This window comes from Methylomonas sp. MgM2 (assembly GCF_054172045.1).
Genome location: NZ_JBSYXO010000025.1, coordinates 1 through 57,671 on the forward strand (window position 1 = coordinate 1; position 57,671 = coordinate 57,671).

Genomic DNA, 57,671 nt, shown 5'->3' on the forward strand with positions numbered 1-57,671 from the left:
GACGAGGGCGTCGCTTCTACAATGACTTTCAGAGTAATATTGGCTTAACAATTTAAACTTTATTTTTAATTTAGGAAGTTATTATGGCGGCTAAAGTAGCGCTCATTACCGGGATTACTGGGCAAGACGGTTCCTACCTGGCGGAATTCTTATTGGAAAAAGGTTATCGGGTGCACGGCATTAAACGCCGAGCTTCGTTGTTTAATACGCAGCGTGTGGACCATATTTATGAAGACCCGCATGTTAACAATCAGCATTTTACGCTGCATTATGGGGACTTATCGGACTCGACTAATCTGATCCGCATCATGCAGGAATTGCAGCCGGATGAAGTGTATAACTTGGGTGCTCAATCTCATGTGGCGGTTAGCTTCGAATCGCCCGAATACACGGCGGATGTCGATGCCCTGGGAACATTGCGCCTGTTAGAGGCGATTCGTATTTGCGGATTGGAAAAAAAGACCCGGTTTTATCAGGCTTCGACATCGGAGTTATATGGTTTGGTCCAGGAAATTCCGCAAAGGGAAACGACGCCGTTTTATCCGCGCTCGCCGTATGCGGTTGCCAAGCTGTACGCCTACTGGATCGTGGTAAATTACCGCGAAGCTTACGGCATGTATGCCTGCAACGGAATTTTGTTTAATCACGAGTCCCCTAGGCGCGGAGAGACTTTCGTTACCCGGAAAATCACCCGTGGCTTAGCCAATATTGCCCAGGGTTTAGAAAATTGCCTTTACATGGGTAACATGGATGCTCTGCGCGACTGGGGGCATGCGAAGGATTATGTGCGTATGCAATGGATGATGCTGCAGCAAGACCAACCGGAAGATTTTGTCATTGCAACCGGTGTACAGTATTCGGTCAGGCAATTTATATCTTGGTCCGCGGCAGAGTTGGGCATAACGCTGCGTTTCGAAGGAGAGGGCGTCGACGAAATTGGCGTCGTCGATCAGATAAAAGGCGATAAAGCGCCGGCCGTGAAGCCCGGCGACACCTTGGTTAAGATTGATCCGCGTTATTTCCGGCCGACCGAAGTCGAAACTTTATTGGGCGATCCGACTAAAGCTAAGGAAAGATTAGGCTGGGTGCCGCAGATATCGGTACAGGAAATGTGTGCGGAAATGGTAGCCGAAGATTTGAAGGTGGCGCAACGCAATGCCTTTTTGCGCGCCCATGGGCATGATATTTCCCTTTCTGTGGAGAATTGAACATGTCTATCGATAAAGAGGCACGCATTTTTGTCGCCGGCCACCGCGGCATGGTCGGTAGCGCCCTGGTTCGCCGATTGCAGCAAACCGGCTATCGCCGAATCATCACGGCTACGCGGGCTGAACTCGATTTAACCTGTCAGGCAGCCGTGCAGGCATTCTTTAGCGGAAATCAAATCGACCAAGTTTTCTTGGCGGCGGCTAAAGTTGGCGGCATTCATGCGAACAACACTTATCCGGCTGAATTTATTTATGAAAACCTGATGATCGAGTGCAACATTATTCATTCGGCTCATCAATCCGGCATCGATAAGTTATTGTTTTTGGGATCGTCTTGTATTTATCCCAAGCTAGCCGAGCAGCCGATGCGCGAGGAAGCGCTGCTAACCGGCACGCTGGAGCCGACCAACGAGCCTTATGCGATAGCCAAGATAGCCGGTATCAAGCTGTGCGAAAGCTACAATCGCCAGTACGGTAGGGACTATCGTAGCGTGATGCCGACCAATCTGTATGGGCCGGGGGATAATTTTCATCCCGAGAATAGCCACGTCGTACCCGCGCTACTACGCCGTTTTCATGAAGCCGTTCAACGCGGCGATGATGAGGTCGTCATTTGGGGAAGCGGAAAGCCGATGCGAGAGTTTTTGCATGTGGACGATATGGCGGCTGCATGCGTCTATGTCATGGAGATGGACAAAAGCCGATATCAAGCACATACGCAGCCGATGTTGTCGCACATCAACGTCGGTACCGGCGTTGATTGCACAATTCGCGAGTTAGCCGAAACGATCGCCAAAGTGACCGGTTTTAGCGGACGCTTAAGCTTTGACGCGACCAAACCGGATGGAACCCCGCGAAAATTAATGGATGTATCGCGTTTAAAAAATTTAGGCTGGGAAGCGAGCATCGCGCTGGAGGATGGTTTGCGGCACGCTTATAACTGGTTTCTGGAGCATCAGTCGGATTTTAGGGATTAAAGATCAGTTCAGTGGCTTCATATTCCGGAATGGATACAATTTATTCCGAACCGAACGAGCGGAAAGTTCGGTTTTGAATCCCGAAAACAGAGAAGTAGTAATTCATGTTTCCTCTTTAGCTAACCAATGTTTCGCCGCGGGCGGCCGGTAGTTGAAGAAACGCTCCAGCAATAAGTTGGGCTCTGTTTCCACCATCAAGATGTCACGGTGATGCGGTTTGACGAATTGCTCCGCCGTAACGTGGTCCAAAAATGCGATCAGGGCGTCATAATATCTTTCGATGTTCAACAGACCGCAAGGTTTGCCGTGCAGTCCGAGTTGAGCCCAGGTCCAAATTTCAAACAGTTCTTCCAAGGTACCGATGCCGCCTGGGAGGGCAATGAATCCATCGGACAGTTCCGCCATCAGGGTTTTGCGTTCGTGCATGGAATGCGTGATGTGTAATTCGGTTAGCTCGGGATGAGCGACTTCTTTGAGAGCCAGTGCCTTGGGGATGACGCCGACTACCTGGCCGCCGAGCTTTAATACCTGATCCGCGACCGTTCCCATGATGCCGATGCTCGCACCGCCGTAAACCAAGCGAATATTGCGGCGGACCAGCGTTTCGGCCAGATCGGTTGCGGCCGATGCATAGGCTTGGTTTCTTCCAGGGCTCGAACCGCAGTACACGCAAATGCTTTTGATGGATGTCATAGTCAGTTTGTCATTTATATTTTCTCTGCAATTGGCAGAAGGTTCATTTTATATCGTGCGCAGGAATTGTAATGTCAACAAAAACCGGTTTTTCATGTTCCGGGGGTAATACCAATGGTTTCATGCTTGTTAGCTTAAGTGACCTATATTTGCGTTAACCAATAAAACTGGAAGCCGTGTAATACAACGCGTTGTTCAAATTGCGCCGGTTTACCTCCGGTATATAAGTCGATAAATTGTCCATATGGATCGATACCATGACTCCTAAGTGCATAAAGATCAAGGTATTGCGGCTCGGCGTCGAAGTTGGCGACGACCAAGACCCTTTCCGAAGGACGTAGATGATTGAAACGCATAAAACAGAGCAAATGCTCGTTGTCGACATCGAGCAATTCTCGGTTGTTGAAATCGGCGAAGGCCGAGGTCTCCTTACGGATCGCTATCATTTTTTTTAGGGCGTTGAATATGGCGAATTCGACAGCGCCTTGTTTATTGCGTAGTTCCGCACGTTCCCAGTTAATTTTGGGGCGGTGAATCCATCGGTTATCGTCGCTTTTACCTGCATCGTCCTGGTAGCTATAGTCGTTTAGCACGCCGATAGCATCGCCGTTGTATAATAAGGGTATGCCGCCGAAAGATAAGATCAGGCTATGCAGCAGAATAATTCTATTGATCGCAGCAGAAATCAATTCCGGATCACCTTTTTCCAAGCCGGCTTCCAGGCCGACTAAGGATGCCAGAGAGCCGCTAATGCGAGCGTCGCCTGTCGCTTCGTTACGCGAGAATACCATGCCTCTCGCCGGCGAATCATCGTATTGGCCGCTAAAATAGTCGATTAAAAACTGGCGGTGGGCATAAGGCTCATAGCCGGCGGCCCGAACGTCGGCATCGTCGAAACCGAAACCGATATCATCGTGGCAGCGGACGTAGTTTAACCAAGTAGCCCGTTCCAATTTGGTCGGTAGGTTTTTCAGGCCTAGATACAGTAACTTAGCGTTTTTGGTGGCAATGCCGTCCCACAGCAAAGCCATAAAGGTCGCGTTATAGGCAATCTCGCATTCTTTGGCGATGATGGCATCCTCGCCGAAATATTTAATGACCTCCACCGGCGCTACGATAGCCTCCGCAATGAACAACACGCCGGGTGCGGTGACTTGGCAGCAATCCTTCATTAATTGCAGAATCAGATGGGCGTAACGTTCGTTCTGGCAGGTGGTGCCTATTTTCTTCCACAAGAAGGCCACGGCATCGAGCCGTAGTACATCCACGCCTTGATTGGCCCAAAATAGAATGATATCCAGCATTTCGATGAAGACTTCCGGATTGCTGTAATTCAAATCCCATTGGTAATCGTGAAATACCGTCATCACCCATTTTTGCATCGCTTCGTTCCAGGTGAAGTTGCCGGGTGCGGTTTGCGGGAAAATTTGCGGCATGGTTTGCTCGAACATGTCGGGCACTTCCCGGTTATCGAACATAAAGTAATAATCTTGGAAGCGTTTTTCGCCTTTGATCGCCAATTGAGCCCATTCATGCTCGTCCGATGTGTGGTTAAGCACGATATCCAGTACCAATAAAATGTCGCGTTTACGAAATTCTTTGGCGACCTGGCGTAAATCGGCCAAGGAGCCGACTCTATCGTCTATTTGACGAAAGTCGCTAATGGCGTAGCCGCCGTCACTCTTGCCGGTAGGGCACATCAGTATCGGCATGATATGTACCATGTTGATGCCCAGCTCTAGAAAATACGGGGTTTTCTTGACCAGGTCCGCCAGATTTTCCGCAAAGCCGTTGGTGTATAGCGCCATGCCCACCCATTTCTGCGATAGGAACCAGTTGTGGTCGTTTTCCCGTTCGATATCGACTTGTTCCAGCGTGTTGGTGCGGTTGATATAGCCATGCGCCATCGTTTCCACCAAATTGAGCATCTGTGCTTGAAAGTCCTCCCGATGCCCGTACAGCGTATGAAACAGCGAATAGATGGCGTAAAAATTCGCGCCTAAACGGGTATAAAAATGGCGCAAGTCCTGGCGCACGATTTCGGGTTTCAAATCATCCAAGATGGCGTTTAATAAAGAGTGGGATACTTGTTCGTACATTTATTGATCCTAATAGCTAGGTTGGAGTCCTTGTTAAATCCGGAATTTGCCAATTGATTTTTGTGTCGGCAATTGGGGTTAAGCATCGCAGATTCGCTGAAACAACGGGGGCATTTTTACAAGCGGTTTCCTATCGAAATAAGTCCAACCCTACAAGATAAAGCCGATCTTTTCAATGTTCCGTAGCCGATGTTTGCTTTATAAGGAATTGCTGCTTTCGGCTAATAATTAAGCTATTCTGTAGGGTTTAAAACAATCAAATTACCAAAGAATGAGGATAACTAAGTGGACATTGCAACCTTAGTAGGTTTTGTGCTGGGTGTAGCGATTATTGCAGCAGCGATAGTAACGGGTGGTGACTTCATGCTGTTTGTCGATGTGCCGTCGATTTTGATTGTATTCGGCGGTACGTTTGGCGTATCACTGATGCGTTTGCCGTTGGACGATTTTTTACGCTCGTTTGCGGTGGTGGGAAAGGCCTTTATCAATAAAAAGATTAACCCTAACCTTTTAATCGAAGAAGCCGTGACATTATCCGATTTGGCACGTAAAAACGGTTTGCTGGCATTGGAGTCGGCCGAAGTTTCCGATCCGTTCATGAAAAAAGGAATTAGTTTATGCGTCGATGGTTACAACCCGGAATTCGTTAAGAATTTGCTGCAGCAGGATATCGATTTAATGGTTAGCAGGAACGAAGTCGGTCAAAACATGTGGATGGGGGTGGCGAATTTGGCCCCGGCCATGGGAATGATAGGTACTTTGGTGGGCTTGGTTCAGATGTTGGCGAACATGTCCGATCCCTCGGCAATCGGCCCGGCGATGGCCGTGGCGCTGTTGACTACGCTTTATGGGGCGTTGATTGCCAATGTGTTTGCACTGCCTATGATAGATAAACTGGCTAGTGTTCTGAATTATGAAAGGGCCAATAAAGAATTAGTAATGAATTTCATTGCCAATTTACAAGAAGGTACTAACCCCAAAGTACTACGCACCTTGTTAAATACCTATGTGTCCGAGAAAAAACGGCAGGAAGAATAACCATGGCAAAGTGTCCTAAATGTCCGCCACCGGGAGCACCGGGTTGGCTGGCAACCTTCGCAGACTTAATGTCGCTGTTGATGTGCTTTTTTGTCTTGTTGTTGTCCATGGCAAGTATGGACGTGCAGAAATTTAAGCATGTAGCCGATTCGCTGAAAATGGCTTTCGGGGTGCAGCGTTTGATTCCGGTTGATGACATTCCGATGGGAACCAGCGTGATCGAACAGCATTTCACACCGGGGCAAGTCCAGCCGACTCCTCTAGATGAAGTCAGGCAATCCACCCAGCAGGAAAGCGAGAAACTAGCGGAGTCGCCCGACCTGATGGAACGCGCCAAACAAGAAGTGATTGACGAAAAACTGCAGGAAATCAAAGACGAGGCGGACAAGATTAAGGAAAAGCTAAACTCTGAGATAGAACAGGGCTTGGTCACCGTTGAAAGCCACGGTTTTAGAATCGTAATCCGTATCAATGAAAAGGGATCGTTTGCCTCGGCGAGTGCCGTGTTGCAGCCCGGGTTTGAACCCGTCATGGATAAAATTACCGAATCGGTCGCGGAATCCGAAGGTAAAGTCATCGTGTCGGGGCACACGGATGATATTCCGATTAAAACCGTCATGTACCGCTCCAACTGGGAATTATCCGCTTCACGGGCGGTAACGGTCGCCCAGTACATGCTGGAAACACACGAAATCGATCCGAACCGGTTTTTGATCGAGGGGTATGCGGACACGCATCCTTTGATGCCCAACGATTCGCCGCAAAATCGCGCCATCAATCGTCGAGTCGAGATCGTCATCGCGCAAGATGACGCGCTGCTGAAGGATGACGATGGTCATTCGCAATCCAATCAATCCGATGTATCTCGGCCAAAAACAGATAAGTAAGGATCCCAGACATGCTCAACGCAACATCAGAAACAGAAAGACGCCGTTTTTTCCGAATTGAGGATACCATTAGCCTTTTTTACAGGCCAATCGATGATGAAACCGCGAATTTGGGCCTAAAAGCCAAAAATAAATTGCCGAATGAATATTCATTGGCCGCCATATTGGACGTTTTGTCCCAGGAAGCGTTGCGTATCATGCAGCGCCTGGAAAAACAGAATGATGAAATGCTGGAACTCTATAAGGTTCTGGATGCAAAAATCAATGCAGTTGCGCAAACGGCGATGTTCAGGGGCAGCAGTATCCGCGACAGTGCTTGCCAGGACGTTAATTTAAGTGCGTCGGGCGTGGCTTTTCAACAGTCGAATCCGTTGGACATCGGCCAAAATATCGCCATCGAAATGTTTTTGCCGGCGACTATGGCCTTGATCATGGTTTACGGTAAAGTGATCAATTGCGAAACGCTCGATCCCGACGGATATTTGATCAGTGTCGAGTTCACCGATATCAATGACGACGATCAAGAGTTGTTGATCAAGCACGTCGTGCGGAAGCAATGGCAACAGTTGCAGGAAAAGCGTTCTCGCCTAGAGTCTACGCCGCCACAAAAATGAAAAAGTTCGATCGAGATTGTGCGCTTTGTCGAGTGATGCGCAGTTTGGCCTTCACCGGAATCGGGATGGCCTTAGGCGCGGGAGCGGCGCATTTGTTCGGGGCCAGTAAAGAACATATGGTTTATACGGGAATAGCGGTTGCCGCCGTATTGGTTTTCGGCTTGCTGTCCCGGAAACCGTCCGGCCGCTAAAGCTCGGACGCCATCAGAAGTAATCGAGTTTAATTTTTTCCAGCGGCAAGCCTGCCTGCTCGGGCGAAAACCGGCCTAATTCCACGAGAACGTCCGGTGGCAATACGCCAACGATTTTGGTTAAATCCGCTAATTTGATGCCTTGTCTTACCAGATACACCATGTAGGTGTATCGCAGGCAGCCGGCATTGATTTGCATCGGTTCATGTAAGCCGCCATCGATGGCTGCACAACATAGCAAAGCTTCTATTTCGTCTTCCGCGGGCCAATTCATCTGTAAGGATTCGTCAGAAATCAACACCGCGATTCGATGCGTCATGACAACGTTTCGCCGACCCGGTACTAAAACCATCAAGGATTCCTTTTCAAAACTATCCGGCTGCAACATCAATATTTCCGAAAGCGACAATCCGTTCAACAATAAACCGATAATTAACTTGATCGGCGGCTCCGAAGCTTCGTATAAGGCGGTGACTTCCTGCTGGCTTAATGTCCTTCTTACTTCTTCTTTCGGCAGCGCCGTTAATGGGGCATGCTCGATTTGGCTCTGCCGGGGGCTGACATCGAACATGGCTTGCGGCTGATGATGTAAATGAATACCGCCTAACGCTATGGAAGAAGCGGAAGGGAGATTGTCCCGGGTTAAATAGTCGACGATCCATACGGCTAACAATGCCAGTCCCAAACTGATAGTGAAGGCTAATAGCGATTGTTGTAAATAATCGGGGCTAATCGGTTTGTCCGGTAAGGTAGCCCACTCCACCACATCGACTTGCGGGTATTTTTGCCGTTGTTTGACTTCGATATCGGCCAAGCGTTGCTTGGTTTCTTGTTGTAAGGTCTCTAGATTAAGCAACTCTTGTTGTAAAGCTTCATGTTCCGCGAATTGGGTGGTGTATTCCGCGGCTTTTTTCTTGTGCGCTTCCATCTGCTGTTTAATCGCTATCACCGCTTCCCGCGCTGCCGCATAATTGTGTGCGGCTTCTTGTCGGGCATAATTCTTGCCGACAGTCGCTTTTTCGGCAATTTTTGTTTCGACGTCGGCAAGTTGTTCGCGTACTCGGCGCAAATTGGGGTTTAAGTCGATATATTCCTTAGTGTATTGCGCTTCTATGGAGGTCATTTGGTCACGCAATTTTTCCGCCTGTTCCACCAATACCGCCATTGCGCGGGAGTCTTCTTCAGGCACCACGGTTTCGTTGCGGGAGATCGCGTCCAGGATGGCGTCGAACTTCGCTTTGGCTAAAACTTCTTGTTCCAGAGCCTTATTCAACGATGCATTCAAACCTTGCAAGCGGGCATGCGCTTGGTTGTCGGCACTTTCGGTGGACGTTATGTCGTGTTTAAGACGGAATTGATCGATTTCGTTACGTTTATCCATTACCTGCCGGTCAACCCGTTTTAGCTGGTCATGGATTTCGACGACCACTTTTTCGGCGTTGTCCGCGATGAATGCCGCTCTAATTTGCAGGTAACTTTCTATCCAAGCATTGACGGAAAGCTGCAGAACGTTAGGTTCGGGGCCTTGCGCGTTTAAATGCACTAAATTGGTCTCCGGCTCGGTCTCCACCGAAAATAGGCCGCGGAGTTCCTCTACCGTGAAACTTTTCGACAAATCCGAGACTTGCTGCAGGCGTTCCATCGTTTTTTCCAGGATAGTGGACCCTAGCAAAATTTGTTTTTGAATGCTGACATGTTGCACATCGGCAGCCGGACTAACCTGGTCAATATCGGTTGCCGCCATCGTCAACACCGTTGCGGTGCTTTGGTAGATTGGCGGCTGCAAGAAAATATAGATCTGCGACCCGAGCAAACAAGGAATGAAAATCAACAAAAATACCAGCCAACGGCGTAAACTTCGAGACTTAAAAAAACCCGTGTTCTGAAATTCGTCTGCAGCCAAGTGAAGCTCCGGAGATTGATAATTCATTTTCTACCGCCAACCATTAAGGACTAGGTATCTCGAGTCTAGCAGCTGATCAAGCCGTCACGGAGCATCATACTCCATTGAGAATTTCGGTACGTATTGTGTCGCACGGTTTTAGCAACTCCCGGCCGGCTTCTACAGAGGATATAGCGAAGTCTACAATGATAGTTCGTACCTCTGACATTAGAAAGTGAAGCATGTTTGAAAATAAGGTCTAACAGTTTGGTTAGGCGGGGATTTAGGCTCGGAACAGTCTGCGCCGGTTTCGACAGCCATATCGCACTATGCCGGTGCATTAGCGGGGTTTATAGTGCACCGCTTCGGGTCATTCCGATAAATGAACCGGTCAAATCAGCAATTTTGAATCGACCGACCGGGAAGGTACCGTTTATTGTTGCATAATAGGCGCTAAACTTGCTTGAACTCAAATTAACCAAGATGACGGATTTGACGATTCATGAGCAGTCGGGTTTGAAAGCGCGCATCATGGAACGAAGCCTGCTACGATTCCGATCCGGTAAGCGCATTGTCCGGTTTTGGTTGCCGGCCGTCGCCTTCCAATAACAATCGTCGACCTTAAACGACTCTGGCCGTTGCACTTTGAAGCAGTGGCGGAACGATTATAAATAGCACTTACCCGATGTCGAAATTGCTGATTTTTACCGATCTGGATGGTTGTTTACTCGACCATCACGACTATAGCTTAGGGCCGGCCCCTGGATTGCTTCGGAAGTTGGAGCAGTTGAACATTCCGGTTATCCCCGCCACCAGCAAAACCGAAGCAGAACTATTGCATCTGCGGCGGCAGTTGCAAAATACACATCCCTTTATCATCGAAAACGGCGCAGCGGTCTTTACTCCTGAAGGCTACTTTGCGGAAGCGCCTGAAGGAAGCAGTTTAAAAGACGATTTTTGGGTAAAGCAATTCACTCGCCCCCGCCCACATTGGCAATCCTTAATCAGCCGCACCGAGTCAAGCGGCGAAAAATTTCAAACTTTCAAGGATTCTAGCGTCGCCGAAATCGTCGAGCTAACCGGTTTGGAGCACGCTGCGGCAGCCAGGGCTTCCGAGCGCCGGTATGGCGAGCCGGTGGCATGGCATGGCACGCGGCAGGAACAGGCACACTTCATTTCGGAATTGGAACGGCTCGGCGCTAAGGTGCTGCAAGGTGGGCGCTTCTTGCATGTGTCGGGCGCCTGCGATAAAGGCGAGGCCATGGCGTGGTTGGTAAACCAATATAAGAAGGAATGTAGCGTACCGCTGACGACCATCGCTTTAGGCGACAGTCAGAATGATGTCGGCATGCTGGAATCGGCGGATATTGCCGTCGTCATTCCGTCCCCTTCGCATGAGCTGCCGCGGCTGAACAAACGGCAAAGTGTTTATATCGCCTCACGGGAAGGCCCTTACGGTTGGGTCGAGAGCGTATCGGCGATATTGCAAACCTTGAATCTCAAATAAAGCGGGCAATTCTTATGGCTGATTTTTATCAAAACGGTATTATTACAACGCTACATAATTTAACGGAGCGACACTTAGCCGATCTGGAATCGGATTTGATACGCTTTAGCCGGCAGCGCCCAATGGGCTTGTTGCTGCCCTCGCTTTATTCGGAGCTGGAAGGCGAAGCCCTACCCAAAATTATCGCCAATCTCAAGACGGTGCCTTATTTGGCGGAAATCGTCATCGGGCTAGACCGGGCCGATCAGCAGCAATACAAAAGCGCTTTAGCGTTTTTCAACGAATTGCCGCAGCATCACCGGGTGCTGTGGAACGACGGTCCTAGGCTTAAAGCCTTGGATGCGGAATTGAATGCCTTGGATTTGGCGCCGCGCGAGATGGGCAAGGGGCGCAACGTCTGGTATTGCATGGGGTATATCCTGGCGTCCGGCAAAGCGGAATCCATAGCGCTACACGATTGCGACATAGTTACCTATACCAGCGAATTGCTGGCCCGTCTGATTTATCCGGTTGCCAACCCTTTGTTCAATTACGAGTTCTGCAAAGGCTATTACGCCAGAATCAATAACGGCAAATTAAAGGGCCGGGTCAATCGTTTGTTACTCACACCGTTGATACGCGCCTTGAAAAAGGTCATCGGCGAAAGCGATTATCTGGATTATATGGATAGCTACCGTTACGCCTTGGCCGGCGAATTTTCATTCAGGCGAGACGTGCTGAACGATTTGCGCATTCCTAGCGACTGGGGCTTGGAAGTCGGTGTGTTGTCCGAAATGCATCGTAACTACGCGCACAATAGACTGTGCCAGGTGGATATCGCCCGAGTCTACGATCATAAACATCAGGATATTTCCTTGGACGACCAGCAGGGTGGTTTATCGAAAATGTCGATCGACATCTGCAAATCCTTGTTCCGCAAATTAGCCACCCAGGGTGCAACATTTACATCCGAGAAATTTCGCACGATCAAGGCAACCTATTACAGAATTGCTTTGGACTTCGTCGAAACCTATCGCAACGATGCCATCATGAACGGTCTCAGCGTGGATATTCATGAAGAGGAGGTCGCCGTCGAAATGTTCAGTAAAAATATCATGGATGCCGGGCAAATGTTTCTGAGCCAGCCGATGGAAACGCCGTTTATTCCCAGTTGGAATCGGGTGCAAAGCGCCGTTCCGGATATTCTGGAGCGCCTGTATCAAGCCGTTGAAGACGACTATCAAGAATTTTCGAGTTGAGGGTGTGCTTATGACAGCAACAGCTGAACAATTGTCGGTACTAAAACAGAAAGTCGCCAATCATCTGGAAACGATTTACCAGTCGGTACGCCAGCGCTGGGATGTCGGCGATTTTGCCGATGATATCCTGCAAATCATGCGCTTCGAGGAAGAATTCGACGAACCTAAGCCGCAATACAACCCTTGGTCGCAGCGGGATATCGCGCTGATCAGTTATGGCGACAGCCTGATCAATGAGGGCGAAGCGCCGCTGGATACGCTGCACCAGTTTCTGAACAATTATCTTAACGGCACTACCAATATCGTGCATATTTTGCCGTTCTTTCCGTATTGCTCCGACGACGGCTTCGCGGTGATCGATTATTACCAGGTCAATCCGAAGTTGGGCGACTGGCCGCAAATGCAGGCGATTGCGGCGGATTACCGCTTGATGGCCGATCTGGTGATTAACCATTGTTCCACCAGCAGCGATTGGTTTCAGAGTTTTATCAACGGTAAAGGTTACGGTCACGATTATTTCTATACCGCATCGCCTAAGGCCAATTTGTCGGATGTGGTTAGGCCGCGAACGTCGCCGTTATTGAGAGAAACCGAAACCGCTGCAGGCACGCAGTACGTTTGGTGTACGTTCAGCCACGAACAGGCCGATCTGGATTTCAGCAACATGGCGGTGCTGAAAGAGTTCGTCAAAATCATACGCCATTATCTGGATAACGGCATTCGGGTATTTCGGTTGGATGCCGTGGCGTTTTTATGGAAAAAAATAGGCACCAATTGCTTGAACTTGCCGGAAACCCACGAAGTGGTCAGGTTATTGCGCACACTGCTACAGCATAGTTGCCCTGATGCCGTCATTATTTCCGAAACCAATTTGCCTAACCGGGAAAACCTAAGTTATTTCGGCAACGGCAACGAAGCGCACAGTATTTATAATTTTTCGTTGCCGCCGCTATTGCTGAACACCCTGGTCACCGGCGATTGCGGCTATTTAAAGCAATGGCTGATGAGCATGCCGCCGGCGCAAAACGGCACCTGTTATTTCAACTTTATCGCGTCGCACGACGGAATCGGTTTAAGGCCGGCGGAAGGTTTACTCAGCGAAGCGGAAATCGCCACCTTGATCAGCAGCATGCAGCAATTCGGCGGCAAGGTGTCTTGGCGCACCGGCGACAACGGCACCAAGCGGCCTTACGAGATCAATATTGCCTTGTTCGATGCCTTGCAAGGTACGGTCAAAGGCAGAGACGAGTTCGGCATGGATCGTTTTATCTGCGCGCATGCCATCATGCTGGGTTTGGAAGGGATTCCGGCGTTTTACATCCATAGCTTGTTGGCGACCACAAACGATTACGATCGCTGCGAACAAACCGGACAAAATCGTTCGATCAACCGGCATCAGTGGGACTATCAAAGCCTGGTTTCGGAATTGGCCGATCTCGAAAGCCCGCACCATCAAGTTTTTCGGCGTCTCAAGGAATTGATCGATATCCGGCGCAAACAGCCGGCTTTTCATCCGAATGCCACGCAATTTACCTTGCATATATCCGATCAACTGTTTGGATTTTGGCGGCAAAGCATGGATCGCAAGCAGAGTATCTTCTGCGTCTACAATATCTGCGACGAAACCCAATCGTTATTGCTGTCGAGCTTGAACCTGATCGTTACGGACGATTGGCGGGATTTGATTAGTGGACAACAATACGATCCGTCAACGCAGCGAATTGAAGTCGCACCCTATCAAACGGTTTGGATTACGAACTGTTGATTTGTGATCGAATAATGAGAGAAATGCAGCGAAACGGTTCGATGCCGTTTCGCTACTTAGAAGGGATGCTTTAAGCGGCCTGTTTGGCACGTACCAAGTTCAACAAATCCTGACAATCGGCGTCGATGAGCTCCAAGCCGATACGTTCTGCGTAACGTTTTTCCTTTGCGGTCGGATTTTTACGTAAGAACCAGCCTCTGTGCTCGTCCGCCGCGTAGGTAATATCGCTCATGACCATACGTTCTGAATCGCGGCTTAGCGGTAAGCCGATTAGCAGGTATTTTTTGCCTTTTCGGTATTCTTTTAAAAAGTTAGGTATCGCAAATCCCCCCATCAGTTCGGTGATGTAATCGACATAGTCGGCATCGGAAGCGATGTAGTTGGATTCGGGGACCGGTGTGCCCATCGGCTTGAACAAGATTGGCAGACGCGGATCGACTTGATCTTGCTCGATTTCGAAGTATTGTTCGCGGTCGTAGTGGAAGATTTTGAAACGGAAACTGGTGCCGACGATACGCGCCAAGCCGACGATCAGTGTATGTTCTTCGTCGGCATAACTGTCTTGCAGCTGTGTGTCGCGATTGATATCGACGATGTAATGCGGCTTCCACTCGGCTAGCCAGTCGTGTATCGCGGCGCGGCTGTATTGAGTATCTTTGTAGGTTTTATCCAGAAATTGAGTCAAAAACGTGCGTCCGCGTTTGAGCTCCTGATTCATCGCCGCCCGCGGAAATTCGTACATCAGTTTGGGCGCCATCGGCTTGCCGCCGTTCATCGCTAGGATTAGGCTGTCGCTGTCGGCGGGCATGGGCTCGCCGGTTAATTTATTTTTCGCATCAAATAATACACCCGGCCCCAGGTAAGGAACGACTTGGTTGTCGTAGAGGCCGCTAAGTATTTCGGAAAACACGGAATTAGACATGAATAATCTCCAATTGAATAAGGTTTTTCAATGACCACAAGCAATATTCAATCCAATTTAACCTAAACCATGCATGGCCCTAAGCGGCTCGGGCGTATAGCGGATATGCGGCTTCAAACCGAACCGCAAAGCATTGTAGGGTTTATCACAAAAGCGCGCGCGTTGATTAAGGTCGCGTACCGAAAACCTCAAACCTAGTTACCGAATAGAACGATCGCATGCATCAAGCTTTAAACGGCGTTTTTCCCCTTAAACAAACAAAACCACACAATCTCTGTTGCTTAGATCACATGTGCAAAACAAATTGTTGTGTATCCAACCAAGCAAAATTCGAATGGCGTAAATAATTTTATTTATATTTCAATGACTTAAATAATAAAACACAATTGGCACAAGGTTTGCTGATATGGGATTGTCATTAACGACATGGCCCACACAAGAGGAGAAGATCATGGCGAAATTACGTCAATGTGCTATTTACGGTAAAGGCGGAATCGGTAAGTCTACCACAACACAAAACTTGGTTGCTGGTTTGGCTGAGATGGGAAAGAAAGTAATGATCGTCGGCTGCGACCCTAAAGCCGATTCTACCCGTTTGATCCTGCATGCGAAAGCGCAAAACTCTATCATGCAAATGGCGGCTGATGCTGGTAGCGTTGAGGATTTGGAACTGGAAGACGTATTGAAAGTCGGCTACGGCGACATTAAATGCGTTGAATCAGGTGGTCCAGAGCCTGGCGTTGGTTGCGCAGGTCGTGGTGTTATCACAGCCATCAACTTCTTGGAAGAAGAAGGCGCTTACGACGAAGACTTAGACTTCGTATTCTACGATGTATTGGGTGACGTTGTTTGTGGTGGTTTCGCGATGCCTATCCGTGAAAACAAAGCCCAAGAAATTTACATTGTATGCTCAGGCGAAATGATGGCTATGTATGCTGCCAACAACATCGCCAAAGGTATCGTGAAATACGCTAACTCAGGCGGCGTTCGTTTGGCCGGTTTGATCTGCAACAGCCGTAACACCGACCGCGAAGACGAGCTAATCATGTCTTTGGCTGAACGCCTGGGTACTCACATGATTCACTTCGTGCCACGCGACAACGTTGTACAACGTGCTGAAATCCGTCGTATGACTGTGATCGAATACGATCCAAGTGCGAAGCAAGCAAACGAATACCGTGAGCTGGCTCGTAAAATCTTCGAAAACACCAAGCTGGTCATCCCAACTCCAATCACCATGGACGAACTGGAAGACCTGTTGATGGAATTTGGCATCATGGAAGCGGAAGACGAATCTCAAGTCGGCAAAACCGCTGCTGCTGAAGCTTAAATAGCCAACCAGGGTGGGGTTCCAATCGGATTTTCCACCCTTTCAACGGCAGGCAATGCGAATTACCTGCAAATGATTTCCCAACACTGGTTATGTCGGGGGATTGCCCGCGACCACAGGAGGATTACATCATGGCTGCCATGACAAGAGAAGAGACCGAAGCGCTTATTCAGGAAGTGCTGGAAGTCTATCCCGAAAAAGCTAAAAAAGACCGTGCCAAACATTTGGCCGTCAATGATCACGAGTTGGAAAAATCCAACAAATGCATTACATCTAACCGTAAGTCGCTGCCTGGCGTAATGACGATCCGTGGTTGCGCCTATGCCGGTTCTAAAGGTGTGGTATGGGGTCCGATCAAAGATATGATTCATATCTCGCACGGTCCTGTAGGCTGCGGCCAATATTCACGTGCCGGTCGCCGTAACTACTACATCGGTACCACCGGTGTGAATGCTTTCGTTACGATGAACTTTACTTCGGATTTCCAAGAAAAAGACATCGTTTTCGGCGGCGACAAAAAACTGGCCAAATGTATCGACGAAATCGACCAACTGTTCCCGTTGAACAAAGGCATCTCAGTTCAATCCGAGTGCCCGATCGGTCTGATCGGTGACGACATCGAAGCGGTATCCAAAGCGAAATCCAAAGACATCGGCAAGACCGTTGTCCCTGTACGTTGCGAAGGTTTCCGCGGTGTTTCTCAATCTTTGGGTCACCATATCGCTAACGACGCAATCCGTGACTGGGTATTGGATAAACGCGACGGCGACGATAGCTTCCCGACCACTGAATATGATGTAGCCGTCATCGGCGACTACAACATCGGCGGCGATGCTTGGGCTTCCAGAACTTTGTTGGAAGAAATGGGTCTGCGCGTAGTCGCTCAATGGTCAGGCGACGGTACCATCGCCGAGATCGAAAAAACCCCGAAAGTAAAACTGAACCTGATCCACTGCTATCGTTCGATGAACTACATCGCACGTCACATGGAAGAAAAGTACAGTATTCCTTGGATCGAGTACAACTTCTTCGGCCCAACCAAAATCGCCGAAAGCTTGCGCAAAATCGCGGCTCATTTCGACGATAAAATCAAAGAAGGCGCCGAGCGTGTTATCGAACGCTATAAAGCCGAATACGAAGCCGTTATCGCTAAATACCGTCCGCGTTTGGAAGGCAAAAAAGTCATGCTGTACATCGGCGGCTTGCGTCCTCGCCACGTGATCGGAGCGTACGAAGACTTGGGTATGGAAGTAGTGGGTACCGGTTATGAATTCGGTCATAACGACGACTACGACCGTACGATCAAGGAAATCGGCAACGCTACTCTGCTATACGACGACGTGACCGGCTACGAGTTCGAAGAATTCGTCAAAAAAGTCCAACCTGACTTGATCGGCTCCGGCATTAAAGAGAAGTACATTTTCCAAAAAATGGGCATCCCATTCCGTCAAATGCACTCTTGGGATTATTCAGGCCCTTATCACGGCTACGACGGTTTTGCGATCTTCGCCCGCGATATGGATATGACCTTGAACAACCCATGCTGGAAACAAGTTAAGGTGCCCTGGAAAACCGAGGCAGCCGGCGAGCCGGAAAAAGCCGTCGCTTAAAACTGTGTTTAGGTTACGCCCCGGCGTCGCCCGACCCAAGTCGTTAGATCCATCAGTCGGTGTGTATGCACCGACTATATCCAAGCAACGTCAGTCCACAGATTAGTGGCGCGTTAGGAGATTACCATGAGCCAACAAGTCGACAACATCGAACCGAGTTATCCTTTATTCAGAAACGACGAATACAAGGACAATTTAGCAACTAAGCGCGAAGCCTTCGAAGAACGTTTCCCGCAAGACCAAATAGACGAAGTATTCGAATGGACTACCACCGAAGAATACAAAGAACTTAATTTTCAACGCGAAGCGATTACCATTAACCCGGCTAAAGCCTGCCAGCCACTGGGTGCGGTACTGTGCGCCTTGGGTTTTGAAAAAACCTTACCTTACGTACACGGTTCACAAGGTTGTGTTGCTTATTTCCGTACCTATTTTAACCGTCACTTCAAAGAGCCGGTTTCTTGCGTTTCCGATTCTATGACCGAAGACGCTGCGGTATTCGGCGGCCAGAAAAACATGTTCGCCGGCTTGGAAAATGCCAAAGCCCTGTACAAACCCGATGTGATCGCGGTGTCGACCACCTGTATGGCCGAGGTTATCGGTGACGATTTGAACGCGTTCATCAATAACGCTAAAAATGAAGGCCACGTCGACAAGGATTTCCCTGTGCCGTTCGCACACACCCCGAGCTTCGTCGGTAGTCACACGACCGGCTGGGATAACATGTTCGAAGGCATCATCCGCTACAACACGCTGAATTACATGGAAGATAAGGAAGTCGGTTCGAACGGTAAAATCAACTTCGTTCCGGGCTTCGAAACCTATTTGGGTAACTTCCGCGTCATTCATCGCATGATGAAAGAAATGGGAGTCGATTATTCGCTTCTGAGCGATCCGACCGAAGTTCTGGATACCCCGGCTGACGGTACCTTCCGCATGTATTCCGGCGGCACCAGTTACGCCGAAGTAAAAGACGCACCGAATGCGATAACAACTGTGCTGCTACAACCTTGGCAACTGGAAAAAACCAAGAAATTTGTGGAAATGACCTGGAAACAGGACGTGCCTAAGTTGAACATACCAATGGGCTTGGAGTGGACTGACCAGTTGTTGATGAAAGTGTCGGAACTGACCGGCAAAGCGATACCAGAGTCACTGGAAAAGGAGCGCGGCCGTCTGGTTGACATGATGACGGATTCGCACGCTTGGTTGCACGGCAAAAAATTCGCGCTGTACGGCGACGCCGATTTTGCATTGGGTATGACCAAATTCTTGCTGGAATGCGGCGCCGAAGTCACCGATGTGTTGGTTAACCACGCTAACAAACGTTGGAAAAAAGCTTGCGAAGCGATATTGGCCGAGTCTCCATACGGCAAAGACGCGACCGTGCATATCGGCAAAGACCTGTGGCATTTCCGTTCATTGATGTTCACTAACAAACCGGACTTCATGATCGGCAATAGCTACGGTAAATTCATCCAGCGCGACACCTTTTATAAAGGTGAAGAGTTTGAAGTGCCGTTAATCCGTATCGGTTTCCCGATCTTCGATCGCCACCACCTGCATCGCATGACCACATTGGGCTATGAAGGCGCAATCTATATGCTGACTACCCTGGTCAACGCAGTTCTGGAGCAACTGGACAAAGAAACCAAAGGTATGGGAACCACCGACTACAACTACGATTTGATTCGTTAATCGTAGCGTGGGCACGATAGCCATCGTGCCCACGGTCTCATCCTCAAAGGTGGGCTATAATGCCCGCCTTACGCATTTATAAACGGAGAACCTCATGCCCAGCGTTATGCTAAGAAAACGTGAAGACGGCAAGTTGCTGTTTTACGTAGCCAAAAAAGATCTGGAAGAAACCATCGAATCACTGGAATTCGATAGCCCCGACAAATGGGGCGGCGAAGTAGTGTTGGGCGACGGCTCTAAATACTATTTTGATGTTTTGGATACGCCTCCTAAGATTCCCATTACCTTGCAAGCGAAACGAGTGTCCGAGGAGTAAAATGCCATGGCTTTATATATCGTTGCTGAAGAATGCATTTCCTGTGGTGATTGCGCACCTGTATGCCCTACAGATTCGATAAAAGAAGGCGCGATCGTGTTCGAAATCGACAAAAAAACCTGCACCGAATGCAACGGCGACTATGATGAGCCGCAATGTGTCAAAGTCTGCCCTATCGATAACTGCATTCTGCCGTTAGTGGCATAACTCAACGAAGGGCACATCATGCGCGTGCTAATGTGCCCAATGGCGTACAGGTAAATCACATGATTAGTCCCGAACAGTTGCAAAACATCGCTGCTACCATTACAACTCGTAACTTGAGCGAGGCCGTGGTATCCGAACTCAGGAGCGAATATCCCGGCATTCATTTCACGTATTGCATGGATGACGACATACCCAATAACGAACCCGTGCTCGAAGGCCAGGGTTTTAATTTGTACTTGGTCGACGGCCGCGAGCATTGCCTGTGTTTGACCCGCAGCTATGAAGATGCCACCGGTATCGTCATTGCCGACGTCGTCGAGGACTAGCCTATTATGGCGGAGCCTGCAAAGCCCGTATCTACCCCCTTTGCCGACTGCAGTCTATGTCCTTTTCGTAATAAAACACTGCTGATGGGGCGCTGTATGCCGGGCGATACCTGCGTATTTGTCGAAAGCGGCCGGCAAATAGACCGTTTTTTTCGGGTCAATCCCGTTTATGCAGTCAATTATCTGCATGACAAATTCTGGGAACGCCGCGCAATCGCTGCACGCTATATGCCTCAAAAAGCCCTATTGGAATTAATCGGCGACGAAGACGAAGTCGTCCGTCGCGCGGTCGCCTTTCGCTTGCCGGCCAGTCAGCTATTACATCTGATCAATGATCCCGATCGCGAAGTCCGCATGACCGTTGCCGATCGCATAGACATTGATAATCTTGAAAAATTTGCCGACGATCCCGACTACATCGTTCGCCTGATGGTTGTAAAGCGGTTGCCGCCGGGCCGATTGTTTCGTTTTATCAAGGACCGCGACGCACAAGTGCGTAAAAGGGTCGCCGAGCGCTTGCCCGAAGTCAGCTTGGGATTGATGATCAACGATTCGAATTCCGAGGTGCGGCGTGTTATTGCCGAACGTCTGCCGGCCGATGAAGCCGTCGCTTTATTGCGTGATGATGATTGGGTTGTGCGGTATACTGCCGCATCAAAAGTCGCGCCTGAAAATTTGACTTGTTTGGCTGACGATCCCGAGCCTGATGTGCGCGATTTGGTTAAGCAACGCCTTCACTTATCTGCCTTGGACTCTGATAATGACTGAATCGAATTTGGCACTCGCCGGACCGGATATCACCGACTGTTGTAAAAAAATCATACCAGGTCAAACAGACGAGCTGTTGTTGCAAAGGCTTCAAGGTCTAGTGCCGGATTATCCGGTACAGTTGGCATTGACCGGCGATGAGTGGTATCAGTTGGGCGGCGTGGTTGATACAGACGGGCAACGCATTGCCAACGATTTGACCGAATGGGTCGAGCGCACCTACCTGGAGTGCGGGCAAAACCTACAAACCCTGATCGATTACAGTATCGAACAAAAATTCATTGCCACGAAACTTACCGGCAAGACGCTGTACTTTGTGATTCAAACAGGGGACAACGCCGAAGATTTCACGCTGATTGAAATAGACAAAATCCAAGAGGTCTCTGATCGGATGCTGGTTAACGAACATAGGCCGCCGGAAGATTTGGAGGAATTCATCGATCCGCTGCAACCCTTCAGCATTGAAAGTTTTGGGTTTGGATATTCCCGCTATGTTTATCGGCGGAAAAGCGATGTAAAATTGTTCATGGACGTGGTTAACGAACGTTATCCGAATAAGCATCCGGTGCAGCGTTTCATGGACGACTGGAATAGGAGTAGCGCGGGGCAGAAGTATCGGATGTCGAACGATTGGATCATACGCCCGTATTGGCATACAGGACGTTTCGGGGAGAAAATCGTCAATGTCGAGTTGGTGAATACCAACCCGAACAACTTACCGCAATTAGAAATCTTAACGGGTAAGAAAGGCTGTGCGCTCAGCAATGTGTTGAACCGCTTCGACCGGCAAGTAGGTTATCCTTTTGCTTGGTACTTCTACATGCTTAAAGGGAAACTGGTTTCGACTCATAGCGCGGATTCGGTTTACCGGGATATCTCGGGTGACTTTGCTTATTTGCCTCAGCGCGACGAAGCGATACTTAAAGATTGGATTGCCAACCCTTATAACGTCTAGGATTCGATTAGAAAGCTACTAAATTATCTGAGACTGCGAATGTTTTCAGTCTCGCTGATTGTTATCGTACCTGTTTTGGAGGTGGATGTATGAAATTCAGACATAAAGGCAAGGCGGCGTTAGGTTTAGGTTTAGTTTTGGCATTGGTGGCAGGGCGTTCGCATGCTTTCGCGACTTTTTCCGACGGTAATGGCGGCGTTCTAAAGTGGGGAGGGAATAACGAGCCCGGCACTCCCGGCGGCGTCGTCACTTGGGGATTTATCCCCGAAGGAACGCAGGGAGACGCCTATTGCGGTAACGCATGTCCCGGCCTGGCGCAATCGTCGATATGGATAGAGAATTCCCCGGGTACGGGCTACACCTTGACCCCGTTGACGAGTTTGGCTCCGTATATCGAGGCCGCCTTTGACAAATGGGCTAGTGTTGCAAATATACAATTCGCCGGACCCTATACGGATTCCGGTTTACCCATCAACGATGTAAACGCTTCAACGCCGGATATTCGGATTGGCGTATTCGCATTTAGTAGTGGCGGCGGTGCGGTTGGTTATGCGCCTCCTCCAAATGGCGGAACAGGCAGTGGGGACGTCATTTTTGATGCTAATTCTTTTTACGCCTTTCAACCCGGCAATGACGGCGATCCGTTTCCTACAGCATCGACCGCACCGAACGATTTCGAAAGTTTGGCGCTACACGAGCTGGGCCACGTCATGGGCTTGGCGCATCCGCCTATAGACGGCAGTTGTCCAGTGATGCAAGTTGCCGATTCTTCATGCTGGTACCAGATTAATCGCACGCTAAAATCGGACGATATTGCCGGTGCGCAATATTTGTACGGAGCGGCCGCCGTCCCATTGCCGGCATCGGCGTGGTCTTTCCTGACCGGTTTGATCGGATGGCTGGGATTGGGCAGGCGCGGCCGTTTTCGTTTCTTGAATTAGACAATATTGATTGAATCAATTAAATTGCGATTGTAAAGCGGGCCGGTGAAGCGCCGGTCAACGAATGCGAAAAAATGTTGGTTTCAAAATGTACGATTACGCAAACTAATTGCACCTATATCCCCGTAATGACAGCTTATTTGGCTTTCTCTGCCACCGTAAGTTGTGTCTCATCCGCGGCTAAGGGCGCGTAAGCTGTCAGCCTATTTGAAGTGAATAATTGCCCGGCCGCTTTAAAGAAATTTTGCACGTGCCAAGTTTTGCCGGAACCATCGGTTGCTGTTTAAATGCGCCCGTGAGTCGAACATAGCACTAGCTGGTATCGTTTCTTTTGGGTGCTTTTCTTTGAACCTAAAAAGAGCAGTTCAATTAGGTTGAAATCTGCTAACCATATGATTTTAAAGTACTGAATTCAACTGCGGAGCAGTTGAAAGCGTCACCATTTTGGTGAGTGTGAAAAAACCGTTGTTCTCAATGAATACAGCGATTTACATCATTCAAATAGCTTCAACTGCCGAATTTAGGTTGAACAGCCAACGGCTGACCCGCAGGGAGAAAACCAAGGATGGTTTTCGTAACGAAAGAATCTCGGTTGTCGGTCCGAGAGCCGACTTTGAAATACCGCGATAGCGACTCAACACCTCCCCCAAAACATAAATAAATCTACCCACTCAATTGCACTAAACCCCAAAATTACCGAAAATCCCCATTAAAACAGGAGAAAATATGAAGCTAAAACAACTGTGGATAATGGGCTTGGCGGCAATTTTAATGGGCTGCGGGCACGGATTCGAAGGCGAATACACTGAACAAACCGGTTCGTCGGTCGAGTTTCTAAATGCGATTACACAAATAGCAGGAACAAATACCATCGTCATCGGGCCGAACTATGTCGACTCGAACGGCATACGCACACAATATAAGAATATTTTCGTGCGCGATTCCGGCAGTCAGAAATATTTGATTCTTAAAAAAGAAGACGACAGCGAAGAAGCCTGGAAGATTATTGATGAAGATACGCTGGTTAAAGGCGATGGTTTGGTTTCGATTACGCTGAGGCGCATCAAAAAAGAACCGCAATAGATTTGCGGGTGCCTTTTCTAACCGGCTGAAACGCGAAGGAAATTGCAGAAATGACAAATACCGCCTTTCCGATGACCGGAAAGACGGTTAGATATTTTATCCTATGCGGTTTTTATCGGGTTCAAGCGAGAAAACCCTTCCGGCGATTCAGTCGCCAGCCCATTAAGCCGCCGGCCAGCAACCACAAGCTTGACGGCTCCGGCACGCTGCCGGTATTTCCTTGAGGAGGTTGTCCGATTTCTCCGGTCAAGCCCGAAATTTTGAAATAGTCGTTGCCGAAGTCTAACCCGCTATTGGACGCATCCTCGATGCATTTGGTTGAATTGCTTTCCGTGCCGTTTGCGCAACTGGTGTAGGCGCTGATTAACCAATAGCTAGACGAAATTTGAGCGCTATTGATGGCCCTGGCGCCGGAAGTGACAAGGTTGGCGTAATTGCCAACTAAAGTCCAACCGTGTGTTAGCAGATCGGAAAAGGTGTAATCGGTAATGCTGGCTAATGGATCATCGTTTCCTGTGTAGGCCAATACGGAAAGGTCGGCATCGGAATATTTCCAACCTATCGAAATACTTGTCAATGTGGTGTCTTGATCGAATTTAAATACTGCTGCGTCAACGTCGCCGTCCGGAAATTCGTCCGGCGCGTTATTGGTGCCGCCGTCGTTGTCAAACGCATGATGAGGAGAGTCGGTAGTGTCATAACTGCCGTCTTTATCGTACACGCCTATTCCATTCCAAACGCCAAATTTCGCCGTTTCGAATTTATCGCCTAAGGTATTGTTCGGGTCATAGTAGTTATTTGGATCGGGGGGTACGTCATTCGTGGTCGAATAGGCGTTAACGGTTACCGTCTTGTTATCGCTACCGGTAAAGGTTTTCGTTGTAAAGACTCCGCCAGAACCGGAGAATGTCCAGCTCAAGGTTGCGTTGGCTTGAATAGGGGTCAAAGCAACCGCCAATAATAAGAAATGAAGCCTAGTCATGACATGTCCTTCGTTTGAAACGTTGTTTTTTCTTGTTAAATTCTAGGGAATTTCCGCCGCGAATTACGTTAGCGCGATTCCTTTAGTGCGTGTCGTTGTCGTGAACCAGCATAGACTGTGCCATAATTTGTTATTAAAGTTTGCTTTATTCCGCAAATTGGCGAAAGACTCAGTCGTCGACTTTTCCGAAAAATACCGGCTACTCAAACACTTAAGGGCCGGCCAAGCATGCGATATTTGACTTAGGCCGTGTTGAAAGTACTAACCTCCGAATCAACGGTGCTTCAAGGTTGAGCCCGAATGATCGGTCTGCTTGGATTTCTATCTGCGTGGTTTCGGAGAATTAGCTGACAGTTCTGACGAATTTGCCAGAGCCGGCCTGTCATTTTTGGCAGAGAACGGCCTTTGCCGCGTGATGAGGGCGAAAGTCCTGCGTAAAGGAGGCTTTGACGGTTAATCATTGATCGAATACAGGCTTGGGTCGTTGTTGTCGGTCATGCAGGATTTAATCGGAAGCGCTTCAGAAACACTGGTCGGTAGAACCGATTGCATTCTTCGAACACAGTGATTGTATCAGGCGCAGTCGATTTAATTTTCCAGCTGTTGCAATAAGGCTTTTGCTTGCTCCGAACCGTTGAAGGGGACGTTCGATTTTAATGCCTGTTCGAGTTCAAGTTTCGCTTCTTCTTTGCGTTGCAGTTTGTTCAGAGCGACGGCGATGTGATATCGGACTTCGGGATTTTGTGCCATGCGGGATTGCGCGTTACGCAAATAATGCAAGCCCTCTTCGACTTTGCCGGTGTTGACCAATATCCAGCCTAAGGTGTCGTTGGTTGATACTTGTTCGGGGGCTAGTTTTCGGGCCTTTTCGGCGTATGCTAGGGCGTTATCGTTGCCGCTCTCGAAGTAGATATAAGCTAAATTATTCAAAATCCGTGGGTCGTCCGGATATTGGCTTAGCAAAAACTCGTAGTGTTTTTGCGCTTGCGATGTTTTACTCCGTTGCAGCAGCTCTTCCGCTAAGGCCATAAGCGGCGCGTGGTCTTTCGGGTGATTTTTGATCCATTGTTCCAGCAGATCGAAAGCGCGGTCGTTTTGTCCGGACTGATTAAGGCTTTGGTAAAGTTTCATCATCAAGTTCGCGTTCGGTTCGCGCTGGAAGGCGCTTTGATAACGCGAGGCGGCCAAGCCGAAATCTCCGTCCTTCATCGCAATATCGCCGAGCAAGCGATACGGGAAAGCGCGGTCCGGGTATTGTTCGAGGAGATCTTTGGCTCGGTTGCGAGCAAATACCGGTTCGCCGTGATAGAGCTCCATTTCGGTTAAGGCAATTTGAGACGGTATGTGTTTTTTGTCGGCTAAAACGGCTTTTTTCAAGGTTTTGATCGCGTTGTAGTAATCGCCGATATCGATCTGATAAAGGGCTGCCGTATAAATTTTACGGACGTTGAAACGAGCCTGCTCCACCATGCGCCGATAGACGCCAATCGCCTTTTCCCGGTTGTCGGTGGCCAAATAACAGCGGGCGAGGGCCGGCATCAATCGCTCGTCGTAGCGGTCGATCAATTCGGCTGTCTGCGCGATTTGCAAAGCTTCCGACCCTCTGCGCATTTTGAGCATCAAGTCGATTTGAGCCAGTAATACCGGCATTGATTTCTGGTCGATTCTAAAGGCCTTATCCAGCCATTGTTTTGCCTCATCGTAATTGCCGGAAGCTTGATCGATGGTCGACAGTTCCAACAAAACGGGGATGTTTTCCGGAAATTGTTGATTAAGCTTGATCAAGCGGCTTTTGGCCTGATCCGCTTTGTTTTCGGCGACGTCCAATTTACTTAGATTGAGGTGCGCGGTAATGAAAGACGGGTCGATTTCGACCGCTTTTTCGAAGCTGAGGCGTGCTTGTTTCAGATTCCTCGTGGCGACCTGTGTCGTTCCAAGCAGATTCAGCAGGGTCAGATTTTTGGGCGATTGCTGATACAGGCGCTCGGCGATTTGAAGCGCCTTCTCGGCTTCGCCGTTCTTGACGTAAATCGCCACCAACGGGATGCCGGCCTGGGCATTACCGGGATCGGATTCGATCGCTGACTCCAACTCCTCTATCGCTTGGTCCTCTTGGCCGATAGCCAGGCGGTTCAAGCCTAATTCGGTATGCAGATTTTCATTGATGTTGTCCGCGGCCGAAACCTTTTCCAATAATGCATTGGCTTGATCGTGCTTGCCTACATCCATATAGGCGGAGCCCAGCAAAAACAGCAGGCGATGGTCATTCGGATTTCGCGCGGCTAGCGGTTTCAATAGATCGATGACCTGATCCGCTTCGTTCCGTTTCAACAGTATGGTCGCCAACAGTTTGTAAGGGCCGAGATGCGACGGATAGTGTTTGATATATTGGCGTAAATATTCGGCCGCCAAATCGAAGCGGTTCAAACTATAATTGATCAAAGCGGAAAGCATCAAGGTTTGGCTGTGCTGGCTTAGATATTCCGGTTTCACTTTGATGACAATGTCGGACGCCGCTTCCAATTCCTTTATCGAGGCTTCCTTTTGGCCGTTGCGTTCCAACAATACTGCGTGAAGGTAGGCGGCCTTGGGGTCGAAAGGGTAATGTTCGCGCAGATATTTCAAATCCTCTTCGGCCCGTTCATCTTGTTTTAAATCCATCAGTGCGCCGGCCCGGGCGATGCGTGCGTCCGAATAATCGGGTTGCAACGCGATGGCACGGTCGTAGTCTTTGATTGCGTTTTCCAGATCGGTTTGAGCGTGTTTAATCGAGCCTTTGACGTACCAGGTGCCGGCATTGTTCGCTTGCACCGCCATGGCTTTGTCGGCCGCCAGGTCCGCGCCGTTCAAATCTCCACGCCGGATTAAAGCATTGGCGCGGCCGATGATGGCGTCGACGCGTTCCGGATCGAGACGGGCCGCCATATCGTATTCGTTCAAAGCCTCGCCGATGCGATTGAGTTGAAGAAAAGCATGGCCTCGAAACACATATAGATCGGGCTGTAAATAGGGTTGATATTGCTTGGGATCTATCTCTTTCAATAACCGAGAATATTTGATTTCGTAGAGATATAGTTGGGCGAGGAGTTTTACGGTCAGCGAGCGGTCGGCGCCCAATTCATTGGCTTTAAGAATATGAACTTCGGCTGCCGACAGCGATTTTTTTTGTAAATATAGCTCTCCGAGCAGTATATGCGCTGCGATATACTTGCTATTCAGCTGCAAAGCGTTTTGCAACTGAATGATGGCGTCGTCGTATTCTTGTTTTCGGTAAGCGACTAAGGCGTCTTCATAATATTGGCCGGCGAGATTATCGTCGGCGAGGCAGTAGGGCGTTTGCTGCATTGCCGCAATCAAGGCTAGGCCGAGCAACATTTTCGAGCTTGGATAGTAAGTCGCAATTTTAGGCATATCGGCAAAAAAGAGTAATGGTCGCCCTATAGCATAGTCTCAAAGCGCGTTGAAAAATAGGTTTTCGCCGAAGCGGTAAACTCATGCGCCGCTTCCCAGTGGTGTTAAACTACACGCCAGCAGAGCGCGCTGCCGAAGTCTGCCGTTTCTTCAATTCGAGATTCAGCGGCTTCCGGCGATCGCCGCCGCTTCTTTTCATGTCAACCGAACGTTCAAACCAATATATGGGTGCCCAGGAAAATTTCGAACAACTCCCGCTAAAAGAATTTACCGAAAAAGCCTACTTGGATTATTCCATGTATGTGATTTTGGATAGAGCCTTGCCGCATATCGGCGACGGCCTGAAACCGGTTCAGCGCCGCATCGTGTATGCGATGTCCGAGCTGGGACTGACGGCGCTGGCCAAATACAAAAAATCCGCGCGCACCGTCGGCGACGTGCTGGGTAAATACCATCCGCACGGCGATTCGGCCTGTTACGAAGCCATGGTGTTGATGGCGCAGGATTTTTCCTACCGTTATCCTCTGATCGACGGCCAAGGCAACTGGGGTTCGCCCGACGATCCCAAATCGTTTGCGGCCATGCGTTATACCGAATCGCGCCTGACCGCCTATGCGCAAACCTTGCTCAGCGAATTGGGGCAGGGCACGGTCGATTGGGCGGACAATTTCGACGGCACCTTAAAAGAACCCAGTCTGCTGCCGGCGCGCTTGCCCAACGTGCTGCTGAACGGCACGATGGGCATCGCGGTGGGCATGGCCACCGACATCCCGCCGCATAATCTGCGCGAAGTCGCCGCTGCCTGTTTACAGTTGCTGGATGATCCGGAAACGCCGTTAGAGGGATTATTGAATCATGTCAAAGGCCCTGATTATCCGACCGACGCCGAGATTATTTCTTCCGCCGCCGATATCGAAAGACTGTACGCCACCGGCAACGGTTCGGTCAAAATGCGGGCGAAATTCGAGCTGGAAGACGGCAACATCGTCATCAGCGCGTTGCCGTATCAGGTGTCCGGCGCCAAGTTGATGGAGCAGATCGCCGCACAAATGTTGGCGAAGAAACTGCCGATGATAGAAGACTTGCGCGACGAATCCGATCACGAAAACCCGACCCGCTTGTTGATTATCCCCAGAACCAAGCGCATCGACGCCGAAGCGGTGATGTCGCATTTGTTCGCCACCACCGATCTGGAAAAAAATTACCGGGTCAACTTGAACATGATAGGCCTGAACGGCAAGCCGCAGGTCAAAAATTTGAAACAGATTTTGACGGAGTGGCTACACTTTCGTACCGAAACCGTGCGCCGCCGTCTGCAATATCGCCTGGACAAAGTGCTGGCGCGCCTGCATATCCTGGAAGGTCTGTTGATCGCCTACCTCAATATCGACGAGGTGATTGCGATCATCCGCAACGAAGATCATCCGAAACCAGTGTTGATGGAACGCTTCGGCTTGACCGACGTGCAGGCGGAAGCGGTGCTGGAATTGAAACTGCGTCATCTGGCCAAGCTGGAAGAAATGAAGATCCGCGGCGAACAGGATGAACTGGAACAAGAGCGACAGGCCCTGGAAAAAACCTTGGGTTCCGAACGTTTGCTGAACCGCTTGATCCGCAAGGAAATCGAGCGCGATGCGGAAAAATACGGCGACGACAGGCGTTCGCCTATCGTCGAGCGAGGCGCGGCGCAAGCGATGGATACCGCCGAACTGATCGCCAACGAGCCCGTGACCATCATCATGTCGCAAAAAGGCTGGATACGCGCGGCCAAGGGTTACGACATCGAGGTGGAGAGCTTGAACTACCGGGCCGGCGACGGCTACTTGTCCGCCGCCAAGGGCCGCACCACGCTGCCGGCCTACGTGCTCGATTCGACCGGCCGGGTTTATACGATCACCACCCACGATTTGCCGTCGGCGCGCAGCCAGGGCGAGCCTTTGACCGGCCGCTTGAATCCGCCGCCGGGCAGCCTGTTCACCGACGTATTCAGCGGCCAGCCGGACGACTGGGTGCTGATGTGCAGCAATGCCGGCTACGGCTTCAGAGTGCAATTGAAAGAACTGTTCAGCAAGAACAAAGCCGGCAAGGCCGTGCTGAGTCTACCGCAGGGCGCTAAGGTGGTGACGCCGGTACCGGTTCCGCAGGGCTTTGATTTGTTGGCGGTCGCGACCTTGCAAGGGCGTTTGTTGATCTTCCCGGCGCACGATTTGCCGGAGTTGGCTAAAGGCAAGGGTAATAAGCTGATTCAGATTCCGGGCGCCGATGTCACGTCGGGCAAAGATGCCGTAGCGGCGATTGCGGCATTGCCAAACGGCGGCGAATTGAAAGTAATTTCCGGAAAACGCTACGTTACATTAAAAAGCGTTGATATCGAACAGTACAGCGGTAACCGGGCAAATCGGGGAACGGCATTGCCCAGAGGCTTTCAAAAAGTCGACGCGCTGGAGTGCGTGTCATTCTGATGTCATCTCAATCGGATAATAATTCTCTTAGGTACTTACTGGGAAATGATCAACGAAGCTTTGCTGGGAGAAAGCGTTATGAGTGATGAGCTAAGTACCGAAACGCAAAACGTCGTCGGTACCATAATAGTCGAAACGAATCCCGACGCATCCGGGCTGGTGACGGTCAGCGGACATTGGGTGCGCAATGCGGCGGTCAAGCCCATAGAGCAGGTGATCGACGAGTTGAGCCAAAAACAGCCCCAACGCATCGCGGTCAAGGCGGATGCGCTTGAGGCTTGGGATAGCCGTTTGCCTAGCTATTTGCTGAAAATCGCCGAGTATTGCGCTGAAAAATCCATAGACCTGGATTGCAGCGAATTGCCGGAAGGCGTGCAGGGCTTGCTGAAACTGGCGCGGGCGGTACCGGAACGTGCCGGTGCCAGGCGCACCGAAGAACGGGCTTCTTTGCTGGTGAAAATCGGTAATTGGACGCTTGAACTCATTAAAGACGGTCACGCCTTAATCCTGTTCACCGGTGAAGTCGTGCTGGCTATCGGGACTTTATTACGCGGCCAGGCCCGTTTTCGTTGGATCGATTTGATGATTTTCATCCAAGACGCCGGTCCGAACGGTTTTCCGATCGTGTCTTTGATCAGTTTGTTGGTCGGTTTGATTCTGGCTTTCGTCGGCGCCTTGCAGCTGGCGATGTTCGGTGCGCAGATTTACATCGCCGACTTGGTGGCCCTGGGCACTGTGCGAGAAATGGGGCCGCTGATGACGGCGATCATCATGTCGGGCCGCACCGGTGCGGCTTACGCGGCCCAATTGGGCACGATGAATGTCAATAGCGAGATCGATGCGCTGAGGACCATGGGGATTTCTCCTATGGAATTTTTGGTGCTGCCTAGAATGCTGGCGCTGATCGTCATGATGCCCTTGCTAACGATGTATGCCGATTTGATGGGTATTTTAGGCGGCGCCATAGTCAGTGCCAGCGCCTTTGACGTGACCTTTATCCAGTATTACAACGAAATTAAAAAGGCGGTGGATTTGACCGATTTCAGCGTCGGTTTTTTCAAAAGCGTCGTGTTTGCGGTATTGATCGCGGTGGCCGGCTGCATGCGCGGCATGCAATGCGGCCGCAGTGCTTCGGCCGTCGGCGATGCGGCGACGGCGGCCGTTGTGGACAGTATCGTTTATCTGGTGATATCCGACTCGGTGATTACCTTGATTTGCGATCGCTTGAAGATTTAATCGGGAGCGGGACATTCCATGGCGCAAGCTCATATTAGCGTGAACCAATTGACAATGGCCTACGGCGATTTCGTGATCCAGCGGGATCTGACTTTCACGATAGATCGCGGCGACGTGTTCATCGTGATGGGCGGTAGCGGTTGCGGCAAAAGTACTTTGCTGCGGCATTTGATCGGTTTGCAGCGTCCTGCGAAGGGCGATGTCTATTACGGTTCGGAAAATTTTTGGAAGTCGGACGCAGAGCAGCGCGTAAAGATCATGCGCAAGATCGGCGTGCTCTATCAAAGCGGTGCTTTGTTCAGCTCGATGACTTTGGCGGAAAATATAGCGTTGCCGTTGGGGGAATTTACCAACATGGGGCGCTCGGAGATAGCCGATATGGTGTCTTACAAATTGGCCTTGGTCGGATTGGCCGGGTTTGACGATTATTATCCGGCACAGCTTAGCGGCGGTATGCAGAAACGGGCCGGCTTGGCCAGAGCCATGGCCTTGGATCCGGAAATCCTATATTTCGACGAGCCTTCCGCCGGTTTGGACCCGATCAGTGCGCGTCTACTGGACGATCTGATTATCAGCTTGTGTGAAACCTTGGGAACGACCATCGTCGTCGTGACGCATGAATTGGCCAGTATCTTTGCGATTGGTACTAATTCGGTATTTCTGGACCCGGAGACTAAAACCATGCTGGCAACCGGCTCTCCCAAAAAATTGCTGGACGAATCCAACGATCCCAGAATCATACAATTTTTGACTCGAGGCGAGGGCCATGTCGATAAACCTGCTCAAAAAGGAGTTGCGTCATTATGAGTAAACCCGTCAGTCCCGCTCTCATCGGCGGTTTCACTATCGGCGCATTGACACTGTTGGTGTTGGCATTGCTGGTATTCGGGATAGGGCAAGAATTCCGTGCCGACAAAGTCAAGTACGTAGTGTATTTCGATTCGTCGCTGAACGGTTTGGAAATCGGCGCGCCCGTCAAGATGCAAGGCGTCAAGATCGGTCAGGTGACGGAAATCTCGTTACAGGTCGATTCCAAGCGCGGCAAGCTGTATAAGCCGGTGGTATTGGAGATAGACCGCAGCAGTTTTCTCGATTTCAGCGGACAAGAACTGCCCAAGTCGCCCAGTCGTGAACAGCTGGAAAAAGGGCGGGACCGCCTGGTCAAATTGGGTATGCGCGCCAGGCTGGAAATGCAGAGCTTGTTAACCGGGCTGCTCTATGTCGATCTCAACTTCTACCCGGATAAACCGCCGTCGTTCGCCGGGTTGACCCACGACGACTTACTCGAAATTCCAGGCGTGCCGACTACGACCGATGAACTCAAGAATACCGCCGAAGATTTCATGAATAAGCTGCGCGCGATGCCGTTGGACCAAATCGTAAAGGATTTTGCCGATAGCTTGCATGAAGTGAAGGAATTATTGGTATCCGAAGACGTAAAAAGATCGCGTAAGGCGCTGGCAAACACCTTGGTGGAACTGGATAAGGCGGCCAAAACCCTGAACAAAAACCTCGGGCCGTTGCTAAAAAGCACCGATGAAACCGTGGTTGATACCAATCGGTTGATTCAAGATGCCCAAGGTATGATTCAAGATCTCAGAAAGCAACTGCCGTCCTTACTAAAGCATACCGATGGAACACTAAACGCCGCGACTTCCGCGTTGAAAACAGCGGAAGACTCCTTACGGCACATCGACGACGCGGTTGGCCCCGAATCGGCTTTGACCGATACTTTAGAGGCCGTAGAACAAGCGGCACGCGCCGTTCGCGATTTGGGCGACTATCTGGAACGTCACCCCGAAGCATTGTTGTCCGGAAAAGAAAATTAAAGAGGGTAGAGATGAGCACTTCACAGACTGTTGCGCGTTTATTCTTATTCGTTTTGTTGATATCCCAGAGCGCATGTATCGGAACAACGCCGCCTTCGCAGTTTTATTTACTCGAGCCCGCACCGGTAGGCATTAACCAAGCCGCAGTCGCCGCCCCAAACAAACCGGCGATTTCGCTGGCGCCGATCCGAATTCCGCGTTATTTGGACAGAGCCCAAATCGTCACCGCAACCGGAAAAAACACTTATCGGCTCGACGAGTTGCATCGCTGGGCCGAGGGTTTGGACGACAACATGACCCGCGTCGTGTTGCAAAATTTGAGCGATATGGTGCCGGCCGACGTGGTGGTGTCGCGCCACGAACGCGGTTCCAAGATGCGTTTGGTCGTTACCATACTCGAGTTTCATATCGATTCGGCGGAGCAGGCGGTTCTGTCGGCGCAATGGCAAATCAGCAAGGGCGATGAAACCTTGTTGAGCCGCCAGCAAACCTATAAGCTGCCAGCCGATAAGGACGACGTCCCGGCTGAGGTGGAGGCCTTGAATCAATGCCTGAACCAGTTGAGCCGAGATATCGCAACCGCCTTAAAGGTGCTGAGCGTTAGCTGATACGATTCGACATGGCAAAGGCCATGATTTTGTAAAGCCGGATTTAGCGGACAGCGCGGTTCGCTTTAGTTCGTCTAACCGGGCGAGTTCGATGTCCGCCGGCACACCGGGTTCGGAGAGCTTTTTTTACAAAATGATTGGCATCATTGCTACACTGCGTTTAGCCGTTCAGATAATAACAAGCCAAGGAGCGCAGCATGTCTACATCCGATTCCTATATCCGTTGGTTTAAGGAACTCACCATCAATGATATCCCGCTAGTCGGGGGTAAGAACGCGTCCTTGGGCGAGATGTATAGAGAACTGGCCGGGCAGGGCGTCATCGTCCCGAACGGTTTTGCGATCACCGCCGAAGCCTATCATTATTTGCTGGACAATGCGGACGCGTGGCCACGCTTGCACGAACTGCTGGACGCGGTCGATCCGGACGATGTCGCCGATCTTGCGCGGCGGGCTCAGCAGGCGCGCGACTTGGTTTATTCGGCGCCGTTGCCGGACGATTTGCAGCAGCAAATTCTGGCGGCTTTTACCGAGTTGAATCAGGAATACGGCGACAATTTGACCGTGGCGGTACGCAGCTCGGCGACGGCGGAAGATTTGCCGACCGCCAGTTTCGCCGGCCAGCAGGATACCTACCTGAACATCCGCGGCGGACAATCCCTGTTGGACGCCTGCAAGCGCTGCTTCGCCAGCTTGTTCACCGACAGGGCGATTCATTACCGCATCGATCAAGGCTTCGACCATTTCAAGATCGGCTTGTCCATCGGCGTGATGAAAATGGTCAGATCGGATTTGGCCGCCAGCGGCGTGATGTTTTCGTTGGACACCGAATCCGGTTTCAACGACGCGGTATTCATCACCGCCGCCTACGGTTTGGGCGAGAACGTGGTGCAAGGCGCGGTCGATCCCGACGAGTTCTACGTGCACAAGCCGACCTTTGCCGCCGGTTACCGGGCGGTGTTGCGGCGCAGTCTGGGAGCCAAGAAAATCAAAATGGTTTACAGCGACGGCCGTACCCGCGAGCCGATTCGCAACGTCGCCACCTCGAACGGCGAACGCGGCCAATTCTGCATCAGCGACGAAGACGTGCTGACCTTGGCCGATTACGCCTTGAAAATCGAAAATCATTATGCTCGGCCTATGGATATGGAGTGGGCCAAGGACGGTTTGGACGGGCGTTTGTACATCGTGCAAGCCAGGCCGGAGACCGTCGCATCGCAACGCAGCGGCAGCGTGTTGGAGCAATACGAACTCAAGCAGACGGGCGAAGTCCTCAGCAAGGGGCGTGCGGTCGGCAGCAAAATCGCGGTCGGCAATGCCCGGGTGATTACCAACGTAGCGAATCTGTCCAGTTTCAAGCCGGGCGAAGTGCTGGTGGCCGACATGACCACGCCGGATTGGGAGCCGGTCATGAAAATGGCCGCCGCCATCGTCACAAACCGGGGCGGGCGCACCTGCCACGCGGCCATCATCGCCCGCGAATTGGGCGTGCCTGCGGTGATCGGTTGCGGGAACGCCACCGATGCCATCGAAAACGGCGCGCTGGTGACCGTCAGTTGCGCCGAAGGCGATGTCGGCAAGGTCTACGCCGGCCGCCTGGATTACCAGGTGCTGCAAACCGATTTATCCCACATGCAGCGGCCCAAGACCAAGATCATGCTGAACCTGGGCAATCCGGAACTGGCCTTCAAGCACAGTTTTTTACCCAACGACGGCGTCGGCCTGGCTCGCATGGAATTCATCATCACCGAATACATCAAGGCCCATCCCATGGCCCTGATCCATCCCGAGAAAGTCGCCGATGCCGAAGAGCTGCAACAATTGCAGGCCTTGACCCAAGCCTACGAAAGGCCGGAGGATTTTTTCATTGAACGCCTGGCCGAAGGCGTCGGCACCATCGCCGCCGCGTTTTATCCCAAGCCGGTGGTAGTGCGCATGTCCGACTTCAAGACCAACGAATATGCCACTTTGCTGGGCGGGCGCTGGTTCGAGCGCGACGAAGCCAATCCGATGATAGGCTTCCGCGGCGCCTCGCGCTACGTGCACCCGGCCTACGCCGAAGGCTTCGCGCTGGAATGCGCGGCGATGAAGCGCGTGCGCGAGCAAATGGGTTTGAGCAACGTGGTGCTGATGATTCCGTTCTGCCGCCGGGTCGAAGAGGCCAAGAAGGTGCTGGATTACATGGCTAGCTGCGGCTTGCAGCGCGGCGAGAACGGCCTGGAAATCTACGTGATGTGCGAAATACCGAACAACGTGATCAGCATCGACGCCTTTGCCGAGCTGTTCGACGGCTTCTCGATCGGCTCCAACGACCTGACCCAACTGACTTTGGGCGTGGACCGCGATTCCGAAATCGTCGCGGCGGACTTCGACGAGCGCGACCCCGGCGTCAAGCAAATGATCAAGATGGCGGTCGACGGCGCCCGCCGCAATGGACGGCATTCCGGCCTGTGCGGCCAGGCCCCGTCCGATTATCCGGAAATGGCCGAATATCTGGTGGAAATCGGCATCGACTCGATGAGCCTGAATCCGGACACCGTGCTGAAGACCACTCAGCGAATCTTAGAGCTGGAAAAGAGGCTGGGTCGCTGACTTGTGCGAGATTGAGGCATGTCTTGCAGCGCGTGCAGAAGTAAGCGTGTTCGAGACAGGTTGAATGTCCGGCTGCGACTGTTCTTCCAATAAGACCAATCCAATCGTTTCCAAATTAGTATCGATAGCTCACTCGCAAGGCAAGCATGAAATAGACAAAACTTACAAGTAACCGGCCATGACTCAAATTGACGTTATAGAAAGTGTTTACCACGACGTTATTAGACCCGCGCTTAACTTACAGCATCTTGCAACGGCGCTAAGACACTGGTATCAAGCTTTTCCAAAAACCAATTATTTACAGCCATGCCTCATCAATGGCAAGGCCTCGTTGATTTGTCAAAAGGAATTAAGCGATATCGACTCCCAGGCATATCGCGCCTTAAAGTCAATTTGTAGCGCCTACGGCATTTATCTCAAAGAAGACGCCAGACGACAATATAGTACAACGGACTTTCTTCATAATCGCCGTAAAGCGGCTGTGATATTGACGTTTTGCCTGACGATGACATCAAACGTTTACGCGGCTAATGTGCGCGGACATGCCGTTGCCGCAGCTTCATCAATTGAATCCCAAAAAATCTCTATTGCTTTTAAAAATCAAACGCTTTCCGATGTGGTTGGCGAGATTGCGGATCAAACCGGCATACGTTTTAAGTTTGATACCCCAGTTGAAAACGATATCATCAACAAAAAATTGATAGCACCCGATTGGCATAGCGCATTAGACCAGTTGCTGCAAAGCTATAACTATATGACGATAAAGGATGGCAAGGCGATCAAAACTATCTTTATTTCAGGGTATAAAGGAGGTATGAAACCCACGACCCCTATCTCCGATCCAGAACCATATCCGCCAGAAGATGTTTTCGACGACAGAATAATCACTGATATCGCCGTTCCGACGGAAGAGCTATCTAACCTGCCGGAGGGCGGCAACATGATGGTGGACTTGCCGGTAGGAACATTCAATGTTAAACGGGAAAGCATGGTCGCTTTGGATGACGGCACACTGAGCTGGGTCGGCGTAATGGACGACGAATCGCAGTTTTACAGACTTTATCTCACCAAAAGCCAAGATGGCGAAGTGGTCGGCACCACCTATACACCAAATGGAACATATCACATCGAAACCATAGACGGCCAAACAGTTATGATCGAGGCGAATCAAGCCAGTATGCGATAGTAGAACGCTAACGGTTCGGCTCTTCATTAATGAAAGTATCACAAACCTCATCAAATCTGCGGCCTTTTAATTGACTTATGACAATTAAAAGCTCATTGGAATGCAGGTGTTACCTTTTATGCCATCACGTGAACTTGATCTTCGCAATTTGTGCAAATCGGTAATTGTTTTTCCAGGGCCGTAGGTCCGATTAGCCCAGCGTAATCGGACGCATGGTTTTAGATTCGATTATTACAATCGCGGCGTTTTGTCGGGCCGCTCTGGTCAACCGGTTTGCAAGCAAGTAGCCCCGATGAAGCGAGGTGCTGCGGAGCACGCGAATTTCCCATTCCAGCAAGGCGTCGAGTTGGCGCTCGCGTTCCAAGGATAGATTGTTGGCCGCCGAAAACATGCGGAAGGCTTCGTCCGTGCGCGCCGCGCTCGTGCGACTGGACGAAGGCTTCGCATATCTCCTCGAAAGCGATATCGTTAGTTCCGCGTGGGCACGAAAACCGTGCCCACCCTACACGACTGAGCCGCGCCGGGTAGATGGGGTTTGCTGAGCGTTTACTGTACTTCGCCAACATGCCGTTGCATGGTCAAGACAGTCCTTAATTCTTCATCGCCGGTGAAACCAAACAGCCGTTCGAGCCATACCGCCAGCCCGGGTTTCAGCTTTGACTCGACGGTTTTCACGAACAGGAAACGCGCAGCTTCCTCATCGTCGAGCAGAACGCTTGGGCTAATGCCGCTTTGTCGCGTTGCACGATCTCCGAGAGGAATTCATCGGTCTGGCGCTCAACGTTCTTGCCGGGGCGGCTATTGCTTTCGAGATCGAGACTAGTCATGGCGAGTCTTGTCCTGTCTTTAGCAACGGCGTGTATATCTTAAAAAAGTATATCAGGCCTCGTCCGGATTACGGCTCAGATGACTTCTTAGCGAATTGCCATACGCGGCCGAAATCCGGCTAACGAGACCGAATCACACTAATCTGTCGGAGCTGGCAATGAGGCAGCCGCCTTGTTTAGGCGGTTTTTTTCAGGCAGGTTTCGGCCTGAATGGCGATTTCCAACTCCTCTTGAGTGTTGATGACCAGGACCGCGACCGGCGACGCGTCGCAATGGATAGCCCCGCATGGATGAGCGGGGGCTTGGTTTTTTTCATAGTCGATCGCTATGCCCATTCCCGATAAGCCGGCGCAGCAATGTTCGCGTAGCCAATCGTCGTTTTCGCCTATGCCGCCGGTGAATACCAGGGCGTCGACGCGACCCAGCACGGCGAAGTAAGCGCCGATGTATTTTTTGATGCGGTAGGCGTACATCGCTAAGGCCAATTTTGCCGATTGGTCTCCATTGTCTGTCATCTGGTGTATCGCGCGCATGTCGTTTTCGCCGCAAATACCTTTGCAACCGCTGTCTTTGTTCAGCATGTTCTCGATGGCATCCATCGACAGGTCTAGCGTGCGGCTCAAATAAAAATGTAAGGCCGGATCGATGTCCCCGCAGCGGGTGCCCATCATCAAGCCTTCCAGCGGTGTCATGCCCATCGATGTATCCACGCTGCGGCCGTTTTCGACTGCGGCGACACTGGCGCCATTACCCAAGTGCAAGGTAATCAAATTGACTTGGTCCGGTGCTTTGCCAAGAAATCGAGCCGCCTGTTTGGCCACATAGTGATGTGACGTGCCGTGAAAACCGTAACGGCGCACGCCGTGTTCGCGATAAAGTTTTTCGGGTAGGGCATAGCGGTAGGCGTAGTTCGGCAGGCTTTGGTGGAAGGCCGTGTCGAATACGGCGACTTGCGGAACGTCGCCCATTTGTCGCAAGGATTCTTTAATCCCGAGCAGGTTGGCCGGATTATGTAGTGGCGCCAAGGGGATAAGCGCGGCGATTTGTTCGGTGACACCGTTGTCGATCAGCGTGGGTTCTTTGAAATATTCGCCGCCATGAACCACTCTGTGGCCGATGCAGGCCAGTTCTCCGTCTTGTATGACGTTGGTTTCCGACAGCAGCGCAAATATTTCCCGCAGGGCTTGTTGGTGGGTGTCGAAGACTTTTTCGATCGTCAGCCTTTCCGAACCGGCAAGGCGATAACGATGCAAACCTTGTAATTCACCGATGCGCTCGATGATGCCGCTTAGCAAATTACTGTGATCGCTCATTGCAAATAGACTGTACTTTATCGAAGAACTGCCGGCGTTTAGCACGAGAATTTTCATGATGGTCGCTTGCTCTCGTTTATGGATTAGTTTGGGTTGTTTTGCTTATTGCGATTCGGAGGCGGCGGCTCGTAGCGGTTTTCCAGCAGATCGTCGATTTTATCCGCTAAGCTTTCAACCGCTTTGATCACTAGTTCCGCATTGGGGCCTTTCGACTCGGTGACGATGCGCGCCATCCAATGACTATCGCCGACGCGCACGAGGTTGGCCATCAAATAAGCGAATAAAAAGCTGGGTTTATGTAGGCGCCCCGCCACTACATAGTCCGCCCCGTATGATTTGCCCAGTTCCGCTGCGGCGTCGGCATGGTCGAACAAATAACCGACTCCGCTATTTGCGGCTTGCTGCGCGTCCGCCGGAATATCAATGATTTGGTAACCCGCCGAACGTAATTCACTTTCCAACAAGGGTTTGATCGATGCGGTACGTTTGATTTCGGCGGGTATTCCGGGTGCCAGGGTCAGGTCCTTGAGTTCGAAATCCAATATCGCAATACGCGACGCAGCGTGGCCGACGTCAGCCGATAGTGTGAGCGCACAGGCAAGCAGTAAGCGGCTTAGCACGAGGCGTTGTTCTCCTGCGCTTGAATGGCGGTCATGATGACGGTATTGACGATATCGGGCACGGTACAGCCGCGGCTGAGATCGTTAACCGGTTTATTCAGGCCTTGTAAAATCGGGCCGACCGCGATCGCGCCCGACGAGCGCTGTACCGCTTTATAAGTATTGTTTCCGGTGTTGAGATCGGGAAAGATAAACACGGTGGCATGTCCCGCTACTTCGCTGCCCGGTAGCTTGGTCTGGGCGACGCCGAAATCAACCGCCGCATCGTATTGCATGGGGCCTTCCAGTTTTAAGTCCGGGCGCAGACGTTTTGCGATGGTAACCGCTTCGCGAACTTTATCCACTGCTTCGCCCTTTCCTGAATCGCCGGTGGAATAAGATAACATGGCTACTCTTGGTTCGATGTTGAAACTCTTCGCGGTATCGGCCGAATTAATCGCAATATCGGCTAATTCTTGTGCGCTCGGGTTGGGATTGACCGCGCAGTCGCCATAGACTAGAACCTGGTCTTCCAAGCACATGAAAAACACGCTGGAAACAATCGATGCTCCCGGTTTGGTTTTGATAATTTCAAATGCAGGCCGAATCGTATGTTGAGTGGAATGTACCGCGCCGGAAACCATTCCATTAGCAAAGCCGAGGTGTATCATCAATGTGCCGAAATAACTGACATCGGCCATCAAATCGAAGGCCGTTGCATAGACGATATTTTTATGCCTGCGGGCTTCATAATAGGCTTGGGCAAATAATGGACGTAGTTCCGATGTCACCGGATCGATAATTTCCACATCGGTTAATTTTAGCGCCAAAGACTGGATCTTTTGGCGTATTTCGGCTTCATTGCCCAGAAGCGTAATTTTGACCACATCGCGTAATAGTAAAATTTCTGCTGCGCGCAGAATGCGTTCTTCGGCCCCTTCCGGTAGCACAATATGTTGTTTTTTAGCCTTGGCCCGTTGTAATAGGTCGTATTCGAACATCAATGGCGTCATTTTGTGGGTGACGTGACTGCGCAGACGCTGACGCAGTTCGTTCATATCGATGTTACTTTCCACCAAGCCGAGTGCTTTGGCTATTTTTCGATCGTCGGCCGAATGTAAACGCGCGGGAATTTGGTTGACTCGCATGGCGGTCGTGAAAGTGTCGGACTCCACTCCAAGAACGGCGAATGGTAAATCACCCAGCCCGTCGATCAGCGCTTGTACTTGACGGCTGGGTTCTTGATTGCCGGTCAGCAATAGGCCTGAAATCTGGGGATAGTTGACCGAGTGGTAGGCCATCAGGCAGGCCAGAATGATATCGGACCGGTCACCGGGCGTGATGATCAAATCTCCGGTTTCCAGGTAGTCGAGAAAATCGGGAACCAGCATCGCAGCGACTTTGTATTGGTAAATTTCCCGGCCCAATGCTTTTTTGTCGCTGGAGAACATTTTTGCATGCAAGGCCTGGGCAATGTTGCCCATCGAAGGCTTCTCCAAGGACAATTCGATAGGGACAACAAAAATCGGAAATTCGCCATGATGGCTTAACATGGCGCGTAGGGGCTCGATCTGTTTGGACTCGACGCCGTTTATGACTAGCGCCAACACGTCGCTATCATGTTCGTTCAAGATATGCTTTACGTGGGCCAGGTTATTCAAGATTTGTATATTGTCTTGATCGGCTCCATGCATGACCGGCATCATTTGACAATCGAGATTGTTCGCGACTTCGACGTTGAAATTAAACTCAAAAATCGAGTCGCCATGGCGGTAATCGGAACCGATACACAACACAAAGTCGCATTGTGATTTCAGCTCTCGATATTTGCCTAGAATGATCTTATGTAATTCGTCGTACTGATCATTGGCTACTAGCTCGCGAGCGTAATCGCTCTTGCAGCCATACATGGCTTCATATCCGATATCAGGCGGATAACGATAGCTAATAAATTCGATCAGGTCGTCTTTATTATCTCCGGAATGAATAATCGGCCTGAAAAAACCGATTTTTCCCGCGTAGCCGGTTAGCATTTCCATCATCGCCAGCATAATGATTGACTTGCCGCTGTTACGATCCGTGCCTGTGATGTAAATATTCTGCGATAGTAATGATTGTTGCTCGGTTTCGGTAAGGGAATTATTCATCGTTGCTGATTAGTTATGTTGGCTACTCGGAATTTACAGGAAGTTTGCGTCAAAATCCGGCCTTTGTTCCATCGTCGGATTTGCGAACCTAAGCATAGATTGATATGGCGTTTTCGATTGGGCCGCAAAAATGCGTTTCCAGGCCGAAATTAGTTGCCGATAAATCGGCAAGCTTCTCTATTACGTCTATACTACAACCCGGTCGTTACGTCTATACTACAACCCGGCCGCAGGGCCTTTTAGAAAACAGCAATGGCAAAATTTACCGTTTATTTCAAAGATAAACCCATCTTTTCGAGTATTTACGATTCCGGCGTAGTTCATATCGGGCGTGACGATACCAACGAGTTAGTGGTGGATAGCTTGGCGGTAGCACCAGTACATGCTGTTGCGGTAATTAAGGATGGCGCCTGCATGATTAAGCAATTGAACGAGAAGTTTCCATTGTTGGTCAACAATCAGCCGGTTAAGCAATGGAGTCTGCAAAATAACGATGTTATCAACGTCGGTAAGCATTATATTCTTTACAATGCAACCGAGTTTTTTATCGGAGTAACCGGTCCGTCTGAAGCGGGGTCTGCCGAAGATCCGGAATTACAAGCTCTGAACGAAAAGTTGGATAGCGTTTCGAAACAGCAAGAAGGGAAGTTGCAAATTATGGACGGCCCCCATATCGGACGGATTCTGACGCTTAAGAAAGCAATGACCCGGTTGGGACATCAAGGCTCCGGTGTAATCGTAATTTCCAGGCGTAAGGATGGTTATCACCTATCCGCGCTACAGGGACATGACGGCTTGAAACTTAATTATCAACCTTTAGGCGATAGAACCGTATTATTGCAAAATAATGACGTCATCACGGTCGACAACACGCCGATGCAGTTCTTCAAAGAGTGATGCCGTGTCGGAATGTGCGCTCGAAGAAAAACGCAATTTCCAACGGTTTGTTTACAATGCAAAAGCGATCCTGGTCGGCGATGAATTCACCTTTCCTTGTCGCATTATTGATATGTGCCTGAAAGGCTGCCTATTGGAGTTCGAACGGCCTTGGTCCGGATCGGCGGGCGACTTTTACACGCTGATACTTGGCTTATCGGAAAAAGTTTTTATCAATATGCAACTTCAATTTGCCCACGGACAAGGAAAGCAAATCGGATTCAAATGCAACCGCATCGATATTGATAGTATGACCAGCTTGCGCCGGTTGGTGGAACTCAACTTGGGCGCTAGCGTTATGTTGGAACGCGAACTTTCGGCTTTGGGCAAATTGAAGAAGTAAATTTATCGATAGAAACGGAAAACGTTCGCTGTTCCGACAAAGGCTATTTGATCGTCTGTGTCGCTGTTTCGCCGTTCCATCCTCGATTTCTATCCACCCATTTCATGCTTAGCCAATACCATAGCGTCATCGGCAGCATCATTGCAAACCAATCCCAATCATCGATTAAGAAAAGCTTGCCGATCCATGGCGTATCTAAAAAGAACATGCTCCATGGAATGCAATACAAACTGAATAGCAAGCTACTCCAGATCAATAGCAAAGCGCCTTTTCGAGTTTCTATGCTAGATAAAGCGAAAAAAACCCAAAGAGGCATATTGTTGTCTTTTTGCATGTAACATCCCTTGGTAATGAGTTCAAAGTTAGCTCGCTGTAAAGCATATATGGTGCCATTTTATCAGGGATATTTTATAAACGGCTCTCATTTTTGCAATTAATTTCCTAAGAAATCGGCTTAATAGTATGCGGACGGCCTAAACCGTAGTGCCCTTTTCGCTTGGATTTTCGAAAAAAATAACGTTAGGGTTTGGTAGCGGTTTAGATGACTGATAATTGTCTTATTGAGCTTAATTAAGGCGTATAACTTAATATTTTTTATTAAATAACATAGATTAATTAAAAAAATAGGGTATTTAGCATATTAGAGGATATTTTAATTCATTGATTCTGACTGTTATACTGGGTTTTGGTGTGAAAATTGATATAACTCATTGGTTTTTTACGGTTTTCTCAGAAATGGACGAGGCGGACAACGGACGGTCTAGGTTGAAGTTAACCGAATAAACCATGCCACACCCGTCGCGAGGCGGGGCCGGAAAGCCACGGTTCTTGCCAGTAATAAATATGAACAAGAAAGCCGGGCCGCCTCTCGATTGTGATGGAGAGGGCCGCAACCAGGTCAGCACCTGCGTTGGGGACATCACTATTTAATCATACGTTAAACAGTGAAGAGGATCGAAAATGAAGAAAAACAAATTACTTGGCATTGCAGCAGGCATCGCAGCAGCGCTGGCTATTACACCATCGGCCCATGCGCATCAGTATTACAATCTAACCGGTGTTGGCGCTGTAGGTTCCGCCGATTCAGCGATTGGCTTCGGCATAGCCAACAGCATCAACGGCACCGATGGCGTATCCGCCAATTCCAACGGCACCAACCGCATCGCAAATGGCACAAACACCTACGATCCGCTAAATCCTGGCGTCAATAACCTGATACCCGGTACCGGCACTGCCGCTACCACGGCTACTGAAATTCCCGGTAATCTGCCTTATATGTGGTATTCCGGCCAACACAGCACAGCGTTGGGCGTGACCAAGCGTGAACATTTTACCGGTTCGAGTGTAACCGACAACACAGGTAATATGTTGAGCGGATTGAGTTCTACAGCGGCAAACAATACCAGCTTGACGCTGCCGAATGGTACGGTGCTGAATGCCCCTGCCGGCACAAACTGGGGTACCAACAATACTTCCAGTTTATGGAAAACGTATAACGACAAAAATACCGGTTCCAACGCTGCCACTTGGGGCACCACCATGGTCGATCTGCCGGCGAACGGCGATCATCCTTATTTAGCTGTGGCCGGCAATTCCACCGAAACCAGTTTAGGCCTGGATTATGGCTTGATTCACATCAGCTGTGGCGCCAATTCCGCAGAGGCCAACTGTGCGAGTGATGGTGACGTATTAACCACAATCACTATCCAAAACGATAGCGATTATGCCCAATATAATGGCTTGCTGGACGTGGCCTTGTATCGCAACGTTGACACCAGCCTGACGTCTGACCGCAACGCACTAGATACTTTCGGCGCTTCCGGTTTCCAAGGTTCCAGCCTGGGCGACGCCATCTGGACAGCCAGCATGAGCAATGTCGGTGACACTCTGTTTTATTCATTTATATTCAATCAGTCCGAGTGGCTGGCGACCGGTACGCCTGGTTATGAGACCAATGGCTTTTATACGCTGGTGATTGGCGCACATGGTGGTACTGGCGATGTAGCTGATGCCGTTGCTTATGATGTGCTAGTCACCACCTCGCCGGTACCGGTACCTGGCGCCGTCTGGTTGTTTGGAAGCGCTTTGGCTGGATTTATGGGCTTTGGGCGCCGTAAAGCTAGTGTTGTAGCTTAATTTCCACGTGTGGTTGCCGGCCCTGGTGCCGGCAATCGATTTGTTTTGGTGTAAAAATTTGAAGGGGGGACTTATCCATGACCTATCTTAATCTAAATAAATTGGCGTTGGCGGGCGTCATCGGCACCTTGCTGACGGCATCCGGAACCGTGAGCGCCCATGTCACCTATAACACCAACGGTGCGCCGGACAATTCAGACGGTTCCAATGCCGGGCCTTGGACCGAGGGTGATCCCGGATACACCGGCAATTTGCCTGCCACTTGGGTGGCGATGATTCATAACGCCGGCGGCGTAGCAAACTCGCAAACAGCGAGCTCCGCGGACGCGGGATTCACTATCGGGATGGGGGCAAAATCCTACAAGGATGGCGGCACTAATTGGGCGCATTCTGCCGATTTCGGCCTATTTCATTTGCAACATGCAGCTGACGTAACGATTAGCGTCACAGCCGATGGTTCCAATCTGCGTCCTGCTTTTGGTTTGTGGGATGGCTGGGATACCAATTCCGGCAGCTCGCGGCATCAAGCGTATTTGAACAACGGTGCTTTAAACCCGATGGGATCGGTGCTTGACTCGTCTTTGGCGGCGCATAGCCCGACTTCATGGGCCGTAGCGCCAGGTCAGGGGGCGGGTCAAACGGCGACGCTCAGCCTGTTTCTGGAAGCGGGGGACTATACCCTGATTCTGGGTGGTTACGAGGGGACGGTTGCCGGAGCTAATTTGGCTTATACCGCTACCATCGCCGCCGCAGCATCGCCGGTGCCTTTGCCGGGTGCGGTATGGCTGTTCGGCGGTGCGTTGGCCGGTTGGGTCGGCACTCGAAGACGCAGGGCAAGCGCTTAACATAGTCTGATTTTTTGCCTGAATTGACCCCGATGCGGCTCACCGTCGCTTCGGGTTTTTTGTTTGTTACCATGTCACTGCGGTTGGATTTTACTATTAAGGATTTGGCCAAAAATAACTTCCCGTTTTGCCGGTGCGAATCCTGGGGCATACCGAATGAGGAACGCGTGAACCCTTCCATGGGGGCTTGACGGCAGCGTTCTTGCTGCCGACATCCTCACTTGGCACGTCCCCAGTGACTATTGCCATATCGGGAAGTTATTTTGGACGATACCCTAAAAAACTAGCTTAATCGGCATGTCAATCACATCGATGCAGCAGGTGCGAAACATAAAATTGAAAAGAAACGATCCTTGCCCCTGCGGTAGCGGCAAAAAGGTCAAGGCTTGTTGCGGCGCGTATTCAGATGTCGCGCAGGATCGAGTTCCCGATGCCCAGCAGTTACTGCAGCTCGCTTTGCGCGCAGTGGCCAATCGGGACGTTGAAGGGGCCACAGCCGGCTTTCGTGCGGTACTAAAGGTAAGGCCGAAGCATGCCGAAGCCTTGGCTGGGTTGGGTCAGGCATTATGTTGGCAGGATTATCGGCGCGAGGGTTTGGCTTATCTGCAGCAAGCTGCCCGGATTCTGGAAAAGGGCGCCGGCCGGAATCATGATGTCAAACCGTTGTTGGAGTTGGCTGAGCAATTACACCATTGGGGTGATGTAGCCACTTCGGTTCGTTTGGCGAAACTGGCGGTAAAACTGTCACCGGATGCACCGGCTCCGCATAACAATTTAGCTTTGTATCTGATGCGCATCAATCGCCTGGAAGAAGCGCTGCCCCATGCACGCAAGAGCGGTCAATTGCTGTCTGACGATCCGGCGCCGCAAAATTTATTGGCCGCGTTGGAAGCGCGTCTCGGCGAGGCGGAGTCGGCCAAAGAAAGATTGGAAACCGTCATATCCGATAACCGCAACCCACGGCAAACGGCCAGAGCCTGGCAGGAACTGGCAACGATTTCGGATAAACTCGGCGATTATGCGGGGGCTTTTGCCGCTAGCCGGAAAGCGAAAACGCTGAATGCGTCTTTTGCCGAATTCCGCGCTTTGGACGGTAGGCAACTATTTGATGTCTTAGAGCGCAATCGCGCCGGATTTAGCCCCGAGCTATTGGGTCTTAGGGAAGTTCGGGATTACGCCGACGATTTGCCGGTGCCGATATTCTTGATGGGATTTTTACGCTCCGGAACGACGCTTACCGAACAAGTACTTGCGGCACACCCGCAAGTCATGACTTCCGACGAGAATGGGATCATCAATCAAGTAGCGGCCCAACTGGGCCGACTGGCGGGTTGCGGCGGCGATACGGCTGCCGGGTTGGCGAGTGCCGATCTTTCGACCTTGTTGGAGTTACGCCGCTATTATTGGCACAGGGTGCAAGACGAATACGGCGCCGTGGCATTGCGCAAAACCTTCGTCAATAAAGTGGCTTTAAACAGTATCGACATCGGTCTTATCGCCTGTTTGTTTCCGGAGGCCAAGATAATATTTGCCCTGCGCGACCCGCGAGACGTTTGCCTGAGCTGTTTCATGCAGTCGTTTCAACCTTCTGTCGCCACGATCAACATGCTGAGTTGGCAAGGCACGGCAAAGCAGTACGCCGCTATCATGAATCTATGGTTGCAGGTGCGCGACCACATGCGGCCAACTTATCTGCAACTACGCTATGAAGACGCCGTAAACGATTTCGAAAAGACCTTTCGCGCAGTGTTTGCATTCCTGGGCTTGGATTGGTCCGCCGAAATTATCGATTTTCATGCCCGAATGAAGGGCCGCTACATCGCGACGCCAAGTTTCGCCGCGGTCTCGCAACCGGTTTACGATACCGCGGTTCGGCGCTGGACGCGCTACAGAGAGCATCTAGAAGAAATTCAGCCCGTTCTGCAACCCTTTATCGACGTCTTTGCTTACGGCGGTAACGGCTAATTTTATAAGTCGGATAGAACCCCCAACGCCTCCTGTATATTGCTGACCGCATGAATTTGCAAGTTCTTGATCGGCTCTTTGGGTTTGTTGCTTTTCGGAATGACGGCGCGCTTGAAGCCGTGTTTGGCCGCTTCGTTCAAGCGGGCATGACCGTTGGCCACCGGACGGATTTCGCCGTTTAAACCGACTTCGCCGAAAAACACCGTGTCGTAAGGAATGATGCGGTCTCTTAAACTGGACACGACCCCGACCATGATCGCTAAATCGGTGCTGGTTTCCGATACCTTGATGCCGCCGACCACATTGGTATAAATCTCGTCGTTTGCGGTAAAAATACCGCCGTGGCGCGAAAGTACCGCCAGCAGCATGGCCAAGCGGTTTTGATCCAAACCGACCGCCAGCCGGCGGGGATTGCCGTACTGACTTTCAGTAACCAGTGCCTGAATTTCAACCAACAACGGCCGCGTGCCTTCCCATAAAACCGTCACCACACTGCCGGGAGAAGGTTTTTCGGCTCGCGATAAAAACATGGCGGACGGGTTTTTGACTTCCTTTAAGCCGGTGGACTCCATCGCAAAAAAGCCTAGTTCGCCGACGCTGCCGAAACGGTTTTTGTCGGCACGCAGCACCCGGAAGCGCGAGTCGTCGGTCGACGACAGGACGACTTGGGCATCGACGATATGACTCAAAGTCATAGGTCCGGCCAAGGATTGATCTTTAGTGACGTGGCCCACCATGAAAAACGACACATTATTGCGTTTAGCGTATTGGGTTAGGTAGCTGGCCGATTCGCGTACTTGCGAAACGGAACCGGGTGCGGATTCGGCGTCTGCGGTGTACATGACTTGAATCGAATCGATGATGACGACTTGCGGTTTTTCCTCGTCCAAAACTTCACAAATTTGCTGCACCGATGTTTCGGCCAGCATCTTGATGCCGGTTGTCGTTAAGCCAAGCCTGCGCGCGCGTTCGGCAATCTGTTGCAAGGATTCTTCGCCGGAAACGTAGAGTACCGGCAAGCAGCGGGCGATATGAGCGATCGCTTGCAGCAATATCGTGCTCTTGCCGGCGCCAGGCGCGCCGCCGATCAGCACCACACTGCCCGTGACGATGCCGCCGCCCAGCACGCGGTCGAATTCCGTCAAGCCGGTCGAAATCCGTTCGGCCTGAGCCAGATTGACTTCCGACAATAGGTGGACTTCGCTGCGGGTGCCGGCATAGCCCGTGTGGTCGCGCTTAGTCTTGGAATTACCGAGTTTGACTTCCTTGATCGTATTCCATTCGCCGCATTGGTTGCATTGCCCGGACCAGCCCGCATAATCGGCGCCGCACTCGGTGCAGACGAAGGCGGATTTTTGTTTTTTGGCCATGATATTCGTCGGGTTTACTTTATAAAAATCAGAGTGAATTTTCTGTCCGGATGGTAGGTCCGATTACGCTGCGCTAAACGGACCTGCGCTACAGGCGAAACACGGTAACGAGAATGAGGAGAGCCAGTTGTAGCATCGGCAGAGCTAGCGCAGCCAAGAGAAAACGGCCGATGTAACGCTTGTCCGGATTCTTGCCATGGGAGCGGATCAGCACGGCGATGGCAATTGCGGTAACTGGAATGCCGATGACTGCGAACAGCATTGCACCCAAGCCAACGAACGACCCGTTCCCTGCGTTAGCCATGATAACAGCGTATGAAAAGGCCGCTTGAAACAGACAAACGCCGCCGACACCCAGGAAATAGTTCAATTAGAACGCCTCATTCAAGTTCCAGCCTATAAACGTCTATACGGCTGCATCTGCAAAAAGTCCAACGGTGAACTCGACTCGAAAAGCGGAGCGGCGATAGCCGGAGTGTGACTGGCATGGCAGTCAGCTAGCTGGTGAGAGTCCAGCCTTTGCCCTGTGAGCCCGCGTAGCTCCGATTGGCGCAGCGTAATCGGAGGAACGAAGGTCGTCAACATGCGTCCGATTACGCTACCGCTAATCGGACCTACGGCCCTGCCGCAAAAACGATACGGCTTCAATAAGTTCATGCTGCGCAAAGGCTTTTTCCCTCCGTATATCATTTTATATTTTTCAGTAACTAATTGGGTTGCTGTCATGCCTGCTCAACAATCTGTACCCGCTGCGTAATCCCGCACAGCAAGGTATACGGTATGGTGTCGGCATGGTGGGCGATTTCTTCCACCGGTAAGCCGTCGCCCCAAAGGGTAACCGGGTCTCCCGGCTGCGCATTGGGTTGGCTGTTGAGGTCCACGGTTATCATGTCCATCGAGACCCGGCCGATCAACGGCACGCGTTGTCCGTTGACCAGCACCGGCGTGCCGCATTGCAGACGCCTGTGGTAGCCGTCGCCGTAGCCGATGGATATCACGCCGATACGAGTGTCGACCGGACATTGCCAGGTGCCGCTATAGCCGACGGTTTCGCCGGCGGCCACGTTCTTGACGGCGATAACGCGCGAATGCAGACTCATGACCGGTTTCAGGCCGAAATCCGCGCCGGTCTTGCCGGGGAACGGCGAACAGCCGTATAGCATCAGGCCGGGCCTGACCCAGTCGCCGATAATATTGGGCCAACCGATAATGCCGGCGGAATTGGCGATGCTGCGCTGGCCGGGATAGCCTTGCACCGCGTCGTTGAACAGTTCGACCTGGCGCCGGGTTTTGTCGTCCAGCAAATCGTCGGCGTTGGCAAAATGGGTGATTAGATTGACCGGTCGCTTGACGATGGAGCAAGTCAACAGCTGATCATAGGCGGCATTGAAATCGCGGCCTTTGAATCCGAGCCGGTTCATCCCGGTATCCATTTTTAACCATACGGTTAAACTAGCGTCCTGCCCGGCCTGCCGCTGCAAAATAGCGATTTGTTCGGGCGTGTTGATCACGGCATCCAACTGATGTTGCAGCATCAGTTGCAGTTCTTCCTCGCAAACGAAGCCTTGTAAGACGGTGATCGGTTGGCTGATGCCGGCCTTGCGCAAACGTACGCCTTCGTCCACTCGCGCCACGGCAAACCCGTCCGCGTCATTCAATACGCGAGCGACGCGGACAATGCCGTGACCGTAGGCGTTGGCCTTGATGACGGCCATGATTTTGCGGTTGGGCGCATAGCGCCGGACTTGCGCCAAATTATGGCGTATCGCCTCCAAATCCAGATGCACGTAGGCGGCGGGGGTCATTCGTAATCCTCGTCGCCGCTATAGATTCCGGCAAAATTCTCGAAACGGGTATATTGGCCCAAGAAGGTTAGGCGCACAGTACCGAGCGGTCCGTTGCGCTGCTTGCCGATGATGACTTCGGCTATGCCTTTATCCGGACTATCTTCGTTATAGACCTCGTCCCGGTAAACGAAGATGATCAAGTCGGCATCCTGCTCGATTGCGCCCGATTCTCGCAGGTCGGACATCACCGGCCGTTTGTTGGGGCGCTGCTCCAGGTTACGGTTCAGCTGCGATAAGGCGATGACCGGCACATTCAGTTCCTTGGCCAACGCCTTCAGGCCGCGGGAAATGTCGGAGATCTGCTGCACGCGGTTATCGCCGCTGGCAGGGGATTGCATCAATTGTAAATAGTCCAATACGATCAAACCCAGCTGACCGTGTTCGCGCATCAGGCGCCGCGCCCGCGAACGTACCTCGGTCGGCGTCAGCGCAGGGGTATCGTCTATGAACAGCTTGGTTTCCGCCAGCAGGTTAATCGCGGAAGTCAGCCGCGGCCAATCGTCGTCTTCCAGTTTGCCGGTCCTGACCTTATGTTGATCGATGCGCCCCAATGACGACATCATCCGCATCGCCAGCGCTTCGCCCGGCATCTCCATACTGAACACCGCGACCGGCATACCGCTTTTTAAGGCCACATTTTCGGCCATGTTCATCGCAATGGTGGTTTTTCCCATCGACGGCCGGCCGGCGACGATGATCAAATCGGCCGGTTGCAAACCGGAGGTTTTTTCATCGAGATCGGTAAAGCCGGTGCTGACGCCGGTCACGTCGCCGTCCATCTCGTATAGCGTCTCGATCTTGTCCACTGCCTTTGCCAACAGCGACTTGATCGAATTAAAGCCGCCTTGGCCGCGCTGACGCTGCTCGGCAATCTCGAAGACTTTGCGCTCGGCGTTTTCCAGTAATTCGGCGGTTTCCCGGCCTTCGGTACTGAAAGCGGAATCCGAAATTTCGGTGCCGATATGTATCAGTTGCCGCAAAACCGAGCGGTCGCGGACGATGTTGGCGTAGGCGACGATATTGGCCGCGCTGGGCGTTTCCTTGGCCAACATGCCCAAATAGGCCAATCCGCCGACGTCTTTTAACTCGCCGGTGGCTTCCAATACTTCGGACAGCGTTACGACGTCGAACGGGTCTTGTTTCTCCGCCAATTCGGCGATGGCTCGGAAGATCAGTTGGTGGTCGCGCCGGTAAAAATCGGTTTCCACAACTTTGTCGGCGACAGAATCCCAGGTCTGGTTGTCCAGCATTAGACCGCCCAATACCGATTGTTCGGCCTGGATGGAATGAGGCGGGACTTTTAACGATTCGACGGCGTGGTCGGCAGGATAATAATAGTCTTCTGACATCAGTGGTTTAAGATAGGGGAGCAGAATTGCGAGCGCGTATTATATCGCATCGGAAAAGCGATCATTACGCTCCGGCACGAACGATCAAAATGGCGATTTGCAAGATAGCAGGGCATTTTCCTTAGCTTGTCGACGGCCGGCCGGTAATTTTTAACATCGATCCGAATCACATCATGAAATTCGCTTGCCAGCCGATTCGAGCGATTTGCGTTAGCGTGGCCGGAAAAGTCAGTGGTGCCGTCGATGCCTATCCGTTTATTGTGTTTTGGCAAACAGGTTTTTTAAAATTCAGGCGAATAAAATCGTCTAATCGATCGTAACACGAGTACATTGGGTTCATGTGCCTGCGTAAGATCAGTCGCGTATCGGCGCGACCTCTAGGACTTTTTGCCGCCGCCTAAGGTCTATTCGGTCGATAGCTTCTAAGATCTCGTCACGCGGAATAAAGAATTCGTCTCGATCCGCAAAGGCTTTCAATCTTTCGATTGTGATATGTTCCTCAATTGGTATTTCTACAATACGGTTTAAGATTTGCCGTGCGAATCGGGGCGGCAATGGATTTCGCAACCGTTTGAGGCTTTCGCTAAGAAACCACTCAAGCTCTTTCGGCTCGAGCATTGTTACGCTTCGCTCAAGTAAGGAGCGGACCGTCAGGCGATTTCGAAATTCCAGCAGCAGTTCAATCAATAATACGCCTGCGAAGCCGCCGCTAGTGCGCATCCAAAATTCGGTGGCTTCGCCGTAAACCAGATAGATCCAATAGATGGTTAAGGTGTTAAAAAGCAGGAAGGTGACCAAGATCCGGTACCACCTCGGCAGACAGTTTCCTAATGTAACGAGTCGTACAACAGGGTTAGAGAGCCACTTCGCTCGTTTGAAATTTTCTCCGATACCGATGGTGTATATCCAAAAGCACAGTATCAAACGGAATGCCGTTCTAGGCGGTACCAACAAATAGCAAACTACGCTGAATAGTATGAAATATACGGTCAACCGCGCACCATTCCAGAACAGCGAGGTGGCTAACAGAAATGAAATGGAAATGACCGCGGACCACTGTCCTGACGAATTCGACAGTTGCTTGGGGGTCAGTAGTTCCTCATTGCCTAGATTCATATAATAAGGGACAAGAATTCCAAAGACGCCAAGCACAATCAGCCAATATCCTAAAAATATTAGACCCGTACGCATCAGGCTGAGTTTGATGTCCGACTGAGCCAGCCGCCAACAGGATAACAGCGACAGATTCTTGACGGAACGCAATCGCCTAAAGATATCGTCCGGGCTGGTTTCTCGAAGGAATTTATTCAGAATCGTTGCGAATTTCGGATCTTTATAGTCCTTCCTGTCGATGGCGTTGAATACTTCGTTAACAAGCCAGTCCGAACGGCTGGCCACCATCTCGGCGAGGAGATGGTGCGAATAGGCCAAAGGCATACCCTTTAAGGTTCGGGCCAGACGTACTTGTTCAATGAGAGAACCGCGTCTTGCGACGGCAAGCGTCAGCGGTTCGATGAATTCGAAAGTGCGTTTATATAGTTCCCCTATCCGCTGCCGCACGCAATCTAGGGCAACTTCGATGGCTAAAATACCTTCCAGTCTTATCGTAGCGGTGTCGCTCGGAAAATCGGCCGGCTCCGGTTCGTCGGGATACCGGAGTCCGAGCAACAGAAGGTATCTACGGTCTATTGCCCTACAAATCAGCTGGATCAATACGTTCGGGTTCCTTGTGATGCCGCCGCGTAGAATGATAGTTTCCCGCCACCAAGGGTTGTTTAAGTGGTCCACGGTCAAATCCGAGTTCCGGCTGATCTGTTCCCAGTAGGAGGCCGCTAAGTATTCCAATAAACGATGATGCTCGAATCGGACGGAATCGTCGACCTCGCGTCGCATCAGCCCTGAACAAATCGCTACGTCAAGCGCTTCGTTAATCTCATTTGACGTTCTCGCTTTTAACCGTTCCAGTTTGGCTATTTCGCTACTGCTGAGGTAGGTTCCCAGATTGCTTTCGAGCGTTCCGTAAGCAATTTCTTTCCAGATGTTCAAAACCGTCTCTTGTTTCGCTTCCCGCCATTTTCTGCGATTCGATTCGACTTCTAGCTTCTTCTCAATGTAACTTTCAAAAACCTCGGCGTGAATTCGCGGCAAAGTTCCGGCATTCGCAAAGAAATAATTTGCCAGCAGCTTGAGCGAAAAAGGGTTCGTCGCAAATGTGAACAGCGGATGATCCGGTTCCGCAAGGGCGAGATAACTACTGTGCGCCGTCTGTTGCGTGTCCGGATTCAATATCCGCTTTGCATAAAGCTCCCAATGCTTTTCGAGGTACTCGTGCACCCGTTTGGCGTTGAACGGTTCGACAATCAATTCAGAATGTGGAAAGGTTCCCGAATACTCCCGGTTACGGCATGCGATGACTATGGAGTTGAGTTTTCCGTACTCGATGAGAAATTGTTTAATCCGGTCTGCCCGCGACGCGAAATCTTTAGACGGCATTTCGTCCATTGCATCAAGTAACAAGTATATTCGCCCTTGCTTAAGCGCATCTTCCAAGACTTCCAGGATATTTGAACCTCCCGGGATCACGTGGCCGAGTTGGTATTTAATGAATTCCAGTAATTCGATTGCTTGTCCTTTGTCATCGTTTTGAGAGTAACTGCCGAGATGGACATAAACCGGCAGTGCCGGCCATATCCGCCGGCCGTCCGACTGTTGACGTGCGATTCCCAGTGCCAAGTGACGTAGCGTGACGCTTTTTCCGCTGCCGGGTTCGCCTAGAAGGACGATAGGCTTACGCGCTTTTCGAAGTAACGAGTCGATGTTATGGACTAAGGTACCGCGTTCGGTCGTTAGAATGTCGCGCGAGTTGAGACCTCGTTGATCATAGGGAAGTGCGTTACGGAACACATAACGAAGTTCGATGTGCTCCTGCTCTATCAAAACGCCTTCCGGGGCAGTATATTCCTTGTCGCTATAGCCTAGCGGTCGATTCAACTCCTCCAAGTACTCTTGCAATGCCGCTAGATATGCCTTTTCTTTCTCAAGGCTTGCCAGCTCAGAGCCCTCTTTGCGTATCTTTGCTCTCCAAAACCGAACCAGCGAATATAAAGCAAACGCAATCGTCGGTAGCGAGAGCACAAAACCAAATATGGATATCCAATCTTTGAGCGGTAGGTTTGACATGTTTCTGCTCTCTGAGAGTTATTTTCTGCATCGCAGCCTTCGGCATCTGACAAGAAACGAGGCCGTTATTAGTATATCGATCGGATCAGGTGAAGCGATAGATTGGAAAAGGTCGGTTTTCCGCTTTCAATTTTGACTGATCAAGTACGGCAAAGACATTCAAGGTAAACAATATACATCGTTAGAAAAGCCATGCGCTGTTGTTAAGCATTATCTCGAACCGAGCTCAAGGCCAAAGGAAGCCCGCTAACAGT

48 protein-coding genes and 1 riboswitch are annotated in these 57,671 nt (G+C 50.9%); of the genes, 31 read left to right on the forward strand and 17 right to left on the reverse strand.

Annotation, left to right across the window (positions count from 1 at the left end; translation table 11 throughout):
• The first annotated feature begins 83 nt into the window (after nt 1-83).
• Complete coding sequence (gene gmd / locus ACW73I_RS16655) at nt 84-1,208, forward strand: GDP-mannose 4,6-dehydratase (RefSeq protein WP_458030552.1); 1,125 nt, start codon at nt 84-86, stop codon at nt 1,206-1,208.
• Between the two features lie 2 nt (nt 1,209-1,210).
• Nucleotides 1,211-2,185 (forward strand): GDP-L-fucose synthase, encoded by a 975-nt coding sequence (gene fcl, locus ACW73I_RS16660; RefSeq protein WP_458030553.1) that lies wholly within the window; start codon nt 1,211-1,213, stop codon nt 2,183-2,185.
• A gap of 102 nt (nt 2,186-2,287) precedes the next feature.
• Here the strand turns inward: fcl and ACW73I_RS16665 are convergent, their stop codons facing one another.
• Complete coding sequence (locus ACW73I_RS16665; RefSeq protein WP_458030554.1) at nt 2,288-2,878, reverse strand: LOG family protein; 591 nt, start codon at nt 2,876-2,878, stop codon at nt 2,288-2,290.
• A gap of 143 nt (nt 2,879-3,021) precedes the next feature.
• Nucleotides 3,022-4,977, reverse strand: coding sequence for an alpha-amylase family glycosyl hydrolase (locus ACW73I_RS16670; RefSeq protein ID WP_458030555.1), 1,956 nt, complete (start codon nt 4,975-4,977; stop codon nt 3,022-3,024).
• Nucleotides 4,978-5,262: 285 nt separating this feature from the next.
• On the opposite strand from ACW73I_RS16670, the gene ACW73I_RS16675 reads away from it, so the two are divergent.
• From ACW73I_RS16675 to ACW73I_RS16690, 4 genes are read left to right on the forward strand one after another with little or no spacing between them, the layout of a single operon-like run.
• Complete coding sequence (locus tag ACW73I_RS16675) at nt 5,263-6,015, forward strand: MotA/TolQ/ExbB proton channel family protein (RefSeq protein WP_458030556.1); 753 nt, start codon at nt 5,263-5,265, stop codon at nt 6,013-6,015.
• A gap of 2 nt (nt 6,016-6,017) precedes the next feature.
• Complete coding sequence (locus tag ACW73I_RS16680) at nt 6,018-6,902, forward strand: flagellar motor protein MotB (protein WP_458030558.1); 885 nt, start codon at nt 6,018-6,020, stop codon at nt 6,900-6,902.
• A gap of 11 nt (nt 6,903-6,913) precedes the next feature.
• Nucleotides 6,914-7,516: a PilZ domain-containing protein gene (locus tag ACW73I_RS16685; protein WP_458030559.1), complete on the forward strand. Its 603-nt coding sequence runs from the start codon at nt 6,914-6,916 to the stop codon at nt 7,514-7,516.
• Nucleotides 7,513-7,707 (forward strand): hypothetical protein, encoded by a 195-nt coding sequence (locus tag ACW73I_RS16690; RefSeq protein WP_458030560.1) that lies wholly within the window; start codon nt 7,513-7,515, stop codon nt 7,705-7,707. The genes ACW73I_RS16685 and ACW73I_RS16690 overlap by 4 nt, the downstream gene beginning before the upstream one ends.
• 13 nt (nt 7,708-7,720) lie before the next feature.
• On the opposite strand, the gene ACW73I_RS16695 is transcribed toward ACW73I_RS16690, so the two are convergent.
• Entirely contained in the window at nt 7,721-9,637 is a 1,917-nt protein-coding gene (locus tag ACW73I_RS16695) for a GumC family protein (RefSeq protein ID WP_458030561.1), read from the reverse strand.
• A 637-nt stretch (nt 9,638-10,274) separates the two neighbouring features.
• On the opposite strand from ACW73I_RS16695, the gene ACW73I_RS16700 reads away from it, so the two are divergent.
• Genes ACW73I_RS16700 through ACW73I_RS16710 form a run of 3 tightly spaced genes read left to right on the forward strand, consistent with a single transcriptional unit; the run spans nt 10,275 to nt 14,099 of the window.
• A complete protein-coding gene (locus ACW73I_RS16700; RefSeq protein ID WP_458030562.1) occupies nt 10,275-11,096 on the forward strand; it encodes an HAD-IIB family hydrolase in 822 nt (273 codons plus the stop codon).
• Nucleotides 11,097-11,110: 14 nt separating this feature from the next.
• On the forward strand, nt 11,111-12,334 hold the full coding sequence (locus tag ACW73I_RS16705) for a glycosyl transferase (RefSeq protein ID WP_458030563.1): 1,224 nt from the start codon (nt 11,111-11,113) through the stop codon (nt 12,332-12,334).
• Between the two features lie 10 nt (nt 12,335-12,344).
• Complete coding sequence (locus ACW73I_RS16710) at nt 12,345-14,099, forward strand: sugar phosphorylase (protein WP_458030564.1); 1,755 nt, start codon at nt 12,345-12,347, stop codon at nt 14,097-14,099.
• Nucleotides 14,100-14,169: 70 nt separating this feature from the next.
• Here ACW73I_RS16710 and ACW73I_RS16715 read toward each other — a convergent pair whose 3' ends face one another.
• A complete protein-coding gene (locus ACW73I_RS16715; protein WP_458030565.1) occupies nt 14,170-15,021 on the reverse strand; it encodes an SIR2 family protein in 852 nt (283 codons plus the stop codon).
• Nucleotides 15,022-15,472: 451 nt separating this feature from the next.
• Here ACW73I_RS16715 and nifH point away from each other — a divergent pair, with 451 nt between their 5' ends.
• The 10 genes from nifH (at nt 15,473) to ACW73I_RS16765 (ending at nt 24,255) form a co-directional block, all read left to right on the forward strand.
• Complete coding sequence (nifH, locus tag ACW73I_RS16720) at nt 15,473-16,351, forward strand: nitrogenase iron protein (RefSeq protein ID WP_458030566.1); 879 nt, start codon at nt 15,473-15,475, stop codon at nt 16,349-16,351.
• A gap of 131 nt (nt 16,352-16,482) precedes the next feature.
• On the forward strand, nt 16,483-17,961 hold the full coding sequence (gene nifD / locus ACW73I_RS16725) for a nitrogenase molybdenum-iron protein alpha chain (protein WP_458030567.1): 1,479 nt from the start codon (nt 16,483-16,485) through the stop codon (nt 17,959-17,961).
• A gap of 126 nt (nt 17,962-18,087) precedes the next feature.
• Nucleotides 18,088-19,659 carry a nitrogenase molybdenum-iron protein subunit beta gene (nifK, locus tag ACW73I_RS16730; RefSeq protein WP_458030568.1) on the forward strand — a complete coding sequence of 524 codons (1,572 nt, stop codon included), beginning with the start codon at nt 18,088-18,090 and terminating at the stop codon, nt 19,657-19,659.
• A gap of 94 nt (nt 19,660-19,753) precedes the next feature.
• Nucleotides 19,754-19,975, forward strand: a complete 222-nt coding sequence (nifT, locus tag ACW73I_RS16735) for a putative nitrogen fixation protein NifT (RefSeq protein ID WP_458030569.1) — start codon at nt 19,754-19,756, stop codon at nt 19,973-19,975.
• A 6-nt stretch (nt 19,976-19,981) separates the two neighbouring features.
• Nucleotides 19,982-20,182: a 4Fe-4S binding protein gene (locus tag ACW73I_RS16740; RefSeq protein WP_458030571.1), complete on the forward strand. Its 201-nt coding sequence runs from the start codon at nt 19,982-19,984 to the stop codon at nt 20,180-20,182.
• Nucleotides 20,183-20,241: 59 nt separating this feature from the next.
• Nucleotides 20,242-20,508 (forward strand): DUF6129 family protein, encoded by a 267-nt coding sequence (locus ACW73I_RS16745; RefSeq protein ID WP_458030572.1) that lies wholly within the window; start codon nt 20,242-20,244, stop codon nt 20,506-20,508.
• A 6-nt stretch (nt 20,509-20,514) separates the two neighbouring features.
• Nucleotides 20,515-21,276 carry a 4Fe4S-binding leucine-rich repeat protein gene (locus ACW73I_RS16750; protein WP_458030573.1) on the forward strand — a complete coding sequence of 254 codons (762 nt, stop codon included), beginning with the start codon at nt 20,515-20,517 and terminating at the stop codon, nt 21,274-21,276.
• A complete protein-coding gene (locus ACW73I_RS16755; RefSeq protein WP_458030574.1) occupies nt 21,269-22,231 on the forward strand; it encodes a hypothetical protein in 963 nt (320 codons plus the stop codon). Before ACW73I_RS16750 ends, ACW73I_RS16755 begins: the two co-directional genes overlap by 8 nt.
• Before the next feature lie 89 nt (nt 22,232-22,320).
• On the forward strand, nt 22,321-23,172 hold the full coding sequence (locus ACW73I_RS16760) for a matrixin family metalloprotease (RefSeq protein WP_458030575.1): 852 nt from the start codon (nt 22,321-22,323) through the stop codon (nt 23,170-23,172).
• 726 nt (nt 23,173-23,898) lie between these two features.
• Complete coding sequence (locus ACW73I_RS16765; protein WP_458030576.1) at nt 23,899-24,255, forward strand: hypothetical protein; 357 nt, start codon at nt 23,899-23,901, stop codon at nt 24,253-24,255.
• A gap of 121 nt (nt 24,256-24,376) precedes the next feature.
• Here the strand turns inward: ACW73I_RS16765 and xdp1 are convergent, their stop codons facing one another.
• Both xdp1 and prsT read right to left on the reverse strand, forming a co-directional pair.
• Nucleotides 24,377-25,237: an exosortase-dependent surface protein XDP1 gene (gene xdp1 / locus ACW73I_RS16770; protein ID WP_458030577.1), complete on the reverse strand. Its 861-nt coding sequence runs from the start codon at nt 25,235-25,237 to the stop codon at nt 24,377-24,379.
• Nucleotides 25,238-25,825: 588 nt separating this feature from the next.
• Nucleotides 25,826-28,648 carry an XrtA/PEP-CTERM system TPR-repeat protein PrsT gene (gene prsT / locus ACW73I_RS16775; protein ID WP_458030578.1) on the reverse strand — a complete coding sequence of 941 codons (2,823 nt, stop codon included), beginning with the start codon at nt 28,646-28,648 and terminating at the stop codon, nt 25,826-25,828.
• A 224-nt stretch (nt 28,649-28,872) separates the two neighbouring features.
• Between prsT and parC the strand changes: the two genes are divergently transcribed.
• The 7 genes from parC (at nt 28,873) to ACW73I_RS16810 (ending at nt 38,560) form a co-directional block, all read left to right on the forward strand.
• Nucleotides 28,873-31,110: a DNA topoisomerase IV subunit A gene (parC, locus tag ACW73I_RS16780; RefSeq protein ID WP_458030602.1), complete on the forward strand. Its 2,238-nt coding sequence runs from the start codon at nt 28,873-28,875 to the stop codon at nt 31,108-31,110.
• Between the two features lie 78 nt (nt 31,111-31,188).
• Nucleotides 31,189-32,346, forward strand: coding sequence for an MlaE family ABC transporter permease (locus tag ACW73I_RS16785; protein ID WP_458030579.1), 1,158 nt, complete (start codon nt 31,189-31,191; stop codon nt 32,344-32,346).
• A gap of 18 nt (nt 32,347-32,364) precedes the next feature.
• A complete protein-coding gene (locus ACW73I_RS16790) occupies nt 32,365-33,153 on the forward strand; it encodes an ABC transporter ATP-binding protein (protein WP_458030580.1) in 789 nt (262 codons plus the stop codon).
• The gene (locus tag ACW73I_RS16795; RefSeq protein ID WP_458030581.1) at nt 33,150-34,175 is read left to right on the forward strand and encodes an MlaD family protein; all 1,026 of its coding nucleotides are present in this window, start codon (nt 33,150-33,152) and stop codon (nt 34,173-34,175) included. Before ACW73I_RS16790 ends, ACW73I_RS16795 begins: the two co-directional genes overlap by 4 nt.
• An 11-nt stretch (nt 34,176-34,186) precedes the next feature.
• Nucleotides 34,187-34,783 (forward strand): PqiC family protein, encoded by a 597-nt coding sequence (locus tag ACW73I_RS16800; protein ID WP_458030582.1) that lies wholly within the window; start codon nt 34,187-34,189, stop codon nt 34,781-34,783.
• A gap of 197 nt (nt 34,784-34,980) precedes the next feature.
• Entirely contained in the window at nt 34,981-37,374 is a 2,394-nt protein-coding gene (gene ppsA, locus ACW73I_RS16805; protein ID WP_458030583.1) for a phosphoenolpyruvate synthase, read from the forward strand.
• 178 nt (nt 37,375-37,552) lie between these two features.
• A complete protein-coding gene (locus ACW73I_RS16810; protein ID WP_458030584.1) occupies nt 37,553-38,560 on the forward strand; it encodes a hypothetical protein in 1,008 nt (335 codons plus the stop codon).
• Nucleotides 38,561-38,750: 190 nt separating this feature from the next.
• On the opposite strand, the gene ACW73I_RS16815 is transcribed toward ACW73I_RS16810, so the two are convergent.
• The 5 genes from ACW73I_RS16815 to pta form a co-directional block, all read right to left on the reverse strand.
• Complete coding sequence (locus tag ACW73I_RS16815; protein ID WP_458030585.1) at nt 38,751-38,951, reverse strand: hypothetical protein; 201 nt, start codon at nt 38,949-38,951, stop codon at nt 38,751-38,753.
• Between the two features lie 280 nt (nt 38,952-39,231).
• Entirely contained in the window at nt 39,232-39,387 is a 156-nt protein-coding gene (locus ACW73I_RS16820; protein ID WP_458030586.1) for a hypothetical protein, read from the reverse strand.
• Between the two features lie 176 nt (nt 39,388-39,563).
• Nucleotides 39,564-40,757 carry an acetate/propionate family kinase gene (locus ACW73I_RS16825; RefSeq protein ID WP_458030587.1) on the reverse strand — a complete coding sequence of 398 codons (1,194 nt, stop codon included), beginning with the start codon at nt 40,755-40,757 and terminating at the stop codon, nt 39,564-39,566.
• Between the two features lie 26 nt (nt 40,758-40,783).
• Nucleotides 40,784-41,320 carry a DUF2380 domain-containing protein gene (locus tag ACW73I_RS16830; protein WP_458030588.1) on the reverse strand — a complete coding sequence of 179 codons (537 nt, stop codon included), beginning with the start codon at nt 41,318-41,320 and terminating at the stop codon, nt 40,784-40,786.
• Entirely contained in the window at nt 41,314-43,446 is a 2,133-nt protein-coding gene (pta, locus tag ACW73I_RS16835; protein ID WP_458030589.1) for a phosphate acetyltransferase, read from the reverse strand. The genes ACW73I_RS16830 and pta overlap by 7 nt, the downstream gene beginning before the upstream one ends.
• 252 nt (nt 43,447-43,698) lie before the next feature.
• Here pta and ACW73I_RS16840 point away from each other — a divergent pair, with 252 nt between their 5' ends.
• Nucleotides 43,699-44,343: an FHA domain-containing protein gene (locus ACW73I_RS16840; RefSeq protein WP_458030590.1), complete on the forward strand. Its 645-nt coding sequence runs from the start codon at nt 43,699-43,701 to the stop codon at nt 44,341-44,343.
• A gap of 4 nt (nt 44,344-44,347) precedes the next feature.
• A complete protein-coding gene (locus ACW73I_RS16845) occupies nt 44,348-44,725 on the forward strand; it encodes a PilZ domain-containing protein (protein WP_458030591.1) in 378 nt (125 codons plus the stop codon).
• A gap of 43 nt (nt 44,726-44,768) precedes the next feature.
• Here the strand turns inward: ACW73I_RS16845 and ACW73I_RS16850 are convergent, their stop codons facing one another.
• Entirely contained in the window at nt 44,769-45,059 is a 291-nt protein-coding gene (locus ACW73I_RS16850) for a hypothetical protein (RefSeq protein WP_458030592.1), read from the reverse strand.
• Nucleotides 45,060-45,503: 444 nt separating this feature from the next.
• Nucleotides 45,504-45,594: riboswitch (cyclic di-GMP riboswitch) on the forward strand.
• Between the two features lie 91 nt (nt 45,595-45,685).
• On the opposite strand from ACW73I_RS16850, the gene ACW73I_RS16855 reads away from it, so the two are divergent.
• The 3 genes from ACW73I_RS16855 to ACW73I_RS16865 all read left to right on the forward strand — a co-directional run bounded on the left by ACW73I_RS16855 (nt 45,686) and on the right by ACW73I_RS16865 (nt 49,671).
• Nucleotides 45,686-46,861 carry a hypothetical protein gene (locus ACW73I_RS16855; RefSeq protein WP_458030593.1) on the forward strand — a complete coding sequence of 392 codons (1,176 nt, stop codon included), beginning with the start codon at nt 45,686-45,688 and terminating at the stop codon, nt 46,859-46,861.
• Nucleotides 46,862-46,938: 77 nt separating this feature from the next.
• The gene (locus tag ACW73I_RS16860; RefSeq protein WP_458030594.1) at nt 46,939-47,706 is read left to right on the forward strand and encodes a hypothetical protein; all 768 of its coding nucleotides are present in this window, start codon (nt 46,939-46,941) and stop codon (nt 47,704-47,706) included.
• Nucleotides 47,707-48,003: 297 nt separating this feature from the next.
• Nucleotides 48,004-49,671 carry a sulfotransferase gene (locus tag ACW73I_RS16865; RefSeq protein ID WP_458030595.1) on the forward strand — a complete coding sequence of 556 codons (1,668 nt, stop codon included), beginning with the start codon at nt 48,004-48,006 and terminating at the stop codon, nt 49,669-49,671.
• A 2-nt stretch (nt 49,672-49,673) separates the two neighbouring features.
• On the opposite strand, the gene radA is transcribed toward ACW73I_RS16865, so the two are convergent.
• The 5 genes from radA to ACW73I_RS16890 all read right to left on the reverse strand — a co-directional run bounded on the left by radA (nt 49,674) and on the right by ACW73I_RS16890 (nt 57,417).
• A complete protein-coding gene (radA, locus tag ACW73I_RS16870; RefSeq protein WP_458030596.1) occupies nt 49,674-51,041 on the reverse strand; it encodes a DNA repair protein RadA in 1,368 nt (455 codons plus the stop codon).
• An 88-nt stretch (nt 51,042-51,129) separates the two neighbouring features.
• Nucleotides 51,130-51,411, reverse strand: coding sequence for a hypothetical protein (locus tag ACW73I_RS16875; RefSeq protein WP_458030597.1), 282 nt, complete (start codon nt 51,409-51,411; stop codon nt 51,130-51,132).
• A 352-nt stretch (nt 51,412-51,763) separates the two neighbouring features.
• Nucleotides 51,764-52,846 (reverse strand): alanine racemase, encoded by a 1,083-nt coding sequence (alr, locus tag ACW73I_RS16880; protein ID WP_458030598.1) that lies wholly within the window; start codon nt 52,844-52,846, stop codon nt 51,764-51,766.
• Nucleotides 52,843-54,237: a replicative DNA helicase gene (gene dnaB / locus ACW73I_RS16885; RefSeq protein ID WP_458030599.1), complete on the reverse strand. Its 1,395-nt coding sequence runs from the start codon at nt 54,235-54,237 to the stop codon at nt 52,843-52,845. The genes alr and dnaB overlap by 4 nt, the downstream gene beginning before the upstream one ends.
• A 354-nt stretch (nt 54,238-54,591) precedes the next feature.
• Nucleotides 54,592-57,417 carry an NACHT domain-containing protein gene (locus ACW73I_RS16890; protein WP_458030600.1) on the reverse strand — a complete coding sequence of 942 codons (2,826 nt, stop codon included), beginning with the start codon at nt 57,415-57,417 and terminating at the stop codon, nt 54,592-54,594.
• Between the last annotated feature and the right edge of the window lie 254 nt (nt 57,418-57,671).

Excerpts from the sequence above, each read along its gene's own strand:
- gmd (WP_458030552.1), top strand. The coding sequence starts at position 84 with ATGGCGGCTAAAGTAGCGCTCATTACCGGGATTACTGGGCAAGACGGT.
- fcl (WP_458030553.1), top strand. The coding sequence starts at position 1,211 with ATGTCTATCGATAAAGAGGCACGCATTTTTGTCGCCGGCCACCGCGGC.
- ACW73I_RS16665 (WP_458030554.1), bottom strand. The coding sequence starts at position 2,878 with ATGACATCCATCAAAAGCATTTGCGTGTACTGCGGTTCGAGCCCTGGA.
- ACW73I_RS16670 (WP_458030555.1), bottom strand. The coding sequence starts at position 4,977 with ATGTACGAACAAGTATCCCACTCTTTATTAAACGCCATCTTGGATGAT.
- ACW73I_RS16680 (WP_458030558.1), top strand. The coding sequence starts at position 6,018 with ATGGCAAAGTGTCCTAAATGTCCGCCACCGGGAGCACCGGGTTGGCTG.
- ACW73I_RS16685 (WP_458030559.1), top strand. The coding sequence starts at position 6,914 with ATGCTCAACGCAACATCAGAAACAGAAAGACGCCGTTTTTTCCGAATT.
- ACW73I_RS16690 (WP_458030560.1), top strand. The coding sequence starts at position 7,513 with ATGAAAAAGTTCGATCGAGATTGTGCGCTTTGTCGAGTGATGCGCAGT.
- ACW73I_RS16695 (WP_458030561.1), bottom strand. The coding sequence starts at position 9,637 with ATGAATTATCAATCTCCGGAGCTTCACTTGGCTGCAGACGAATTTCAG.
- ACW73I_RS16700 (WP_458030562.1), top strand. The coding sequence starts at position 10,275 with ATGTCGAAATTGCTGATTTTTACCGATCTGGATGGTTGTTTACTCGAC.
- ACW73I_RS16705 (WP_458030563.1), top strand. The coding sequence starts at position 11,111 with ATGGCTGATTTTTATCAAAACGGTATTATTACAACGCTACATAATTTA.
- ACW73I_RS16710 (WP_458030564.1), top strand. The coding sequence starts at position 12,345 with ATGACAGCAACAGCTGAACAATTGTCGGTACTAAAACAGAAAGTCGCC.
- ACW73I_RS16715 (WP_458030565.1), bottom strand. The coding sequence starts at position 15,021 with ATGTCTAATTCCGTGTTTTCCGAAATACTTAGCGGCCTCTACGACAAC.
- nifH (WP_458030566.1), top strand. The coding sequence starts at position 15,473 with ATGGCGAAATTACGTCAATGTGCTATTTACGGTAAAGGCGGAATCGGT.
- nifD (WP_458030567.1), top strand. The coding sequence starts at position 16,483 with ATGGCTGCCATGACAAGAGAAGAGACCGAAGCGCTTATTCAGGAAGTG.
- nifK (WP_458030568.1), top strand. The coding sequence starts at position 18,088 with ATGAGCCAACAAGTCGACAACATCGAACCGAGTTATCCTTTATTCAGA.
- nifT (WP_458030569.1), top strand. The coding sequence starts at position 19,754 with ATGCCCAGCGTTATGCTAAGAAAACGTGAAGACGGCAAGTTGCTGTTT.
- ACW73I_RS16740 (WP_458030571.1), top strand. The coding sequence starts at position 19,982 with ATGGCTTTATATATCGTTGCTGAAGAATGCATTTCCTGTGGTGATTGC.
- ACW73I_RS16745 (WP_458030572.1), top strand. The coding sequence starts at position 20,242 with ATGATTAGTCCCGAACAGTTGCAAAACATCGCTGCTACCATTACAACT.
- ACW73I_RS16750 (WP_458030573.1), top strand. The coding sequence starts at position 20,515 with ATGGCGGAGCCTGCAAAGCCCGTATCTACCCCCTTTGCCGACTGCAGT.
- ACW73I_RS16755 (WP_458030574.1), top strand. The coding sequence starts at position 21,269 with ATGACTGAATCGAATTTGGCACTCGCCGGACCGGATATCACCGACTGT.
- ACW73I_RS16760 (WP_458030575.1), top strand. The coding sequence starts at position 22,321 with ATGAAATTCAGACATAAAGGCAAGGCGGCGTTAGGTTTAGGTTTAGTT.
- ACW73I_RS16765 (WP_458030576.1), top strand. The coding sequence starts at position 23,899 with ATGAAGCTAAAACAACTGTGGATAATGGGCTTGGCGGCAATTTTAATG.
- xdp1 (WP_458030577.1), bottom strand. The coding sequence starts at position 25,237 with ATGACTAGGCTTCATTTCTTATTATTGGCGGTTGCTTTGACCCCTATT.
- prsT (WP_458030578.1), bottom strand. The coding sequence starts at position 28,648 with ATGCCTAAAATTGCGACTTACTATCCAAGCTCGAAAATGTTGCTCGGC.
- parC (WP_458030602.1), top strand. The coding sequence starts at position 28,873 with ATGGGTGCCCAGGAAAATTTCGAACAACTCCCGCTAAAAGAATTTACC.
- ACW73I_RS16785 (WP_458030579.1), top strand. The coding sequence starts at position 31,189 with ATGAGTGATGAGCTAAGTACCGAAACGCAAAACGTCGTCGGTACCATA.
- ACW73I_RS16790 (WP_458030580.1), top strand. The coding sequence starts at position 32,365 with ATGGCGCAAGCTCATATTAGCGTGAACCAATTGACAATGGCCTACGGC.
- ACW73I_RS16795 (WP_458030581.1), top strand. The coding sequence starts at position 33,150 with ATGAGTAAACCCGTCAGTCCCGCTCTCATCGGCGGTTTCACTATCGGC.
- ACW73I_RS16800 (WP_458030582.1), top strand. The coding sequence starts at position 34,187 with ATGAGCACTTCACAGACTGTTGCGCGTTTATTCTTATTCGTTTTGTTG.
- ppsA (WP_458030583.1), top strand. The coding sequence starts at position 34,981 with ATGTCTACATCCGATTCCTATATCCGTTGGTTTAAGGAACTCACCATC.
- ACW73I_RS16810 (WP_458030584.1), top strand. The coding sequence starts at position 37,553 with ATGACTCAAATTGACGTTATAGAAAGTGTTTACCACGACGTTATTAGA.
- ACW73I_RS16815 (WP_458030585.1), bottom strand. The coding sequence starts at position 38,951 with ATGTTTTCGGCGGCCAACAATCTATCCTTGGAACGCGAGCGCCAACTC.
- ACW73I_RS16820 (WP_458030586.1), bottom strand. The coding sequence starts at position 39,387 with ATGACTAGTCTCGATCTCGAAAGCAATAGCCGCCCCGGCAAGAACGTT.
- ACW73I_RS16825 (WP_458030587.1), bottom strand. The coding sequence starts at position 40,757 with ATGAAAATTCTCGTGCTAAACGCCGGCAGTTCTTCGATAAAGTACAGT.
- pta (WP_458030589.1), bottom strand. The coding sequence starts at position 43,446 with ATGAATAATTCCCTTACCGAAACCGAGCAACAATCATTACTATCGCAG.
- ACW73I_RS16840 (WP_458030590.1), top strand. The coding sequence starts at position 43,699 with ATGGCAAAATTTACCGTTTATTTCAAAGATAAACCCATCTTTTCGAGT.
- ACW73I_RS16850 (WP_458030592.1), bottom strand. The coding sequence starts at position 45,059 with ATGCAAAAAGACAACAATATGCCTCTTTGGGTTTTTTTCGCTTTATCT.
- ACW73I_RS16855 (WP_458030593.1), top strand. The coding sequence starts at position 45,686 with ATGAAGAAAAACAAATTACTTGGCATTGCAGCAGGCATCGCAGCAGCG.
- ACW73I_RS16860 (WP_458030594.1), top strand. The coding sequence starts at position 46,939 with ATGACCTATCTTAATCTAAATAAATTGGCGTTGGCGGGCGTCATCGGC.
- ACW73I_RS16865 (WP_458030595.1), top strand. The coding sequence starts at position 48,004 with ATGTCAATCACATCGATGCAGCAGGTGCGAAACATAAAATTGAAAAGA.
- radA (WP_458030596.1), bottom strand. The coding sequence starts at position 51,041 with ATGGCCAAAAAACAAAAATCCGCCTTCGTCTGCACCGAGTGCGGCGCC.
- alr (WP_458030598.1), bottom strand. The coding sequence starts at position 52,846 with ATGACCCCCGCCGCCTACGTGCATCTGGATTTGGAGGCGATACGCCAT.
- dnaB (WP_458030599.1), bottom strand. The coding sequence starts at position 54,237 with ATGTCAGAAGACTATTATTATCCTGCCGACCACGCCGTCGAATCGTTA.
- ACW73I_RS16890 (WP_458030600.1), bottom strand. The coding sequence starts at position 57,417 with ATGTCAAACCTACCGCTCAAAGATTGGATATCCATATTTGGTTTTGTG.